This is a genomic window from Tistrella sp. (genome assembly GCF_002684955.1).
Taxonomy (GTDB): Bacteria; Pseudomonadota; Alphaproteobacteria; order Tistrellales; family Tistrellaceae; genus Tistrella; species Tistrella mobilis.
In genome coordinates, this window is record NZ_NYWI01000066.1 from 1 (window position 1) to 54,930 (window position 54,930).

Consider the following 54,930-nt stretch of genomic DNA (forward strand, 5'->3'; position numbering starts at 1 on the left):
CACCGCATCCAGCGCCGCGACGCTGGAAATGTCCCAGATATGGGCGCGGGAGACGTCGATCACCGCCCGCTCCAGATCTTCCTTCACGTCGAAACCGGATTGGAAGATCTCGGCCGAGGCGAAGAAGACCTGGCCTTCGACCAGATAGGTGCGGGTGCGGCCGTCTTCCGACAGCGTCGAGGTCACGCGCACGATGCGCGAGATCTTCCAGGCGAAGAACAGGCCCGAGAGCAGCACGCCCACGCCCACCCCGATTGCCAGATTATGGGTGGCGATCACCGTCACCACGGTCGCCAGCATCACCAGGCTCGACACCCGCGGATGGGTGGCCAGTTCCTTCAGCGACGACCAGCGGAAGGTGCCGACCGAGACCATGATCATGATCGCGACCAGCGCCGCCATCGGGATCTGCGCCACCAGATCACCGGTGACGACGATCAGGAACAGCAGGAACACGCCGGCACAGAAGCAGGACAGCCGGCCGCGGCCGCCGGATTTCACGTTGATCACCGACTGGCCGATCATCGCGCAGCCGGCCATGCCGCCCAGAAAGCCGGTCACCGTGTTGGCCAGGCCCTGGCCGAAGCATTCCCGACGGCGGCTGCCGCTGGTGTCGGTCATCTCGTCGACGATCCGCGCGGTCATCAGGCTTTCCAGCAGGCCGACCGCGGCGACGCCGGCCGAATAGGGCAGGATGATCTTCAGCGTCTCCAGCGTCAGCGGCACGTCGGGGATCAGGAAGGCCGGCCAGCTGGAGGGCAGCTCGCCCATATCGCCCACGGTGCGCAGCTCCAGCCCCATCGACAGCGCCACCACCGTCAGCACCACGATGCAGACCAGCGGCGACGGCACGGCGCGGGTGAGATGCGGGAAGAGATAGATGATGGCGAGCCCGGCCGCGACCATCGGATAGGTGATCCAGGGCACGCCGATCAGTTCCGGCAGCTGGGCCATGAAGATCAGGATGGCGAGCGCGTTCACGAAGCCGGTCATCACCGAATTCGACACGAACCGCATCACATAGTCGAAGCGGAGCAGTCCGGCCAGGATCTGCAACAGGCCGGCGAGCACGGTGGCCGCCAGCAGATAATCCAGCCCATGGTCGCGGACCAGAGACCCCATCAGCACGGCGGTCGCGGCGGTCGCGGCCGAGATCATGCCCGGCCGGCCACCGGCGATCGCGGTGACGACGGCGATCGAGAACGAGGCATAGAGCCCGATCTTGGGGTCGACGCCGGCGATGATCGAAAAGGCGATCGCTTCGGGGATCAGCGCCAGCGCAACGACCAGGCCCGACAGCAGATCGCCGCGGATATTGCCGAACCATTCGGTGCGAAGCCTGCTGCGTGGGCCGGCGGATGGGGAGGATTGCGTGGTCAAGACGGATGTCTCCGGACGGTTTGCGACCGCGGCAGCCGGGCAGCCGGCAACGCGGTCGGGACATGTTCTGAGCAGGGGGATTGCCTCGGGGCTTCGGAGGCCGCAGGACGGGACGGACGGCAGAGCGGGCATGCGCAAGAACAGGCCCCGCCGCCGGGCGGGGCCGGGCAGGCGGGCGGCATCAGTCTCGGGCGGTACCGGTCCGGGTCTACATCGGTCGCGGGCTACATTCCGAAGAGGGGCGGAATCTGAAGACGGAGGGCGGCTGCGGAGGGTGGCTCCCGCAACGCAGCATGACCCTGGTTTATCGTGCTGCGCCGCGGAATGCAAGCCGGCCGGATATCCCCCTGCCTTTGCATGCATAACCCTTGCACCTGCATGATCGCTGCAGGGTTCTTCAAATATACGGAAGCTAAGCATTCTCCCCGTCGCTGGCTGACGACTGAATACGCCGCGCTGTTTTCTTCAGCCCGACGTTCCGTTAAGGACTTCGTGACCATTCAGGCCTACACTTTGCAAAACAGAACCGACCCAGCAGCCGGAAATCCCTCGCGTGCCAGCCACCCCTGAACAGCCGGAACCCGCCCCGCAGGAGACGCCCCCGGCATCCGGCCCCGCCCGGCCCGGCCGCGGCGTGCGGCCGTACAGGGCGGTGGTGCTGCTGCTGATCCTGGGGCTGGCCGCGGCGGTGCTGGGCGGGGTCTGGCGGTATCAGACCAATCAGACGGTGATCGGCAACCGGTTCCGCCTGGCCGCGACCGATATGGCGGGCCGCATCGCCGACCGCATCCACACCTATGAATACGGGCTGCTGGGGGCCCGCGGCGCCCTGCTGGTGGGCGGCGACGGCGACATGACGCTGGCCGCCTTCAGAACCTATGCCGCCAGCCGCGACATCGCCCGGGAATTTCCGGGCGCGCTGGGCTTCGGGGTCATCACCCGGCTGCGCCCGGGCGAGGAAGAGGCCTTCATCGCGCGTGAGCGCGCCGACGGCCGGCCCGATTTCGCCATCCGCCGCCTGACCGCGCATGAGGGCGAGCGCTGGATCATCCGCTATATCGAGCCCACAGCCCCGAATGCCGGCGCGGCGGGGCTGGATATCGCCTCGGAAACCTCCCGCGCCGCCGCCGCGCGGGCGGCGATGACCAGCGGTCAGGCGACGCTCACCGCGCCGATCACCCTGGTCCAGGCGACGGGTGCGCGCGATCGCGGTTTCCTGCTGCTGCTGCCGGTCTATCGGCCGGGCATGCCGCTCGGCACCATCGCCGAACGGATGGCCGCCACCACCGGCTGGACCTATGCGCCGCTGGTGATCGACGATGTTCTGGCCGGGACCGGTCGCGACGACAGGCCGGTGGAGCTGTCGATCCGCGACGTCACTGAAGATCCCGAGGCCGAGGCCTTTCACCGCAGCGCCGGTTTCGCCACCAGCCAGTTGCTGACCGAAACCCTGCCGATCCGGATATTCGGCCGCGACTGGCTGGTGACCATCGGCGCGGGCGCGCCCTTCATCGCGTCGCTGAACCTGGCCGATCCGCTGTACACCACGCTGGTGCTGGGCGTCATCGCGCTGCTGCTTGCGGCGCTGCTGCAGATGCATCTGGCGCGGCTGGAGCGTCAGCGCCTGTCGGCGCAGGCATCGCGGCGCATGGCGGCCGATCTGGAGCGCCAGGTTGCGGCACGCACGGCCGAACTGGCCGAGCGCGAGATCCGCTTCAAGGCGCTGACCGAGCTGTCATCGGACTGGTACTGGGAAACCGATGCCGACGGGCGCTTCACCACCATGTCGCCGGGGGTGCTGAAGATCGGCCTGGATCCGGCGCAGATTCTGGGCCGTACCCGCCGCGAACTGGTGGCGGATACCGCGCAGCCGGGCTTCCGGGCCTATGCCGAGGCGCTGTCCGGGCGGCGGGCCTTTCGCAATCTCTGCTACGACGTCTATGACGGGGCGGGCCGGCTGCGCCATGTGGAGATGAACGGCGAGCCGATCCTGGACGATGCCGGCAACTTCCGCGGCTTCCGCGGATCGGGCCGCGACCTGACGGAGCAGATGCTGGCCAAGACCGCGCTTGCCGAGCGTGAGGCGCTGCTGGACGCGGTGTTCCAGGCCATCGACAACGGCATCGCCGCCTTTGGCCCCGATCTGCAGCTGCTGGCCTGGAATGCCCGGTTCGAGGATCTGCACGGCATCGCTCCGGGCCGGCTGGCGGTGGGCCAGGATCTGGGCGTGGTGGAAACCGCCTGCGCCCGGGGGGCGGCGGCCGATCTGGCCCGGCTGCGCGATCTGATCACCGCCGACGACGCCGTCCTGATCGAACCCTTCGAGACGACCCATGAAGACGGCCGGGTGATCGAAACCAGGCTCCGGCGCATGCAGCGCGGCGGGCTGGTGGCCAGCTGCGCCGACGTGACCGAAGAACGCGAACACGCGGCCGAAATCGTCCGCGGTCGCGACATGCTGGCGGGCGTGATGCATGCCTCGCTGAACGCGATCATGACCCTTGAACCCATCCGCGACGAGGCGGGGCAGATCGACGATTTCCGCATCGTGATGGCCAATGCCGCCTTCGTGCGCAAGACCGGCGTGCCGCTGGACCAGGCGATCGGGAACACGCTGAAAACCCTGCGCAGCCGCGAGGGGCCCGAGCTGGTGGCACGCTATGCCGCGGTGGTCGACAGCGGCGAGCCGGCCCTGTTCGACCATGCCGCACAGCGGGACAGCGGTGACCGCTGGTTCCGGGTGCAGGCGGTGAGACTGGGCGATGGCTGCGTGGTGACCTTCTCTGACGTCACCGAAATCCGGCGCAGCGAAGCCCAGCTGCGCGAGAGCGAGGCCCGGCTGCAGGCGCTGTTCGGCACGCTGGGCGTCGGCATCGTGGTGACCGACGCAGAGGGGCGCATGACGATGGTCAATGCGGCCACCGAGCGGCTGTTCGGCTGGCCGGCCGATCGGATGATCGGGCAGAACGTGGCCATGCTGATGGATCCCGCCATCGCCGCCGCGCATAACGGCTATCTTGCACGCCAGGATGCCGGCGCCACGCCGCGGGTTCTGGGGCTGAACCGCGAGCTTGAAGGCCGGCGGCAGGATGGCAGCAGCTTCCCGATCGACCTGTCGATCGGCGCCTTCACCACCGGGCAGGGCCGCATGTTCGTGGGCGCGATCACCGATCTGTCGGTGCGCAACCAGGCGATGGTGAAACTGCGCGAGGCCAATGTGCAGCTGGAACACCAGGCCAGCGAGCTGGCCTCGCTCGCCGCGGCGCTGGAACGGGCGAAGGTGATGGCCGAAAGCGCGAGCCAGGCCAAATCCGACTTCCTGGCCAATATGAGCCATGAAATCCGCACGCCGATGAACGGCGTGATGGGCATGACCCAGATCCTGCTCGGCACCCCGCTCGACGACGAGCAGCGCGGCTATGCCGAAACCGTGCGCGACAGCGCCGAGGCCCTGCTGGTGGTGATCGACGACATCCTCGACATCTCGAAGCTCGAGGCCGACAGGGTCGAGCTGGAACACCTGCCCTTCGATCTGACCGAGCTGCTCGACGGCGTCGCTGCGATCCTGGCGCCCAGGGCCCGCGACAAAGGCATCGAGATCGCCTGCATGGCCGAGCCCGGCACCGGCAGCTTCTGGCTGGGTGATCCGACGCGACTGAGGCAGATCCTGCTCAACCTGGCCGGCAATGCGGTGAAATTCACCGAGCGCGGCCATGTCGCCGTCACCGTGCGCGATCTGGGGCCGGTGGCTTGCGAAGATTGCGAAGATGTTGGCAACGGAAGTGGCGAAGATTGCGAAGGCCGATCCGGAGCGGCCGACCGGCCAGAAACCGACCGCCGGCGCCTGCTGTTCGAGGTGCGCGACACCGGTATCGGCATGAGCACCGGGCAGACCGCCCGGCTGTTCCACAAATTCGCCCAGGCCGACGCCTCGATCACCCGCCGCTTCGGCGGGTCGGGGCTGGGGCTCGCGATCTGCCTGAAACTGGTCGAGCTGATGAAGGGCACCATCTCGGTCGACAGCGAGCCCGGCCAGGGCTCTGTCTTCCGCTTCGAGGTGCCGCTGGACCGGGCGATGCCGACCGCAGGGCCGGCTGCGGGGGACAAGGCGGAAGGCCGGGGCACGGAGGCGCGGCTGGATGCCGGGCTGCGTGGCCGGCGGGCGCTGATCGTCGACGATCTGCCGCTCAACCGCCGCCTCCTGGCCCATCACCTGGGAGAGCTCGGCATGGAGCTGAGCGAGGCCGGCGATGTGAATGAAAGCCTGCGCCTGCTGGAAAAGGCCGCCCAGGCCGGCGCGCCGGTCGACCTGGTGGTCACCGATCTCAATCTGGGCGGCATGGACGGCGCGACGCTGGGCACCTGGCTCAGGCTGCATCCGCGGTTTCAGTCGGTGCGCATGATCCTGGCCGCCTCCTCCCCGCCCGCCGCCGAGGCGGCGCGGGTCTTCGATGCAGTGATCACCAAGCCGATCCGGCGGGCGGAGCTGATCGCGGCGCTTGCCCGCAGCTTCAACCTGCCGCCCCCGGCCGCCCCGGCCGAAACGCCGCCGGCCCTGCCGGTTTCGACCGGGGGCCGGGTGCTGCTGGTCGAAGACAACACCGTCAACCAGGTGGTGGCCTCGACCATTCTGGAAAAGCAGGGCTATCGGGTGGCGGTGGTCGAAAACGGCGCCGAGGCGATCGAGGCCTGCCGGGCCGATGATTTCGACCTGGTGTTCATGGATGTGCAGATGCCGGTGATGGACGGGATGGAGGCCACCCGCCGCATCCGCGCCGCCGAGGCGCGGAGCGGCCGGCCGCGCACGCCGATCGTCGCCATGACCGCCAATGCCATGGCCGGCATGCGCGAGGAATACATGGCCGCCGGCATGGACGATTTCGTGCCCAAGCCCTTCCGCGCCGAAAAACTGCTGGCCATGGCCGCCCGCTGGACGGTGCGGAAGGATCGGGCGGCGCCGGAGACGGGAACCAGAGAGGGGACGGGAACCAGAGAGGGGACGGGGACCAGAGAGGGGACGGGAACCAGAGAGGGGACGGGGCCCAGAGAGGAGACGGGGACCAGGGCGGAGGGCCCCCCCCGGGCGGAAGACGCCACGCCCCTTCTGGACGAGGCGCCCATGGCCACGCTCCGCGGCCTCACCTCGGCCGCGACACTGGCCTCGATGGTGGCGAGCTTCGAATCGACCGGCCGACAGCAGGTCCGCGAGGTGGCCGCAGCACTCTCGATCGGCGATCAGGACCAGCTGCGCCAGCTGGGCCACGACATGATCTCCATCGCCGGCAATTGCGGGCTGACGGCGCTGATGAAGGCGGGGCAGGCCCTGCAGGCGGCCGCCCGGGCCGGCGATCAGGCCGCCACCGAGGCGGCGGCCACCCGCATCGCCGCCATCGGCCAGCCTTCCTGGGACCTGTTCCACCGGCGCTTCGCCGCGCCCGAGGACGAGGTGACGCAGAGGGTCGATGGCGGTCATACTGGGGGATGACACGGCGCCGGATCATGAGCGCCGCCCCGCGAGGACCGCCCCCATGACCACCGCAACCACCACCGCAACCACCGCAGCCGAAACCCTGCTCACCCGCTTCGCCGCCGCCGTAGAGGCGAACGACGCGGCGGCGCTCGCCGCCTGTTTCACCCCCGACGGCATCTATGACGACTATTTCTTCGGCCCCGAACAGGGCCCCCAGGGCATCGCCCATATTCTGGCGGGCTTCTACAAAGGCGGCTGCGATTTCCGCTGGCAGTTCCACGACGTGCTGGCCGGCCCCGGCCGCGCCTATGCCCGCTATCGCTTCAGCTATCGATCCACCGCCCCGGAAGCCGCCGGCGCCCGCGTCTGCTTCGACGGCATCGCCTGCCTGGACCTGTCACCCGACGGCCTGATCCGCCGCTATTCGGAAGTCTTCGACCGCGGCATGGCGCTGGCCCAACAGAACTTCGCACCCGAGCGCATCGCCCGGATCGGCCGGCGCTATGCCGAGGCGCTGAAGGCGCGGGGGGATTGGGTGGGGCATCTGTGAGCGGCCCCGCCCGGCACGACCTGAACGGAGGGGGCTGCCCCAGCCGCACGCCCCGCCGCCTTGTCCCGCCGCGACTACCCGGATATATTACAGGGGAGCGCAGGGGAGACGCCGATGGGAAACTCGCAGAAGCGCGCCGTTCAGAACTACCGGTCCAGATTGAGCGAGAGAGGTCTGGCGCGCTTCGAAGTGCTCGGGCGCGATGCGGATCGCGATCTCATCCGTGCGCTGGCGCGCCGTCTGGCCGAGGACGGCGCCGATGCGTCCAGACTGCGCGCAATGGTCGGCCAGGCCGTCTCCGGTGACACGCCCGGGAAAGGCGGCATCCTGGCTGCTCTTCGCAGATCGCCCCTCGTCGGCGCCGATCTCGACCTTGCCCGCCCGCGCGAAGACGGGCGCAAGGTCAGGCTGTGACGCGCTATCTTCTCGATACCAACATCATCAGCAATGTCGTCAAGCCAGAGCCCTCGGAGCTGTTGCTCGCCTGGTGGGCGGAACAGCGGGACGACGATCTGTTCATCTCTTCGCTGACGATCGCCGAAATCCGCCGCGGCATTCTTGAAAAGCCACGCGGCCGGAAGCGTGACGCCCTCGACGCCTGGTTTGCCGGCCCCGAGGGACCGCAGTCGCTGTTCGCCGGTCGCGTCCTGCCCTTCGACGACAAGGCCGGGCTCATCTGGGCCCACCTGATGGCCGAGGGCAAGGCCGCCGGCAGGCCAAGAAGCGGTCTCGACATGATCATCGCCGCCACCGCCCGCGCCAACGACTGCCTGGTGGTGACGGACAACGAGAAGGACTTCGCCGGCATTCCGTTCGTAAACCCCATGCGCGGGGCGGACTGATGCGGCGGCTGATGACGAATGGGCCGGATCACCGGCGAGGCGGACAACGCCCAGCGCTTGTGGCCGCTATCGCTTCAGCTATCGATCCACCGCCCCGGAAGCCGCCGGTGCCCGTGTCTGCTTCGACGGCATCGCCTGCCTGGACCTGTCACCCGACGGCCTGATCCGCCGCTATTCGGAAGTCTTCGACCGCGGCATGGCGCTGGCCCAGCAGAACTTCGCACCCGAGCGCCTCGCCCGAATCGAACGGCGCCATGCCGAGGCGCTGAACGCGCGGGGGATTGGGTGGGGCATCTGTGAACGGCAGACGCCATCAATCTTTCGTCCCAACAGGCTCGCGATCCAGTGCGGATGGGTTGCAAATGGGTTCTTGGAAGGAAGAAGTGACTCAGGGTAGATTAAGGGGAGCATGTGTCGACATACACCCTCACGATCAGAGCCGATGCGGCACGCCGCCCGTCCATCAGTATGATTCCGCCGAGGCTGCCCATGAGAAAATTCACTCTGACAAGCACCGTGATCTACGATGCCGATCGTGATTCATATCCCTTCATTGCGCGCTTTGACACCATAATCGAGCTTCTTGTGTCTCATGTCGGCCTGGCAGATACAACGACACAGAAAATCCTGACAGATTCTGAAATATACCTGACGCCTCTATATTATACGGAAACCAGCCCTCCACAACCATATGTCCAGATGGATTTGTGTGTTGATCGCGAATACTATATAAAAATATGTGGCGACAAGAGCCGACATGCAGACCTGATCAAGGAAAGCATCAGGGCGGTTATGCCTGCACGACCTTCGAACAAGGTTGATGTTAACATACTGACACATGATCTCTCACCACCTGTCGACGACGATCCGTGGCGGACGATCCCTCAATACCAGTTCGGCAGGGACATCGAGACTCTCGCTCCGGACGTCGTCAAGGGCCTGTGGGGAGATCCGGAGATCCTGCATGTTTTCATCAGCCACAAATCCGACCAAAGTCGTCGCGCCCGTAACCTCAAACATCAGCTGTTGGATTACGGCATATCGTCATTTGTGGCCCATGAAAACATAGCACCCAACACGGAATGGGAGATGTCGGTCCAACGGACCATTTTCTCGTGTGACGCTCTTGTTGCACTCGTATGCGACAATTTTTCGCCCAGCGCGTGGACGGATCAGGAAGTCGGCATCGCCCTCGGCCGGCAGATTCCGGTCCATTGCGTCAGGCTCAGCACGACGGCGAAACCGGCCGGATTCCTTGAAAAAGTGCAGGCCTTCCCGCATCAGGGCAACATCGTCGAGCATCTTCTGCCTCATTTCATCACGGATCCAAGAACGGTGCGGCCAGCCATTTCCAGCCTGCTGAGCATTCTGCCCTATAGGGCGGACGGACGGCCCGTCGACGAGGTGGCCCTGCTTCTGCTGAAAGCGCCGGCGACTGCCTGGCAGACAACCCAGAAAGACCGTTTTTCCAGGCTTTACCACCGCAGGCCCGTCATCCGGAAATCGCCCCAGGCCCAGCTGCTCCTCGACAAGCTGGGCAGAGAACCGGCTGAGGCATAACCGGTTCGTCGTGCCGCTGATCCTGACGCAACGGATCGGCAACATGCTTCAAAACACGTTCGACCATCTGCTCGACGATGATCTCCTGGCCGTCGATGCGGCAGCTGCCAGGCTGGAGACCGCCGCACTGCCCGGCATTGCCCGCAGTCTTGTTCAGGCGTTGAGCGGATCACCCGGAGGCGGGGCCGCTCTTCATCCAGATTGACCCCCCGCCCCTCCCCTCCCCATCATCCCCGGATCCCTCCCCTCCCAAAAAAGGCCCCAGGATGGAGACCGTCGCCGCGGCCGGGATGGAGATTTATCTCTATCGCAGCCGGATCCGGCAGGGCGAGTGCTGGTCGTCGGTCGTGGCGCCGGGCTTGTGGCTGGGGGCGCTGGCGGCCGGGCGGGTGGTGGTCGGTGGGGACGAGGATGATGCGCCCGAAGGCGGAGCGGCGCCCGCCGATTGGGCGCCCGGGTCGGCGGCGCGGTTCTGGGCGGCGGACGGGTTCGAGAGCCGGCATACCGCCCTGGCCGACGGCGCCATTGCCGGCGTGTTCCTGCGCGTGCTGCCGGATGCGGTGGAGGACCTGCTGGGGCCGGACGGGGCGCGGCTGACCGGGGGGTCTGGCCGGGCGGCGGCGCATGTGCCGGTATCGATGGGGCTGGTCTGGCGGATGCTCGGCATCACCGGCCCGGCCGCGGCGCGGCGGCTGCATCTGACCGCGGCTGCCCTGCATCTGCTGGGCCATGTGGTCGAGGCGGGCGAGACCGACGGCCCCCGAACGGAGCCCGCGACCCCGGCGCTTTCCCCCGCCGATATCGAGCGGCTGCATGCCGCGCGGGAGCTGCTGCTGCGCGATCTGGCCGCCCCGCCCTCGGTGCCCGATCTGGCCCGCGCCGTGGGCCTCAACGCCCGCAAGCTGGGCCGCGGCTTCCAGGCGCTGTTCGGCAGCCCGGTCTATGCCTTCGTCAAGGCCCGCCGCCTGGACGAAGCCCGCCGGCTGATCGAGGAAGAGGGGCTCGGCATCGCCGAAGCCGCCTGGCGGGTGGGCTACAGCCCCGCCCATTTCTCCACCGCCTTCCGCAAGCGCCACGGCCTGGCCCCGGGCGCCGCCTGCGGCCGGCGCTGACCGGCATCGGCGCTGGCGCACCTCAGCGCAAACACGCAAGACTGAGTCCGGATCGCGAAAGCCGCTCCGGTAGACGATGGCAGGCTTATGGTCGTTAATGCGTCTCATTCGCATATGACCTGCGGGATGCCAGAGATGACCACGCCGATGCCGCCTGCCCCAAGACGCCCGATCCTGGCCCGCGGTCTGCTGACCGGCGCCGCCCTTGCCGTCGTCCTGCCGCTGATGCCGGCCCCCGCGCTCGCCGAAGAGGCGGCAGGCGAGGCCGCCGCCGGCAGCGCGGTCGCTCTGGAACCGCTGACCGTCACCGCCCGCCGCCGGGCGGAGCGGGCAAGCGAGGCGCCGGTTTCGGTGACGGTGATCGGCGCGGACCGGCTGGGCGAGGCGGGGGTACGCGATCTCGACGACGCGGCGCGGGCCGTGCCGAATGCGACCTTCAGCCCCCAGGGCGGGCCGCTGACCATCCGCGGCATCGGATCTCTGGGCATGAGCGGCGGCGTCGACCGCCAGCCCGGCGTCGGGCTGTTCGTCGACGATGTCTATATCGCCCGGCCCAACGGCTACCCGACCGCGTTTCAGGATCTGGACCGGGTGGAGGTGGTGCGCGGCGCGCAGTCGACGCTCTACGGCAAGAACACCATCGGCGGCGCGGTCAACCTGGTTTCGCCGGTGCCGGGCGCTGATCCGGGGATCACCGCGACGGCGGGGCTCGGCACCGACCGGCGGCTGGAGATGCAGGGCGTGCTCGACACCCCGCTCGGTGATGCCGGTGCAGCGGCCGATCTGGCGGTGCGCGCCATGGTGGGCCTCACCCGCGACGACGGCTTCATCCGCGACGATGCGTCGGGAAACCGCCTGGGCCGCACCGACCGCAAGGCGGCGAAGCTTGCGATCGGCGGCATGCTGAGTGATGCGACCGAGGTGATGATCCGGGCGGATCTGTCGCGCGATCGCGATGATGGCGGCCTCGCCTATGCGCCGCTGCCGCTCGCCTTCGACCACCGCTCCACCCATGATATCGAAGGCGAGCGCAGCCTGGATACCGCCGGTCTCTCGGCGAAGCTGACCCATGATTTCGGCGCGCTGGTGCTGAGTTCGGTGACCGCGATCCGCGGCCACGACATGGACCATGTGCTCGATGGCGACTTCATGGCCCTGCCCTATTACGTCCAGGCCCAGACCGAGGAACAGCGCCAGATCTCGCAGGAACTTCGCCTGTCCAGCCCCGAGGACGGTCGCCGCTTCGGCTGGAGCACGGGGCTGTTCTACATGCGCGAGGATTTCAAGGCGGCGCAGTTCTACGATTTTACCACCGTGCCCCGCGCCGACTGGAGCCGCAGCGGCTTCGACCAGACCACCGACACGGCGTCGGCCTTCGGCGAGGCGCGGCTGCGGCTGCTGCCCTCGGTCGATGTCACCGCCGGGCTGCGCTATACCCGCGAGTGGAAAGAGACCACCTCCGAGATCACCAGCCCCTCGGGCAATATGATGATGGGCGCGCCGATGCGGGTGTCGGGCGATGCCGATTTCGACGATGTCTCGCCCGAGATGACCATCAGCTGGCGGCCGGTGGCACATGGCGTCACCACCTTCGCCCGCGTGGCCCGCGGCTTCAAATCCGGCGGCATCAGCCCCTATCCGGAGCTGGACGGCAGCATCAACCGCTACGACCCGGAAACCGTCACTACCTTCGAGATCGGCGCCAAGACCCTGTGGCTGGACGACCGGCTGGCGATCGACCTCACCCTGTTCCGCAATGACTGGAAGGATCAGCAGGTGGTGATCTACACCAGCCCGCTGACCCGGGTGCTGCGCAATGCCGCCCGCTCCACCTCGGAAGGCGCCGAGGTCGAGGCCCGGGCGCAGATCGCCGACGGGCTGGGGCTGCGCCTGGCCTATGGCTATCTGAACGCCCGTTTCGACGATTTCGTCGACAGCATCCAGGGGGCGGACTATTCCGGACAGGACCTGCCCTATGCCCCCGAACACACCCTGGCGCTGGGGCTGGACCTTGTCCGGCCGGTGGCGGCGGGGGTGGATCTGGTGGCCGGGGTCGACTATTCCTGGCGCTCGTCGATGAGCTTCACCCCCGCCTCGGACTATCGCCAGGGCGAGACCCATCTGGTCGACGGCCGGATCGGCTTCGATACCGGCGCCTGGGCGGCGACGCTCTGGGCCCGCAACCTCTTCGATGAAGAGTATCTGACCTATTATTACGATATGGGCGGCGATGTCGGCGTCGCCGGGCGCGGCCGCAGCCTGGGCCTGACCCTGACCGGGCGGTGGTGAGCGCCATGACCCGTCCTGCCACCTCTCCCGCCCCCGGCCTGCTGCTGATCGGCGCGCTCTATCTGGCCCAGGGTCTGCCGATCGGCTTCGCCTTCGAAGCCCTGCCGGTGCTGCTGCGCCGGGCCGGCGTGCCGCTGGAGGTGATCGCCTGGGTACCGCTTGCCGGGCTGCCCTGGGTGCTGAAACCGCTCTGGGCGCCGCTGGTCGACAATCTGGGCCGCGGCGCACGCCTTGGCCGCCGCCGCGCCTGGATCATCCCCATGCAACTGATCCTGGCCGCGGCCATGGCCGGCCTTGCCATGATCACCGACTGGCAGGCGGCCGCCCTGCCGGTGGTGGTGCTGACGCTGATCGCCTCGATCGCCTCGGCCACCCAGGACACCGCCACCGACGGGCTCGCCGCCGAACGGCTGCATGGCGGCGCGCTCACCCGCGCCAATGCACTGCAAAGCGGCGGCATGATGGCGGGCTTCATGCTCGGCGGATCGGGCCTGCTCTGGGCCGCGGGCCATATCGGCGTACAGACCGCACTCGTCATCCTGGCCGGGCTGCTGATCGCCGCCCTGCTGCCGGTGCTGGCCTGGCCGGACCCCCGGGCCACGATGACGGCCGGCGACCGCCGCCCGGCGCGGCTGCGCAGCTATTTCCGCCGGCCGGGGGCCTGGCCGGTTTTGATCGCCGGCATCGGTTTCGCCCTGCCCTATTCCGGCGGCCTTGCCCTGTCGAAACTCTATCTCACCGATGCCGGCATGGCGCTGGACCGGATCGGGCTGATCGGCATCGCCGGCAGCCTGGCGATGATCCTGATCGGCTGCCCGTTGGCAGTCCGGATGATCGGTCGCCGCGGCATCGGCCCGACTCTCGTCTCGGCGCTGATCCTGACGCTGCTTGCACTCGGTCTCTGGCTGCTGCCGGTGGCGGGGCTGGTGGCCCCCGATCCGGCGATCGTGCTGCCGGCCTCCATCCTGCTCGGCACCGCAGGCGGAGCCGCCACCACGGCAGCGGCCACGCTGATGATGCGCTTCGCGGCCCGGGGCAACCAGGCCGGAACCGATGTCACCATCCCCCAGGCGGCGCAGGTGGCGGGCGAGACCCTGAGCGGCGGTGTCGCCACCGGCATCGCCGCCGGCGCCGGCTATGCGGGTGCGCTGGTGTCCGTGCTCGCAGCCGGGGCCATCGGCTTCGCCATCACCCGTGCCATGCTCGTCCGCCCGGCAGTACGGCAGCTCGACGACCACCCCGCCCCCTGATCCTCAACAAGGCCATATCCCCATGAGCGCGACCTTCATGGACCGTCTGACCGATCGCATCGCCCGCCGCCCCGGCGGGCTGATCGGCCGGTTGATCTACCGCCACCCCGCCGGTCACGAGGCCAGTTTCGCGATGATGCTGGATGCCCTGCATCCGGGGCCGGAAGACCGGCTGCTCGATCTCGGCTGCGGCGGCGGCGTCTTCCTTGAGCGGGTGCTGGCCCGGGGGGCCTCTGCGGCAGGGCTCGACCACAGCCCCGACATGGTGGCAGAAACCCGGCGGCGCAATGCCGCAGCCCTCGCCGCCGGCCGGCTGGCGCTGCATCAGGGCGATGTGGCCCGCCTGCCCTTCGGGGATGCGGCCTTCACCCTGGTCACCTCGCTCAATGCCTTCTTCTTTTTTCCGGAACCGCAGGTGGCCATCGCCGAGATGGCCCGGGTGCTGGCCCCCGGCGGACGGCTCGGCATCGTCACCACCCCGCCCGAACAGGCGGCGATGCTGAAGCGCTGGTTCGGCCCGGTGGCCGCGCGCATGCGTCTGGATGCGCCGGACAGCCTGGCCGGCTGGATGGCCGATGCCGGGCTGATCCCGGGCGAGGTGAAGCCCGTCCGCCAGGTCGGCTATCTGATCACCGCCCGCAAGCCGGCGATGCCGGCGTCGATCGGTGCCGAGATCACCATGCCCGGCTTCCACGGCCGGATCACCGGCCGCCTGGGCCCGGCCACCGCGCCGCTGCTGGTGGTCGATGCCCTGGTCGACGGCGCCATCCCGCCACATGCCGCCATGGCCGACGAACTGGTCGTGGTGCTGGACGGCCGCCTCCGTGCCCGGGCGGGCGGGGCCGAACATCTGCTCGGCCCCGGCGACCATCTGATCGTGCCGGCGGGCACCATTCACGAGGCGGTGGCCGAAACGCCGGCCCGGCTGCTGCTGGTGGGACCGCCGGAATAAGCGGTCCCACCCGATCACGCCCCCGACATCACGCCCGCCGCACCCCCTCGATAAACGCCCCCACCTCGCGGCGGAGCGCGTCGGACTGGGTGGAGAGGTCGGACGAGGCCGCCAGCACGCGGCCGGCCGTGGTGCCGACATCCGAGGCCACCCGGCTGACGCCGGTCACGCTGCGCGAGACCTCGTCGACGCCGCGGGCCGCCTGCTGGGCGTTGGTGGAGATGTCGCTGGTGGCGGCCGACTGTTCCTCCACCGCAGCCGCGATGGCGGTGGAGATTTCGTCGATGCGGCCGATGGTGGCGCGGATCTGGGTCATCGCCTCGGTCGCCCCCTTCGTCACCTGCTGCATGCCGGCGATCTGGGCCGAGATGTCCTGGGTGGCGCGGGCGGTCTGGTCGGCCAGGCTCTTCACCTCGCTCGCCACCACCGCGAAACCCTTGCCGGCATCGCCGGCGCGTGCCGCTTCGATCGTGGCGTTCAGCGCCAGAAGATTGGTCTGGGCGGCGATGTCGCTGATCAGCTGAACGATGCCGCCGATGCGCTGGGCGGCCTCGGCCAGGCCTTCGACCGTGCGGCCGGTGGCCTCGGCATCCTCTACCGCAGACCGGGTGACGGAGGAGCTTTCCGCCACCTGGCGGCTGATCTCGGCGATCGAGGCCGAAAGCTCCTCGCCGGCACCTGCGACCATGGCCACGTTCGACGAGGCCTGGCCGGTCGCCGCCGCCACCGCCGCCGACTGGCGGCTGGCATCGTCGGCGGTATCCGACAGCTCGGTCGCATTGGCCTGAAGATCGCCGGCGGCGCGCGCCACACCGTCGACCACCCCGGCGATCGCCGCTTCGAACGTGCCGGCAAGCCGCATCATCTCGGCCCGGCGCTCGGCCGCGGCGCGTTCCTTGGCCGCCTCCTGCTCTTCGCGCAGATGCTTCACCTCGACCAGCCGGTCCTTGAAATAGTCGATCGAGCCTGCCATCACGCCCAACTCGTCGGCACGCCCGGTCAGCGGCACCACCACATCGGTCTCGTCGGCGGCAAGCCGGCGCACCGCCCCGGTCAGCCGGCCGACCGGGGCCGCGGCCAGGCGCTGGATCAGCAGGGCCACGACCACGCCCATGGCGATGATCACCACCACACCGGTGGTGACCAGGCCGTTGGTCAGCTCCACCACCGGCGCGCTGATTTCGGCCTCGGGCACGTCGACGGTCACGAACCAGGGGGCTTCCACCTTGCCGAAACGGGCCGGCAGCACGATCCGGTGCACGGGCGTGCCGGTCCCCGGCTGGGGCTTGTCTTCGAAGATCATCATGCTGCCATCGGCGCGACGGATCGCGTCGGCAAGCTCGGGCTCGACATTCGCGACCGGCTTGCCCAGCTCGGCCGGGGTCTGATAGGCGACCCACAGCCCGCCGGTCGAGATCAGCGACACGGTGCCGGTGCCGAAGGGCTTCATTTCGCCCAGGATCTGGTTCAGCACCGGCAGCTTCAGGTCGACGCCGGCCACGCCGATCACCCGGCCATCCCGCACCACCGGCACCGCCAGGCTGGTGATCAGCTCCTGCTTGCCGGCGATCTCGTAGAAATAGGGCTCGATGATCTGCTCGCGACGGGTTTTGCGCGCCAGCAGATAATAGTCGCCCGCCCCCGGCGTCTCGTAATCCAGCAGCGGGTCGAGATTGACGGTGCTGCCGCTGCGCGACACATAGGGAATGAAGCGGCCGGTCGCGTCGTGGCCGGGCTGGCCCTTATGGGCGGCATCGGCGCCGTCGAAGGCGTCGGGTTCGAACGCGATCCAGGTGCCGACCAGGTTGGGGTTGTCCTGCAGCAGCAGCTTCAGCATGGCCACAAAGGCCTCGCGATCGGCCTTGCCGGCATCGATCGCGCCCGCCGCCGTCGCACCGATGCCCCGGGCCACGCCGAAAGCGCCGTCGATGATGCCGGCCACCTGCTCCTTGGCCTCGCCGGCCACGCCTTCGACCACCGTTTCGCTCAAGTGCTCGATGGTCTCGCCGCTGCGCGACACGCCGAACCAGGTCGACAGGCCCAGCCCCAGGGTCAGGACCAGCAGCACCGGCACGACGATCTTTACGGCCAGACGGCGCCGCATCCAGTTGCGAAGGAACATGTCGCCTCCCGATATCCTCACGCGTTTATCATATTTGCCGCAATTCGCCTGAGTGAACAAACATCGTTCGATGCTGCGGCTTAGCCATTTGACCTCGATTATCATCAATTTGATGAAGATTGGATTAACCTGCGGGCGGGGGCACGGATGCTTTGGCGGCCAAGTCATTCCGCAAGGGTGGAGAATATTCACAGCAGGTTGCACTGAGGCGGGCGGGGGATCTGCGCGATCCCGAAAGCCCCCCGAGCAACAATGGGTTGGGTTCCGCTTTCCGGAAAAACTGCCGGCCGGTGTCGCGTCATATGCACCACCGCACAAAAAACAGGCCACAGCAGATCAATGAATATCGACTCACTGCCTTCCATGACTTGCAGGTGACACAACCTGCACTCTACTCTGCTGACAAAATTCAGGTCTTGCCGGCGGTCGAACCGGGCAGGCCGCGGGCTATCGGGCAGCGGGAGGCTATCGTGAGCGTGATCGGTCGGGCAGGTCCGGGCGGGCGGCAGGATGCGGCGGCAGAGACCATCGCAGAGGCCGCAGCTGTATCACCGCTGCCGCTGTCGGGTGCGCAGGCGGGGATCTGGGCCGATCTGACCTCGGGCGGGGTGGGCCCTGCCGGCTATAACATCGCCGACCGGATCGATCTGGACGGGCCGCTCGACCCCGCGGCACTCTGCACCGCCATCCGGCTGACCGATCAGGCGACGGAGGCGGTGCGGCTGCGCTTCATGGTCGACGAGACCGGCACCCCCTGGCAGTGGCTCGCCGATGCGCCGGGCCGGTTCGATTTTGCCCGCATCGACCTCTCGGACGCCGACGACGCCGAACTGCTCGCCCAAGAGGCCTTCGAAGCGCTGCAGGCCCGCCCCTTCGACACCGCCCACGGGCCGCTCTGCCGCCATCAGCTGCTGCGGCTGGCGCCCGACCGCCATCGCTGGATCCGCTGCTATCATCACCTGATCGTGGACGGTCAGGCGGGCATCATTCTGGCCGGCACCGTGGGGCGGATCTATACCGCCCTCGTCCGCGGCGACGCCCTGCCCGACCGGGATCTGCCGGCCTTCACCGATCATCTCGCGCGCGAAGCCGCCCATGTCGCCGGCCCGGGCGCCAGGGCCGATGCCGCCTGGTGGCGCAGCCGTCTGGACGGGCTGCCGGCCGCGGCCGGCTTCCGGCCGGCCTCCACCGCCTCCGCCCGCTTCGACGGGCGGATCGGATCGGTGATCCGCCCGCTCGGCGCGGCACGGCTGGCGGCAATGGACCAGGTGGCGCACGCGCATGGCCTCGCCTCGCGCAGCAGCCTGGCGCTGGCGCTGTTTCTGGTGCTGCTGGGCCGGGTGGCCGGCACCGACACGCCCGTCTGCAACGTGCCGCTCGGCAATCGCATGGGGCGCGCGGAGCGGCGCACCCCGGGCGAATTCGCCTATACCGTCCCGACCGGCACCCGGATCGACGGCACCGAAAGCCTGGCCGGGCTTGCCCGGCGGATCGGTGCCATGACCCGCCGCGACCTCCGGCACATGCGCCTCGCACCCATGCGCTGGCCCGAGGCCGGCTTCTTCCCCGACAGGCCGGCCAGCCGCGGCGCGATGTTCAATGCCATGGACCTGCCCGCGACCTATGGCTTCGACGGGTTGCAGGTGCGGGTGGCGGACTCGATCTTCGGCGAGTTGCACGACGTGATGGCCTGTCTGCGGACCTATGGCGCCGCCGATGCCTCGGACATGCAGTGGAGCTTCCCGCCCGCCCGCATCGACCGGGCCCGGGTGGAAAGGCTGGCCGCCGCCTTCGAAACCATGCTCGATGCCGCCCTCGCCGATCCGATGCAGCCGGTGGCGCACCTGCCGGCGGGCGATCTGCCGTCACCCGTCGACACCGCCGGGCCGGTCCCGCCGCAGCCGGAGACGGCGCTGATCGACACCGCCACGCGCACGGCGCTTGAAGCCGAAGTCACCCGGCTGTTCGCCGACCTGCTGGATGCCCCGGGGCTTGGCGCCGATGACGATCTCACCGCCCACGGCCTGCACTCCCTGCGCGCGATCCGCGCGGTGGCGCCGATCAGCCGGCTGATCGGACGCGAGGTGACGGTGGCCGACATCCTGGATCATCCCTCGGCCGCCGCCCTGGTCGGCCATCTGTTCGGCCATCTCTCGGGGCCGCTTGAGACGGCGGCCGCGGCGGAAGAAATCCGACATACAAAGGTTGCCACATCTACAGAAACAACCTCTTTCCGGTTGCCGGCCCGGCTGGAGGGGCAATGGCTTGCCCGACGCGACGCCGGGCCCGGCACCAGCTATTCCATCGGGGTGATCTGCGACCTGCCGGCCGGGACCACGGCAGCGGCCCTTGAACAGGCCTTGCACCGGCTGCTCGACCGGCATCCGGCCCTGCGCTCGACCTTCGCCGAGGATGCCGGCGGCCAGGTCGTGCAGCGGGTCGGGCCGGTGCCGCCGATCCGGCTGGCCGGCTATGACGATGCGGCGGAAATGCTGGCGCCCTTCGACCCGGCGACCGGGCCGCTGATCCGCTTCGGCTGGGAGGCGGACCAGCCCGAGCGGTTGCGGGTGGTGGCCGATCATCTGGTCTTCGACGGCGAAAGCCGGGCGGTGTTCCAGCGGCAGTTGACCGCCCTGCTGACCGGGCAGCCCCTGCCGCCGCCGGCACCGGCCGATCCCGGTGCGCTCGACGCCGCGACAGAGGCGGCGGCGCGCGCCTTCTGGGCCCCGCGCCTTGCCCGGCTGCCCGAACGGGCCCTTGCCGCCGAACCCGATCCGGTCCCGCCGGGGGATGGCCGCCGGGCGATGATCCGGCTGGCCCCGGAAACCGCCCGGGCGCTGCACGGCCTGACCGGCCGGGGCGCCACGCCGACGGCGGTCTGGATCGCTATTGCAACCACAGCCCTGTGGCGAATTCTTGAAGACACGGAAAGGTTGTCGGTCGGCGTCACCTTTGCCGGGCGCGGTCGCCGCGACACCACCGATGCCATCGGGTGTTTTGTGAATTTGCTTCCTGTGGTTGTTGAACCGACCGCAGACGAGGCCCTGCCCCAGCTGGCCCGGCGGATCGGCCGCGACATCTCTCAGGTGCTGACCGTCCAGGATTATCCGCTCTCCCGGCTGTCGGCAGACTGGGCGCGCGCGGTGCCCGGCCGCGGGCCCGAACCGATCGATGTGGTCTGCACGCTGGAAAACGACCTCTCGGCGCTGGAAGCCGCCGACATCTCTTTCGCCACCGGCAAATTCCCGCTGCTGATCGGGCTGATGTGGCAGGGCGATGCCGCCGCACTCAACATCGAATACGACCCGGCCCGCTTCGGCGGCGCCTGGATCGGCCGGCTGCAGACGATGATCACCCGGCTGATTGCCGCCGCCGCCGCCGATCCGTCGACCCCGGTGGACCGGCTGGACCTGCTGGGTGCCGAGGATCGCGCGGTCATCGCCTCAGCGAACGCCACCGACTTCGCCTGGCCGCGCGAGACCGGCCTTGGGCAGCAGCTGGACCAGGTGCTGCGGGCCGATCCGGACCGCGTCGTCCTCGCCGAGGATACCGGTACCCTGGCCGCCGGGGATCTGCGCGCCCGGCTGGGCGGGGTTGCGGCAGCCCTCGCCGCCGCAGGTGTGCGGCCCGGCGCACCGGTGGCGCTGGCCGCGGAACGCGATGCCGACGGTCTCATCGCGCTGATGGGCATCATCTGGGCCGGCAACGCCTTCCTGCCGCTCGCCGCCACCTTCCCGGTGGCAACCGCGCGGGAGCTGCTGGCCGCCGCCGGCTGCACGGTGCTGGTGGCGGATGGTCCGGGCCTGGCCCGCTGGGCCGCACTCGCCCCCGACATCACGCTGATCCCGCTGCCGACCGGCCGGGCCGACCTCGCCCCCGCGCCACGCGGCCCCGAAGATCCCGCCTGCCTGCTCTATACCTCGGGCTCGACCGGCCTGCCCAAGGGCGTGGTGGTGCCGCATCGCGCGATCCTGCGCCTGGCCTATGGCGGCTTCTGCCCGCCCGGGGGCTGCATGGCCCAGGCGGCACCCATGGCCTTCGATGCGATCAGCCTGGAACTCTGGGCGCCGCTGCTCAATCACGGCCGGGTGCGGGTGCTGCCGGCGACCACCATGTTCGATCCGCCGCTGCTGGAACGCACGATCCGCGAGGACGGCATCGATACGATGTGGATCACCGCCAGCCTGTTCAATCAGATCGTCGACGAACGGCCCGGCACCTTCGCCGGCCTTCAAAGGCTGATGACCGGCGGCGAGGTGATCAGCCCCGATCATGTCCGCCGGGTGATGGCCGCCTGCCCGGGGCTTGCGCTCTACAACGGCTATGGCCCCACCGAGAACGGCACCTTCACCACCATCCACCGGATCACCGCCGCCGATCTGGAAGGCGGCCCGGTGCCCATCGGCCGGCCGGTTCCCGGCACGCGGGTGCATATCGTCGACGGTCGCGGCCAGCCGCTTGCGATCGGCATCTGGGGCGAGCTGGTTACAGCCGGTGACGGGCTGGCCACCGGCTATGCCGGCCGGCCGGATCTGACGGCAAAATCCTTCGTCACCCTGAGCGGCGTGGACGAGCCGCTCGTCTATCGCACCGGCGACCGGGCGCGCTGGCGGGCGGACGGCACGATCGATTTCGGCGGCCGGCGCGACGGTCAGCTGAAGATCCGCGGCCAGCGGATCGAAACCGCGGCGGTGGAGGCGATCCTGACCGCACAGCCGGGCGTGCGGGATGCGGTGGTGGTGGGCGTGGGCCAGGGTGCCGATCAGATCCTGGCGGCGCTGATCGCGGCAGATACGGCCGACGAGGCCGGCTGGCGCGCGGCCATCGCTGCACGGCTGCCGGCCTATATGGTTCCCGAACGCTTCCGGCTGGTCGACCGGCTGCCGGTCAATGCCAACGGCAAGGCCGATCGCCGGCAGGCGGCCGGGATGCTGTCCGAAGCCAGCCCCCTCACCAGCGCGCCCGCCGCCACGACGACCGGCTTCACGGGGGCGGTGACCGGCGCCTTCGAAAACCTGTTCCCCGGGGCCCGGATCGATAGCGATACCGATTTCTTCGATCTGGGCGGTCACAGCCTGGCCGCCATGCGGCTGTCCGCCCTGCTTCAGGCATCGACCGGCCGGCGCCCCGGGCTGGCGCAGATCATGGCGGCGCGCAGCGTGCGCGCGATCGCGGCCCTGCTCGACCGCCTGCCCGCCGAGGTGGTGGAACCGGCCATCCCCCGCGCCACCGGCCAAGAACACCCGCTCTCCCCCGGGCAGCTGCGGCTCTGGGTGCTGCACCGGCTGTATCCCCGGCTTGCGACCTATTCGGTGCCGATGCTGCTGGCGCTGGACGGCCCTCTCGACCCCGATGCGCTGGATCGGGCGCTGGTCGGGCTGGAAACCCGCCATCACGCCCTGCGCACCCGCTTCGTCGCCCGCCCCAATGATGGCGATGGCGTGCGACAGATCGTGGCGACGCCGGGTGCCCTGACCGCCCGCCGGCTCCACCTGGATGCGGCCGCGGCCGATCAGGCGATCGCCCGCGAAATTGCGCGGCCCTTCGATCTGGCCACCGACCCGCTGGCCCGGGCGGTGCTGATCCGCATCGACGCGCACCACCACCGCCTGCTGCTGGTCCTGCACCATGCCATCGCCGACGGCTGGTCGCTGCCGGTGCTGCTGCGCGATCTGGGCCGGCTTTATGCCGGCGCGGTGGACGGCCGGCCGGACGATCTGCCGCCGCCCGCCCGCCAGTTCGCCGATATCGCCGTCTGGCAGCGGGCGCGCGCCGCCGGCGCCCGGGGCCGCGCCCTGATCGACCGCTGGCGCAGCCGGCTGACGCCACCGCCCCAGCCGCTCCGCCTGCCGGCCGACCATCCCCGCCCGGCGGTACGCAATTTCGCCGGCGAGATTCTGAGCCTGACCCTGCCCATGGCCGCCACCGCCGCGGTCGACCGCATGGCCGCGGCCGCCGGGGTGACGCCGTTCACCGTGCTGACCGCCCTGTTGCAGGCCCTGCTGCACCGGCTGACCGGCGCCCGCGACATCGCCCTCGGCCTGCTGGTCGCCGGCCGCGGCGCGCCGGTGCCGGACGATCTGGTCGGCTTTCTGGTCAACACCGTCGTGCTGCGCCAGTCGGTCGATCCGGCCGCCCGCTTCGCCGATCATCTGGCGATCACCACCGACCGGCTGGCCGAAGCGGTGGCCGATCAGGATGCCCCCTTCGAAGCGGTGCTGCAGGCGCTGGGCACCGATCGCGACCCGGCGCGCAACCCGCTCTTCGACGTGCTGGTCACCTGGCAGGACGACATGCCGGCCATGCCGGCAATGGCCGGGCTGACGGTCAGGCCGCTGGACTGCGTGCTGCCCTTCGCCAAATTCGACCTCTCCTTCCATTTCCAGCGCGATGGCGGCCGGATCCGCCTGCATCTGGAATATGCGACCGAGCTGTTCGAAGCGGCGACCGCCCGCCGGCTGGCCGACCGGCTGGCGGTGCTGGCCACCGCACCCGGCCTGGAGGGCGGCCCGCTCGGCGCATTGCCGCTGATGACCGATGCCGACCGGGCGGCGCTGGCCCGCTGGAACGACACGGCATGCGCCTTCGATATCGCCCGGCCCCTGCCGCAGCGGCGCCATGCCGGCGACCCCGCCGCCCCGGCCCTGATGGCGCCCGGCCTCACCCTCGACAATCAGAGCCTCGACCGCCGCGTCGGCGGGCTGGCCCGCCGGCTGCTGGCGGCGGGCGTGCAGCCGGGCGATGTGGTGGCCCTGGCCCTGCCGCGCAGCCCCGATCTGCTGATCGCGGTGCATGCCGTGCTCGCCGCCGGTGCCGCCTGGTGCCCGCTCGGCCCCGACCTGCCGCCGCAGCGCCGGGCGCATATGATCGAGGATCTGGGCGACCCCTGGTTCCTGAGCGATGCCGCGCACGCCGCGGGCCTGCCGGCCGCCCGGCTGATCCTGACCGGCAGCGACCTCGCCGATCTGCCGGTGGTGCCGGCGGGGCCGGACGATCTCGCCTATGTCCTCTTCACCTCGGGCTCGACCGGCCGGCCCAAGGGGGTGGAGATCACCCGGGGCGCGCTCGCCAACCGCATCCTGTGGATGCAGCAGACCTTCCCCATAGGCCCCGGTGATGTGATCCTGCAGAAGACCCCGGCCGGTTTCGACGTCTCGGTCTGGGAACTGGCCTGGTGGGCCTGGAGCGGGGCCGCGGTGGCCGTGCCGCCGCCGGGCATCGAACGCGACCCCCAGGCGCTGGCGGCGGCGATCCGCGATCATCGCGTCACCGTGATCCATTTCGTGCCGGCCATGCTGCGCGCCTTCCTGGATGCGCTGGACGACGGCCGGATCGAGGGGGCCCACCTTGCCACGCTGCGCCTGGTCTTCGCCAGCGGCGAGGCGCTGGATGCCGCAACCGCCGCCCGCTTCGACCGGCTGCTTCATGCCCGCTTCGGCACGGCGCTCCACAATCTCTACGGGCCGACCGAGGCCACCGTCGACGTCACCTGGCAGCCCTGCACGCCCTGGGATCCGGCGGCGAAAACGGTGCCGATCGGCCGCCCGGTCGCCAATACCCGGGTGCTGATCCTGGACCGCGCCGGGCGCGACCTGCCGCCCGGGGTGGCGGGCGAAATCGTGCTCGCCGGCCCCCAGGTCGCCCGCGGCTATCGCGGCCGGCCGGATCTGACCGCAGACCGCTTCCGCCCCGATCCCGACATCGCGGGCGCCAGGGTCTATCACACCGGCGATCTGGGCCGGTGGACGGCCGACGGCGTGGTCGAGTATCTGGGCCGGATCGACGATCAGGTGAAGATCGGCGGCGTGCGGCTGGAACCGGCCGAGGTCGAAGCCGCGCTCGATGCCTGCCCGGGCGTGGTGCGCGGCCTGGTGCGGGTCGGCCGGCGCGACGGCCTGGCCGAGCTGGAAGCCTGGGTGATGGGCGCAGCCGACCTGACGCCCACGGGGCTGCGCGCGGCCCTTGCCGACCGGCTGCCGGCGGCGATGATCCCGACCCGCTGGTTCCGGATCGATCAGGTGCCGCTGTCGCCCAACGGCAAGGTCGACCGCAAGGCGCTGGCGGGCGTGCCGCTGTCAGGCGTGCCGCTGGCAGGCCGCCCGGCCGTGGCCGCCGCCCCCGCGGGCCATCCGGCCGAGGCCGAGATCGCCCGGATCTGGCGCGAGGTGCTGCCGCCGGAAGCCGTGTTCGGGCCCGAGGACGGGTTTTTCGAGGCGGGCGGCAGTTCGCTGATGCTGCTGCGGCTGCACGACCGGCTGGAGGCGCGCTGGCCCGGCCGGTTCAGCCTGGCCGGCCTGTTCGCCGCATCGACCGTGGCCGCCCAGGCCGCCCTGCTCGATGACGCCGACACTGCCGCCGGCACCGCCGCAACCGCCGCCACCGATGGCGCGATCGCCATCATCGGCATCGGCCTGCGTGTCGCCGGCGCCGAGGATCTGGCCGGCTTCTGGCAGGATGTCGCCGCCGGTGCCGACCGGGTCGGGCCCCCTGCCGCCGCACGGCTCGGCAGCGCCCGCCATATCGCCGCCGCCGCCGGCATCGCCATGCCGGCCACGCCGCGCGACGCCGCCTGGCTGGACGATATCGACGGTTTCGATGCCCGCCGCTTCCGCTTCTCCCCCGCCGATGCCGCCCTGCTCGATCCCGAACAGCGGCTGTTCCTGGAAACCGCGCAACGGGCGCTGGAAGATGCCGGGCTGGGCGGCACGGCGCTGAAGGGCGCCCGGGTCGCGGTCCATGTCGGCGGCAATGCCAACCCGCTGCACCGCCAGGCGCTGCGCCACCTGTCGGGCGCGCGGCTGGAACAGGCCTTCGCGCTGAACGTGCCGTCGAACATCGCGACCCGCCTGGGCTTCCTGAACGACTGGCACGGCCCCGCCAGCCTGGTCGACACCGCCTGTTCCTCGGGGCTGGTGGCGGTGGATGCCGCCTGCCGCGATCTCGTCCGCGGCACGGCCGATCTTGCGATCGCGGGCGCCGCCCGGCTGATCCTGGTGCCGCAGGGCGATGATCAGCGCATGACCATCGAAAGCAGCACCGGCCGCACCCATGCCTTTGCCGAAGGCGCCGACGGCACCGGCGGCGGCGAGGGCGCGATCGCCCTGGTGCTGAAGCCGCTGGCCCGGGCGCTGGCCGATGGCGACCCGGTGCATGGGGTGATCCTGGCCACCGCCGTCAACCAGGACGGCGCCTCCAGCGGTGCCGCCGCCCCCAACCCGATCGCCCAGGCCGATGTGATCCGCACCGCCTGGGACCGGGCGGGCGTGCCCTTCGCCAGCGTTTCCTACATCGAAGCCCATGGCACCGGCACCCGGCTGGGCGACCCGATCGAAATCGAGGGGCTGACCCGGGCGGCCGGACCCGTCGCCTTCGCCGAGCCGGCGATGATCGGCTCGGGGAAAGGCAATTACGGCCATCTGGACAATGTCGCCGGCGCGCTCGGCCTGGTGCGTGCGGTGGCGGCCCTTGCCCACGACACCGCACCGCCCCAGCCCTTTTTCGACCGGCCCAACCCGGCGATCGATTTCGCCCGGGCGCCGGTCAGGGTCGCCGTCCGCGCCACCCGCCTGCCCGATCGCGGCACCCCGCGCCGTGCCGGCGTCAGCTCTTTCGGCCTCAGCGGCATCAATGCCCATGCGGTGATCGAAGCCGCCCCGCCCCGGCCGGCGGCGGCGATGGATCCCGCCGGCCATGCGGTCATCACGCTCTCGGCCGGCGACCGTGCGGCGCTCGGCCGCTATGCCCGCATGATGCACGATCGCATCTCGGCCGATGCCGGGCTCGATCTCGCCGGCATCGCCTGCACGCTGGCCCGGGGCCGCAGCCATCTGGGCCGGCGCTTCGCGGTCGCCGTGCCCGACCGGGCGGCGCTGCTGGCGGCGCTCGACCGGCTGGCCCGGGGCGATGATCGCAACACCGCCGAGGTCGCGACCGGCCGCAACATCCGCCACCAGACCGTCGCCGCCTGGCATGCCGATCCGGCCGCGGCCGATGCCGCCGCCCGCGCGGTTCTGGATGGTGCCGTGCCGGTCTGGCCCGACGATCTGCCCGCCCGCCGCCACCACCTGCCGCCGGCGCCGTTCAGCCGCACCCCCTGCCGGCTCGATCTACCCGCTAAAGATGTAAATAGTACGATTACTGCAACTTATGCTCCGGTCTGGACCACCTTCCCCGGCGGCCGGGCGCTGGCCCTGCCGCTGGCCGATCCGGCGTTCTGGCCGGTGGCGGAGCACCGCCTGGCCGGCCGGCCGACCCTTGTCGGCATGGCGATCCCGGCGCTGGTCGCCGCCGATCGCGGCGCGGGCTTCGTGCTGCGCAACCTGGTCTGGCGCCGCCCGCTCCATGCCGGATCGGGCGAGGCGAGCCTGGTGATCGCGCGCGACGGCAGCGTCACCGCCGGCCATGCCACGGCAGACGGCGGCTGGGCGGTTGCGGTCGAGGCCCGGCTTGAAGCGTCGTCCGCACCGGCTCCCTCGGCCGTGGACCTGTCGACCGACGGCCTGATCGCCCTCGACCTCGCCCCCTTCGACGGGGCGGAGGGGGTCATGCAGGTGGGCCCGCGCTGGGATTGCCGGCAGGCGATCTGGCTGGCGCCCGATCGGCGCCGCGCCGTCGCCCGGCTGGCCCTGCCCGAAACCTGTGCCGCCGATCGCCGGCTCTGGCCCTGGCATCCGGCCCTGCTCGACATCGCCGCAAGCCTGCTCGCGGGGGCGGGAGAGGTCCCGCGTGAGGTGGCGGCCATCCATGTTCTGGCGCCCCTGCCCGACACCGTCATGGCCCGCGCCGACCGCCGGCCCGACGGGCTGGTCGACATCCGCCTGGCCGACGCGGCCGGCCGGCTGTGCCTGCTGATCGACGGCCTGCGCTTCGTGGCGGCAGACGGCCGGGCGGCGCCCGAGCTTCTGGCGCCGGTCTGGGTTCCCGCACCCCTGCACCCGGCCCCCCTGCCGGCCGGAAGCTGCCTTGTCCGCAACGCCGACGATCTGGCGGCGGCTCCGGCCGATGCCGCGCTGATCCTGCAGCTGCCGACCGGCCCCGATCTCGCCCGCCGGACCGCCGATCTGCTGAAGATCGCGCTCGCCCGCCCGGGCACCAGGCGGATCGCCGTCACCGGTGCCGGCACCGCAACCGATCCCGACCGCGCCGCCGCCGCCGGGGTGGTGATCGCCGCCGCCCATGAAACCCGGCATCAGGATCTGCGCTATCTGGACGTGGCCGATGATGCCGCCGCGGCTGCGGTCGCCGCCGAATGGGCGGCGGCGGTACCAGAGCGCTTCAGCCTCTGGCGCGACGGTCTGCGCCATATCCGCCGCCTGGACCCGATCGCCGCCGATGGGGCACCCGCCTGGCCCGATCACGGCGTGGCGGTGGTGACCGGCGGCACCGGCGGTTTCGCGGCCGCCCTCGCCGAAGCGCTCAGCCATGGCGGTCGGGTGGCCCTTGCCCTGCTTGCCCGCCGCGCCACCGCGGATGACGCACTCGCCGCGGCCATCGCCCGGATCGAGGCCCGCGGCGGCCGCGTGCGGCTGTTTGCGACCGACATCACCGACCAGGCGGCCCTTGCCGAAACGCTCGCCCAGGTGCGCGCCGATCTGGGGCCGATCACCGCCGTGGTGCACATGGCCGGCATCGCCGACGGCGCCATGCTGGCGGTGCGCGATATGGGCGGATTTGACGCGGTCATGGCGCCCAAGATCCAGGGCGCACGCAATCTCGACGCGCTCACCCGCGAAGACCCGGTCACCGCCTTCGTGGTCTTCGCCAGCCTGACCGGGCTGGTGGGGGCCGCCGGGCACACCGCCTATGCGGCGGCCAATGCCTGGCTCGACGGGTTCGCCCGCCGCCGCCGGGCCGCCGGCCTGCCGGCGCTGGCCATCGACTGGTGCGCGCTTGCCGACCAGGGCATGGCCGCACGCGCCGGGGCCGACCGCGCGGCCGGCGCGCCGGTGATCTTCCCCGCCCAGGCGGTCGGCGCCATGACCGGCGCGCTCTCCACCGGCGCCGCCCAGGTGGTGGTGCTGCCGGCGGGGCTTGCCGCAACGCTGACGGCGCCCCAACCCGCCCCTCAACCCCAGCCAGAACCGGCATCCAGGCCCGAACCCGCCGACCTCGCCACCCGCATCGCCCGCATCTGGGCCGAGGTGCTGGGCCACGACAGCGTCCGCCCCGAGGACGACTTCTTCGACCTCGGCGGCGATTCGCTTTCGGGCCTCGACATCGCCGAGCGGCTGACGGCCGAAACCGGCCAGCCGGTCACCCTGCAACTGCTGTTCGACCACACCACCCCGCGCGCGCTTGCGGCACTTCTGGCGCCCGAGGCCGCCCCCACCACCATCCCCGCTCCCAACCTGGCCCACCAGATCGCCGCGATCTGGGCCGAGGTGCTGGGCCACGACGCCGTGGGCATCACCGATGATTTCTTCGATCTGGGCGGCGATTCGCTGTCGGGCATGGAAATCGCCGATCTGATCGCCGCCAGGCTGGGGCTCGCCGCCACGCTCACCGTGCTGTTCGACCACACGCCCCCCGCCGCGCTGGCTGCCGCCCTGGCACCCGCCGCCACCACGCCGGAACGGCAACCGGCTCCCCCCGAACCCGTCCTGGCCGATCCCCGCAAGGCGCCGGCCGGTCTGGACAGCTGGCCGCTCGCCTGGGAACAGCGCGCGGTGGTAGAGACCGAGGCGCTGGCCGGCATGGGCACCGCCTTCAACCTGCCCCATGAAATCGACCTGCCCGGCGATGTCGATCTGCCCCGGCTGCGGGATGCGGTGGCGGCGCTGGTCCGGCGGCATGCGGCGCTGCGCACCGGTATCGTCCGCACGACCGGGGGGCAGGATGGCGACGACTGGCGGATGGTGCCGGTCGATCCCGCCGCCGCGACCCCGGCCCTCGACATCCAGCCGATGGCCGCGGCCGCCGGCACGGCGCCCGCAGCCCCGGTCCGGCCCTTCACGCCCGATGGCGGGCCGCTCGCCCGCTGGTCGCTGCATCGCGACCCGGCCGGCCGGCTGGTGCTGGCCTTCGACATCCATCACAGCATGTCCGATGCCCAGGGCGTCGAGATCCTGTTGACGGAACTGGGCGCGCTCTATCAGGGCCAGACCCTGCCGCCGGTCCGGGTGGATCTGCGCGATTACGGCTGGTGGTCGGCCAGGCACGGCGATGCGGCGCTCCGCGACGCGCGGGCCTGGTGGGAGGGGATCTTCCCTGCCACCCCCCATGGGCGCGACCTGCCCCGGCTCGACCTGCCGGCCGACCGGCCGCGGCCGCCGGTGCATGGCCATGATGCCGCGGCAACCGGCTTCGATCTGCCGGCGGCACTCTCGCGCGACATCCGCGATCTGGCGTCCCGCCGGCGCACGACCCCCTTCACCGTGCTGCTGGCCGGCTGGGCAATTCTGCTCTCCCGGCTGGCGGGGCATGACGACATCACCGTGGCGCTGCCGGTCAACACCCGCGCCGCCGCCGGTTTCGACGGCGTGGTCGGCATGCATGCCGCCCTGGTGCCGGTGCGGATGCGCGTGCCCGCCGATGGCAACGGCGCCGCCCTGCTCGCCCATATCCGCGACCGCCAGGCCGGCGCGCTCAGCCATCACGCCCTGTCGCTCGGCCGGATGCTGGCCGAATTCCAGGCCCCGGCGATGCCGGAACGCAGCCCCCTCTCGGAAGTCTCGATCTCGTATATGAACCATGCCGCAACCGCGGCGGGCGCGCTGGACGGCAGCGGCTTCCGCCTGCGCGGCGTGACCCGCGCCGACGGCAAGAACGATCTGTCGGTGTTCATCGCCGATCGGGGCGAGGGCTTCGGCCTGGTGCTGGAATACGACACCGGCCTGTTCGATGCCGCCCGGATCGAGGCCTTCGGCCCGATGCTGACCCGGATCCTGGCCGGGCTGACCGCCGATCCCGACCAGCCGGTCGGCCGGCTGCCGCTGCTCGACGATGCGACGCTGGGCCTTCTGGCGGCGCGCGAGGCGGCAGAGGGGCTGTCGGTGCTCGACGATCGGGGCCAGCCCGTGCCGCCCGGCGTCTGGGGCCATCTGCACCGGCTGACCGATGACGGCTGGCAGCCCACCGGCAGCCGGGCGCGCTGGCGGCTGAATCTGGCCGCGATCGAGACCGGTGGTCCGATCGATCGCCTGACCCACTGGCAGGGCCATCTGCTCGACCCGGCGCTGATCGAGGCGCAGCTTTCAGGCCTGCCGGGCGTGGGCGCCCTGCGCATCCTGCCCCGCCCGGACATGCTGGTCGCCGCGATCACCGGCACCGCGCCCGATGCAGCCCGGCTGCGCCGCACCGCCGGGGCGATCCTGCCGCCGGCCCTGGTGCCCGGCGCCTGGTATCTGCTCGACAGCCTGCCTGACGACGACACCACGCTCGCCGCCCTGATCGCCGCCACCCCGCCGCTGGCCGATCCGGCCCCTGGCGCCACCGGCCCCGGCCATCTCAGCACCGTTCTGGGCGTGGTGTCCGCGGTTCTGGGCCGGCCGGTGACCGATCCGGCGGCCGATTTCCATGCGCTCGGCGGCCACAGCCTGCTGGCCATGCGGGTGGTGAACCGGCTGGAGGCGGCGACCGGCATCCGCCTTTCCATGCGGGCCTTCTTCGCCGATGCGACCATGGCCGGCATCGCCCGCAGCCTGGCCGAGGCGGCCGGTGAGGCGACGGATGCGGCGGCAGACGATGCCATCCCGCCCGGCGCCGGCCCCGGCAGCCACCCGGCCAGCCATGGCCAGCAGCGGCTCTATCTGTTGCAGCAGATGCAGCCCGAAAGCCCCGCCTGGCTGATGCTCTTCGTCCTGCCGGCCGGCGCCGTCGATGCCGGGGCGCTGCGCCTGGCGCTCGACCGGCTCTCGGCCCGCCATGCCACGCTGCGCACCGGCTTTGCCACCACCGATGCCGGCATCGTCCAGCTGGTTGCGGCAGAAGCGCCGCCGCCGCTGGTGGTGGACGATCTCCGCACCCGCCCCGACGGCGCCGACGAGGCCCTGCGCCTGGCCCGGCACGAGGCCGCCACCCCCTTCGACCTGGCGGCGGCGCCCCTGTTCCGCGCCCGGCTGATTCGGGTCGGCGACCATGAAAGCCTGCTGCTGCTGGTGCTCCACCACATCGTCGGCGATGGCTGGTCGAGCCGGATCCTGCTCGCAGAACTTGCAACACTTTACCAAACTGCAACCGAAGGACGTGGCGACCCGCTGCCGCCCCTTCGGATCGGCTATGCCGATTACGCCCGCTGGCAGCAGGGCCGGGACTGGCAGGCGGCGCTCGACGGCTGGCGCGACCGTCTGGCCGGGGCGCCCGATGCGATCGCGCTGCCCACCGACCGGCCGCCCCGCCCCGATGCCTCGGGCCGCGGCGCCACCGTCCGGCGCGAGCTGCCGGCCGAGGTTCTGGCCGGGCTCTCGCGGGTTGCCCGGCGGCACAATACCGGCCTCGCCGCCGTCGGGCTCGCGCTCTTCGCGGCCGTGCTCTATCGGTTGAGCCGTCAGGGCGACATGGTGATCGGCATGGGCGTCGCCGGCCGCGACCGGGCCGAAACCGAGGGGTTGATCGGCTTCTTCGTCAATGTTCTGCCGATCCGGCTGCAATTGGACGACGACACCGGGCTCGGCCAGCTGATCGATCTGACCCGCGACCGCCTGGCCGAGGCGCTGGACCGGCGCGAGCTGCCCTTCGACCGGCTGGTCCGGGCGCTGGCCCCGGGCCGTGCCGGCGGCCGCCAGCCGCTCGCCAATGTGATCTTCGAATACCAGCGCTTCGACGACGTGAAGGCGGCCACCACCGAGGCGCAGCTGCCGCCGCCGCCGGCCGATGGCGGACGCCTGGGATCGGCCGTGGCCGGGCTGGTCGATGCCGCGACCGCCAAGCATGACCTGATCCTGTTCTTCGAGGATGGCGGCGACCGTGCCAGACTGTCCTTCGATTACGACACCGACCTGTTCGATGCCGCGACGATCGAGGCCTGGGCCGGCTATCTGCTGCGCATCGCCACCGCCGTTGCCGCCCGTCCCGACGACGTCTGACCCGACGACATCTGACCCGACGACGTCTGACCCCCTCCTGCCGCTTTCGGAGCCTCCATGAAGATCGGCGACCTGCTGCTCGACGACATCACGCCCGGCCCCCGCCCGGCCGAGGCCCCCGCCCCTGCCGTCGAGGGCACGGTCGTGGATGCCATTCTGCGCCGGGCGGCCGCCCATCCTGACCGGATGGCGGTGCAGGATGAAGAGGGCGCGGTCAGCTATGCCGGGCTGGTGGCCGATGCCCGCGCCATTGCCGGCGTGATCGCCGCGGCGGGCCTTCACGACGAAGCCCGGGTGGGGGTGATGACCGGCCGCAGCCGGCAGTATATCGCCGCCGTGCTGGGGGTGATGATGGCGCGGGCGGCCTTCGTGCCGCTGGATCCCGCCATGCCCCTGCCCCGCCGGCAGATGATCGCCCGGGCCGCCGGGCTTGCCATGATCATCGCCGATCGCGACCGCATGGGCGATGCCCGCCGCCTGGCCTGGAGCTGCCCCGATATCGCCCATCTGGTCTGCCCGGATCTCGACGACGTCGACAGCCCGACCGAGGCCCATGGCGCGCGGATGAACGCCGAGCTCTGGGATCATCTGGCCGGCAGCGCCGCCGACGACGTCGCCGCCGCCGGCTGGCGCAGCCCCTTCACCGGCCAGCCGATCGCGGAGACGGTGATGGCGGATTTCGGCCGCGCCGCGGCGGAAAAACTGTCCGGTCTGGTCACGCCCGCCAGCCGGGTGCTGGAAATCGGCTGCGCCTCGGGCTTCACGCTCCGTGCCCTGGCGCCGCTTGCCGGCCCCTATCTCGCCACCGACATCTCGCGCCGGGCGGTGGAGCGGGCGGGCGGGGTGGCGCGCCGGCTGGGTCTCGACCGGGTCGACCTGAAGCCGATGGCCGCCCATGATCTGGACCTTCTGGCGGGGCGGGAGTTCGACCTGATCGTGCTCAACAGCGTGATCGAAAGCTTCCCGGGCTTCGGCTATCTGGCCGATGTGCTGACCCGGGCGGCCGGGCTGCTGGCGCCGGGTGGCACCATCTTCCTGGGCAATATCCGCGATCCGGACCGCCGCGACGCCTTCCTGGACGATCTGGCCGGCTTTGCCCGCAGCCATGCGGGCGACGCCCAGATCGGCACGCGGCTCGATGCCGCCGACGACCTCTTCGTGCCGCGCCGCTTCTTCGAAGACTGGGCCGCCCGCCATGGCGGCTTCCGGGTCACGGCGAGCGCGCTGGAGGTACCGGGCTTCGACCTTGCCCCTTATGTCTATGATCTGGTGCTGACGCGCGACGAGGCCGCACCCGCCGCACCGCCCCGCCACAGCCATCATGGCCGCGCGGCGCTGGCCGAAGCGGCATCCGGCCCCCTGCCGGCGGCCCCCACGCCCGACATGCTTGCCTATGTCGTCTTCACCAGCGGCACCACCGGCACGCCCAAGGGCGCGATGATCGAACACGGATCGCTCGCCAATCTGGCCATGGCCGCCGCCCAGGTGTTCTACGCGCCGCTCCAGCCCTCCGACACGCGGCCGCTCGATCTCTGCTGCATCGCGCCCTTCGCCTTCGACGCCTCGATCATCCAGACCCTGCCGGTGCTGGCCCAGGGCCACCGGCTGCATCTGCCCGACGACGACACCCGCCGCGATCCGGCCCTGCTTGATGCCTTCCTGCGCGCGCGCAACATCGCCATGATCGACCTCACCCCCAGCCAGTTCACCCTGCTGCTGGACCACTGGAAGACGAGCGGTACCCACGCGCCCGTCCTTCAGGTTGTGCTGGGTGGCGAGCCGGTGACCACGGCGCTGGTGGAGCGGATCTTCGCCGACCGCGCCCATGCCGGGCTGCGGCTGATCAACGCCTATGGCCCCACCGAATGCTGTGTCGGCGCCGCCGCCCATGCGATGACCGCCCATGGCTGGCGCGAGATCCTGCCGCCGCCGATCGGCCGGCCCTTCCCCGGCGTGGTGATCGAGATCCGCGATGCCGCCGGCCGGCCGGTGCCGCCGGGCGTGGCGGGCGAAATCGTGATCGGCGGCCGCGGTGTCGGCCGCGGCTATCTGGGGGCCGCAGGCGCCGCCGCCGACCGTTTCGAAACCGATGCCGCGGGCCGGCGCTGGTATCGCACCGGCGATAAGGGCCGCAGCCTTGCAGGCGGTGCCATCGCCTTCATCGGCCGGGAAGACGGCCAGGTGAAGATCCGCGGCAACCGCATCGAGCTTGGCGAGGTGGAAAGCGCGCTGCTCGCCCATCCCTTCATCCGCGCCGCGGTCGCGACGCTCGCCGAGGGCGCGCTCCTCGCCCATATCGTGCCGCGACCGGGCTTCGACGAGGCCCGCTGCCGCGCCGATCTGGAGGCACGACTGCCGGCGGTGATGATCCCGTCCAGGATCGTCTCGATCGCCGAAATCCCGCTCACCGTCAACGGCAAGGTCGATACCGCCCGGCTGCCCCGGCCGGCCCCGGCCGGCACCGACCGCCCCTCCACCGCCTCCCCCCTTCGCCCGCTCGCCGACGAGACCGAGCGCCGCGTCGCCCGGATCATGGGCGAGGTGCTGGAGGTGGCCGTCGACGATGCCGCGGCCGATTTCTTCCGCCTGGGCGGGCACAGCGTGCTGGCGGTGCAGCTGGTCGACCGGCTGCGCCGGGACTTCGGCGTGAAGCTGCCGCTCTCGGACCTCTTCGCCCATGCAACCGTCGAAGGGCTGGCCCGGCGCCTCGCCCGCCGGGCCCGGGCCCGGCCTGACCGGCTGGTGGTGGTGAATGCCGCGGGCCACCTGCCACCGATCGTCTGTTTCCACCCGGTCGGCGGCAATGTGCTCTGCTATCAGGCACTGGCCGCCGGGCTCGGCCCCGACCAGCCGGTGGCGATGGTCGAAGCGGCGGGGCTGGAGGCCGACGACACGCCCGAACCGTCGGTCGAAGACATGGTGGCCGCCACCCTTAACGACATCACCCGCTTCGCCGCCGGCCGGCCGCTCCACCTTGCGGGCTGGAGCTTCGGCGGCCTGCTGGCGACAGAGGCCGCCCGCCGGCTGGATCAGGCGGGCAGCCCCACGGGCCGGGTTCTGCTGTTCGACGCCGTCGCCTCGCCCGATCCGATCCGCGACATGCTGGCCAAGGACGATGCCGACTACCTGGCGACACTTTTCGCCGGCATGGGCATCGCCGACGCCGCCACCTTCCGCGCCCTCGACCCCGAAGCCCGGCTCGACCTGCTGATCGACCGCGGCAAAACCGCCCTCGGCCTGCCCGACGGCGTCGACCGCGATGCCATGCGCCGCCTGCTGGCGGTGTTCCAGAACAACGCCGTCGCCGCCATCCGCTACCGCGTCCCCCGCCTCGACCGCCTCTCCGCCCTCCTGGTCCGCCCCAGAACCCCCTCCGCCCAGGCCCCGGGCCTCCCCGGCGACCCCTGGAACGGCTGGCGCGACCGCTTCGGCGCCGGGGTGACGCTGGCCTGGATGGACGGCGACCACGCCTCGATGATGATGCCGCCGCATGTGGAGGTGCTGGCGGGGCTGGTCAGGGGGTATCTGGAGGGGGGTGCGACAGGCGACAGAGGTGCGACAGGCCATGGATGACGACAGCGGCAAACGCAATGACGCAGGCCACGCTGACGACGTTCTGCGGCGTGCGGACCGCACGGCAGATGACCGGCGCATCCGCGACCTGATGAACGCCCTCCATGCCGGCGAATGCTCCGGCGAGCCGCGCCCCTGGGACCACGAGGCCTTTCTGGCCCGGATGACCGCACGGTATGGCGGTTGAGCGGCTGGTGCAGGTCAGTGCCGATCCGGCCAGCGACCAGCGGCACTCGCCTCGGCCTCCCACCGGAACCGATGAAAAGGCCGCCGACAAACGTCAGGCCTGGGTATATACTGGGTACAGTCCACGCAGCGGAGGCCTGTCATGTCCTCAAAAGTCGTCTTTACGATGAAGCTGGAGCCGGAATTGCGCGACAGGTTCATGGCCGAAACGGCGGCAGATGACCGCCCCGCAGCCCAGGTCATGCGCGAACTGATGCGCGACTATATCGACCGCCGCCAGAAAGCACGGGACTATGACGACTTCCTCCGCCGCAAGGTTGAGATTGGCCGCAGACAATGGGACGCCGGCCTGCACGTGTCCAATGAGGAAGCTGAGGCCGAGGCGGCTGCACGCCGTGCAGAACTGCTTCGTCGCCTAGGTGAGACCGACGCGTGAAGGTCCGTTGGACTGTCGCGGCAACGCAGGACCGCGCCGATATCATCGAACACCTGGCAGCCGACAACCCGCGTGCGGCACTTCGGATGGACGACCTTTTCAACGAAGCGGCCAGAAGATTAAGTACCTTTCCCCATCTTGGGCCGCCGGGAAAAATACCAGGCACCCGCGAACTGCTCCCCCACGTCAGCTATCGCATCGTCTACGAAGTGGATGGCGCCACCGATACGGTCCGGGTGATTGCCCTGCTGCACACCTCCCGAAAGTGGCCGCCAGAGCAGAAAGATTAAGTGGCCGGCCCCTCCGCCCCCCGATCAGGACTTTCCTTCCCCTGCCCGCCCCGCCATCATCGCCCGGTCTCAACAGCCTGAGCCCGGGGCCCTCATGACCGATCCGATCGCCCTGTCACCGACCGAACTGACCGCGCGCGGCGTGGCGTTCAGCCGTGCCTGGCGGATGAAGGAGGCCTATGCCGATCTGAGGGCGGCGCTGCGGCTGGCGCCCGATGATCCCGAGGCGCGGTATCAGATGGGCCGGCACCATATGCGCAACGGCCATGTCGAGATGGCGTTGATCGCCTTTCACGAGCTGCGGCGCCGCCCTGCCGCCGGGGCTGCTGGCGGATCTTGCCATCGGTTTCGCCAATGGCGATTACGTGGTGGACCAGCCGGCCGACGAGGCGGCGGTGGCAGACCGGCTGCGCGCCGCTCTGACGGGGGCGGAGGCCGTGGTGCCGGGGGCTGCCCCCGGCCCGGTGATGACCCTCGCGCTTTATGAGGCACCGCCCGTCGCAGCGGTCGCGCAGATCCGATCGGCGGGGGCGGATGACGACGGTATCGCCGCCTTCATCGCCCGGTTCCACGACGAGCCCCTGGCACTGGCGGCCGAGCCGGTGGCGACGCTCGGGCGCGCGGAACCGGCGACCACGAATGCCGTGTCCGCACGCGTCCGCAGCCAGTACGAAACCGCCCCCTATCCGCGCTGGCGCGGCGTGGCGTCGACCGGGATCACCGATTTCCCCGGCACCCTGGCCCACGCCCTGCCCGTCGCAGCCCTGCCCGATAGCGTGACCGCCGCCATGCCTGCGCAGCCCGATGTGCTGATCGCCGGCTGCGGCACCGGCCGTCATCCGGCCCGCCGGGCCCGGACGACCACCTGCGGGTCGCTGCTCGCCATCGATCTCAGCCACGCCAGCCTGGCCTATGCCGCCCTGAAAGCGCGTGAGCTGGGCCTTGCCGACGAGATCCGCTTCGCCCGCGCCGACATCCTCGACCTGCCGGCGCTGCTGCCGCCCGCGAGCTTCGATCTGGTCGAGGCGGTGGGCGTGCTGCACCACATGGACGACCCGTTCCGCGGCTGGCAGGTGCTGCGCGATCTGCTCCGCCCCGGCGGCTGGATGCGGATCGGGCTCTACAGCCGCACCGCGCGCCGCCACATCACCCGGGCGCGCGCCTGGCTGGCCGACCGGAACTGGGGCAAAACCCCGGCCGATATCCGCCGCTTCCGGCGGGAGCTGGTCGCCGGCCGGCTGGATCCGGCGCTGGACCCGCTGAAGGACATCGCCGACATCCACAACCTCCACCATCTGCGCGACCTGCTGTTTCACGAACAGGAACTCACCTTCACGCCAGAGATGATCCGCGACCACCTGGACCGCCTCGGCCTGACATTTGCAGGCTTCAGCCCCAGCCAGCCCGAAATCCTGTACGCTTATCGCCAGCGTTTCCCCGAAGATCCCACCGCCACCGATCTCGACCGCTGGGCTGCCTTCGAAGCCGATCATCCGGATGCGTTTCTCGGGATGTATCAGTTCTGGTGTTATGACCCACATTAAGGCGACGTGATCCCTGGCGGGAATGCCATCCGGCGTCAAAGCAGCGGCCACAGATCGGCACATCTTCCGGAGTGATGGGCGAACTTTCAGAGTGCCATTTGGTTTAGAAATACTATCCATGATTTCTAATATCTATAATATGTTTCTTATTGGTTAGATATCCTCCTGCCGGCTCGTCATACCATGGGATTGGCTCATTCAAACCGATGGAGATGCCGATGTCCCTGTACCGCCACGAGAGCACCCCCACCCCCGTCAAGGCCGGTGCGCTTCGCCCTGCACGCAAGACCTGGCAGCAGCCGGTGCTGAGTATCGAAGCCCTGAGTGACACCGCCGCCGCCCCGTACACCGTGAGCGACGGCAGCGTCGCCTCCTGACCTGCCCGCAGTTTTTCCGATCCGCCCGGGATTGCGGGTGCAACGGCCGGGCCCGGGGGCTGCTCGCGGGCCTCTGGCCGCCGGCGATCGTCTGCGCCGTTGCCGATCACGGCAGCTTTACCGCGGCGGTGAACGCCCTGCGGTCCAACCTCGCCATGCGGGGATGACGCCGAAGGCCGAGCTGGGACAGCCCCTGTTCATCCGCCGGAAGAGCGGGGTGATGCTGAGGGCGGCGGATGCGGACGTCCCTGCCCGCCTTCGAAGCCGATCATCCGGATGTGTTTCTCGGGATGTATCAGTTCCGGTGTTGTGATCACCAATCCGGCGGGAGGCTGGCAGATCCTTGATTTTCTTGTATCTTATTAAGTTCATCAGACCTGAACCAGCCTCGGAACTTGATGTCTCTCGCCCGCCCCATTAGGTTCGTCTGAGCCCTCGTATGCTCGGATTCTTACCGCGCGCCCAAGGAGAACCGAATGTCGCCCCAGCTTGATCAGGGAACCGATCGCCGTCACCATGATGATGACCTGGCCCTCCGCCCGGCCTGGCGCCAGCCGGTGCTGAGTATCGAAGCCCTGAGTTGCACTGCCGACAGCTCGTCCGGCGCGATCGACGGCTACGGCTTGTCCTGAGACCTGCCCGCAGTCTTTCCGATCCGCCCGGGATTGCGGGCGCGACGGCCGGGCCCGGGGCCTGCTCGCGGGCCTCTGGCCGCTGGCGATCACCTGCGCCGTTGCCGATCACGGCAGCTTTACCGCGGCGGTGAACGCCGTGCAGTCAACCGCGACCATGCGGGTGACGGAGCTGGAGGCCGAGCCGCGGGCCCCCCACATCCGCCGCAGCAACGGCGTCATGAGGTGCCGACATCCCAGCCGGAACTCCCGTCCGGATTTCTATCTATAATAGATTTTATTATCGATATAATCGTCATAAGTTATTTCCCTCTCGTCCAACCCATGATACCACATGCTTGATACATTCAACGGTTGGAGATAGAAGTGCCGATGTCCCCCGACTGCCACGAGAACAGCACCCCCACCAGGACCGGTCCCCTCCTCGCGGCACGCACGCCCTGGCAACGGCCGGTACTGAACGTCGAAAACTTGGAAAGTACTGCAGGCACTTTTAGCGGGGCGATCTTCGACGGCAGCTTCACCTCCTGATCTTTGCCCGGCTGTACGCCCCCGGCCCCATGCCATAGACTGATGCATCGCCCTCTGATGCATCACTCATGGTGATCGGCACCCCATGGACCTGCGCCAGCTGAAGATCTTCTGTGCCGTCGTCGATCACGGCAGTTTCACAGCGGCGGCAGAGGCCGTGCACACCGTGCAGTCAAACGTGACCATGCGGGTGAAGGAGCTGGAGGCCGAGCTGGGGCAGCCTCTGTTCATCCGACAGAAGAGCGGCGTGGTGCTCACCTCGGCCGGGATCACCTTTCTCGGCTATGCGCGGCGGATCCTGCAGCTGACGGAAGAAAGCCGGGCGGCGCTGGCGGAGACCGGCACGCCGGCCGGGCCGCTGCGGCTGGGGGCGATGGAGACGACCGCCGCCATCCGCCTGCCCCGGCTGCTGGGCGCCTGCCGGGCGCGCTATCCGGACGTGCAGATGTCGCTGACGACCGGCACCACGGCCGAGCTGATCAAGGCGGTCGAAGACCACCGGCTCGACGGCGCCTTTGTCGGCGGGCGGCATCGGAACCCGGCCCTGGTTCAGGACGAGCTGTTCCGGGAAGAGCTGGCGCTGATCAGCGACAGAAGTCTCGCCTCACGCGACGCCCTGATCGATACCCTGCCGCAGCAGACGGTGTTCGTCTTCCGCGCCGGCTGCTTCTACCGCTCCACGCTGGAAAGCTGGTTCCATCAGGCCGGGCTGGTACCGGGGCGGATCATGGAAATGGGCACGCTGGACGGCATCCTGTCCTGCGTCGCCGCCGGCATGGGCATCACCCTGCTGCCGGCCGCCGTGGCCCGCAGCTCCAGCCTGGCCGACTTGCTGCACTGCCACGACCTGCCGCCGGAAGTCGCCACCGTCACCACGGTCTTCATCCGCCGCCAGGGTGCCCCGGTCAGCGCGGCGCTGAAAGCCTTCATCGCCCTGGCGCAGGCCATGTTCAGCCCGCCGTCCCCGCCGGCAGACCCCGGATGAGTTCCGCCATGCGATCCGCGGCGGGCAGGACGTCATGGATGCGCCCGGCCCCCTGCCCGGCATAGAGCGACAGCTTGCGCGCCATCCGCGGCGCGTCGATCGCGCGGGCGCCCCCGCCCACGAAGCGCAGCAGGTTCCAGCGGTCGCGATTGGGGATCACCCGATGCGGCGTGCCGTAGCGCCAGCCGAAGGAATATCCGGTGCGATATTCGGTGTCGTCGGTGGTGGCCTCGACGATCTTGCGCTTGTAGAGCGGGTGCGCTTCTGATTCCGCGCTCGCCACGAAGGCCGTGCCGACCAGCACGCCCGCAGCACCCAGGCTCATGGCCGCCCTCACATCCTCGCGCGTGGTGATGCCCCCCGCCGCCAGAACCGGGCGGCCATCCGCATGGTCCATGATCGCCGGCAGCAGCGCCATCAACCCGATCGTGCCGCGATTGAGGTGCCCGCCGGCCTCCGCCCCCTGGGCGGCGATGATGTCGGCGCCCGCCGCGATCGCCCGGCGGGCCAGCGCCACCGTGCCCGTCTGCACCATGACCACCAGCCCCGCCGCCTTGGCCCGCGGGATCATGTCGGCACCGTAATCCTCGGCATAGAACAGCGACAGCAGCCGCGGCCGTTCCTCCAGAACCACCCGGAACTGCGCCTCGAACACGTCGGGCCCGCCGAACTGGGGCACCAGATTGACACCGAAGGGCCGATCGGTCAGCGACCGGGTCTCGCGGATCCATCTTCTTAGCGCCTGGGGCGGGAGGCGCAGCCCGCCGAGCACGCCCATGCCCCCGGCCTCCGCCACCGCCGCCACCAGCCGGGGCCCTGAAATCGCCGCCATGCCCGCCAGAAACACCGGATGGCGGACACCGCAGAGCCCTACGACGGCCTGGTCCTTCGCCTCGCCCATCTCTCACAACTCCACATGCTTGCCGAGCATCCGCTGCACGGCCGGGGTTTTGAGCACGACGTGATTTTTCCAGGCGCCGAACAGATGCAGCGCCAGCCCGGCCAGGAAGGCCGCCCCGCCGATCGCGAACAGCGTGTCGACCAGGGCTTTCAACCCGGGGGCGGGATCGATCAGCCGCGGCAGGGCATGGCCGCCCGGCAGGACGACCGCCTCCCCGCCCGCCGCCCTCGACAACCACACCGCCGCCGGCAGCAGAACCATGGCCAGGGCCAGCGCCGCCGCGACCGAGCGGCCGATGATCACCTCCACCGGATTGGGCGTGCCCACCGGCAGCGGATGAAACGAGGTGATCCGTGCATAAAACCGGTAGATCGAGACCAGAAACAGCACCAGGCCCAGCAGGTTCTGCACCTCCGCCAGCCCAGTATCCGCCGCCCTGCCCCGCCCCGCGGCCATCACGATCTCCAGCCCCAGGATCGCCACCAGCAGCGCCGCCACGATCCAGTGCAGCGCGATGGTGACCGGCGAAAAGCCTAGCCCGTTATCCCGCCATTGCATGATGTCCTCCCGCCGTTACGACCCCATTGCCCTGTGCCCGATGGCCCCTGTGCCCCACCCTAACGGCGCCGGGACATCATGCATAATGCTGAATATTGATCTTTTCCATCACTTGAAGTGATTTCTACGTGCGTCATCACGTCTGTTGAAGGCGGTGTCGCCGGGCATATGATGGGTTGGTGAACGCATTTCGCGACGGGGGCCCGGCCGGCATCCCCCTCCGCGTGGCAGGGAGATGACGCTGATGGACACCGTCGCGGCCACAGCCATTGCGCGACGCCTCTGCTGGACCACGCGTCCGACGGCAGCGGTACTCTCGCCCAAGGCAAGGGTCGCCGCCTGCCGTGCCGCTTTCGCGCAGGGGCGGGCCACACCGGCCACCGGCCTGTTCCTGCTGGACGCCCTGTTCAAGGCCGGCGCGTTCGACGAGGCCCTCGCCTTTGCCGGCGACAATCCGCGTCCGGAAGGGACCGATCCGGCCTGGGATATCGCGCTGATCCGCATCCTTCTGGCAGCGGGACACAAGGCGCGCGCGCTGGCGCGGGCCGATGCCGCGCTCCGGGTCGTGCCCGATCACCTCGGGTTGCTGCGCGAACGCGCCGAGATGCTGATTCGCCTGAACCGGGGTGCCGAGGCCGAGGCGGATGTCGTGCAGCTGCTGGAACGGGGCGATCAGGCGCTGAGCCCGCTGATGACCAGGCTTCTGACGAAGCGCAAAGACCCCGCCTGGCTGCTGGCGATGCTGGACCGCCGGCCCGCGCTTTTCCTGCCCGGCGAGGCACCGCTCACCCGGGTGCAGTGCCTGCTGGCCCTGGGTCGGACGGCAGAGGCCCTGGACTGGATGGATGTCGACAGGCTGTTGCTACAGGCGCCGCTGCCCCTGCCCGATATCGGCAATGCCGATCTGTTCCGCCGGGCGGTCATCGACGAGATCACCCGGGCTGCCGCCACAGGCCCCAAACCCTCCGACGTCTCGACTTTGGGCGGGGTGCAGACCAGCGTGCCGCTGGACGGCATGACCCATATGCCGGTTCTGCTGGCAGCGATCAGGGCCCGGATCGACCGCTATGCGGACGACCTGCCGGCCGATCACCCGTTCACGGCCATGATGCCGCGGGCGGCCACGCTTCAGGCCTGGTCGGTCTGCCTTGGCCCGGGCGGGCGGCAGGCACCGCACACCCATCCGTCAGGCTGGCTCAGCGGCGTCTGCTATCTTGCCGCGCCGGAGGTGGATGAAACTGCCGGGGCACTGGTCATTCCCACAACGGCCGATCTGCCCCGGGCCCTGGTGCCGGAAGCCGGAAAGCTGGTGCTGTTCCCGTCCTATTTCATGCACACCACCCTGCCCCACCGCAGCGAGCAGCCGCGGATCTGTGTCGCCTTCGACGTAGTGCCCGACCATATCGCCGCCAGCGCCGGGGCGCAGTGATCCGGCCAGGTCACCCCGCGCGCATCACCATCCCATACAGATCCCGCGGATCGTCCGGATCCGCCAGCAGGTCCAGATCCTGGGCGAAGGGGGTCTCGGCCACGCGGTCGCGGATATAGCGCAGCGCCGAGAAGTCCTCGATCGCGAAGCCGACGCTGTCGAACAGGGTCACGGCATCGGCGGCGCGGCGGCCCGGGGCGTCGCCGGTCAGGACCTGCCAGAATTCCGTGACCGGATGGTCGGGGGCCAGCTGCTGGATTTCGCCCTCGATGCGGGTCTGGGGGGCGTATTCGACGAAGATGTCGGCGCGGGTCAGGATGCCGGCCGCAAGTTCGGTCTTGCCCGGGCAGTCGCCGCCCACCGCATTCAGATGCACGCCCGCACCCACCATATTGTCCGACAGGATGGTGGCGCGGCGCTTGTCGGCGGTGACGGTGGTGATGATCTCCGCCCCCTCCACCGCCGCCTCGGCCGAGCGGCAGGCGGTGATGGTGAAGCCGGCGGCGTCCAGATTGCGGCGGAATTTGGCGGTCGCCGCCGGGTCGGTATCCCAGAGCCGCAGCCGGTCGATGCCGAGCAGGGCGCGGAAGGCCAGCGCCTGGAATTCCGACTGCGCGCCGTTGCCGATGATCGCCATGGTCGTGGCACCTTCAGGTGCCAGATGCCGTGCAGCCAGCGCCGACATGGCGGCTGTGCGCAGCGCCGTCAGAATGGTCATTTCGGTCAGCAGCACGGGATAGCCGGTCGCCACATCCGCCAGCATGCCGAAGGCGGTGACGGTCTGGCGGCCGGTGGCGGTGTTCTTCGGGTGGCCGTTGACGTATTTGAAGCCATAGGCGCGGCGGTCGGCCGCGGGCATCAGCTCGATCACCCCATCGGGGCTGTGGGCGGCGATGCGCGGGGTCTTGTCGAATTCCGGCCAGCGGCGGAAATCATCGGCGATATAGCCGGCCAGATCGGCCAGCACCCGTTCCACCCCCAGATGCAGCACCAGCTTCATCATGTGGTCGACCGAGACGAAGGGCACGAGATTGAGCGTGGCGGGGGTGTGCAAAGCGGTCATGACCGGTCACTCCGTGTCGGGTAGTCCATAACCCGGCGGCCCAGCAGGCTGGCCAGCAGGTCGACCATCAGCAGCGCGGTGCGGCCGCGCTCGTCCAGGAAGGGGTTCAGTTCCACCAGATCGACGCTGTCGACCAGCCCCGCCTCGTGCAGCATCTCCATCACCAGATGCGCCTCGCGGAAACTGGCACCGCCGGGCACGGTGGTGCCCACACCGGGCGCGATGGCAGGGTCCAGGAAGTCCACATCCAGGCTGAGATGCAGCCGCCCGCCGGCCGCCTGAACCCGGTCCAGAAACGGGCGGAGCAGGGCGACCATGCCGTGTTCGTCGATGCGGCGCATGTCGTGCACGGTGATGCCCGAAGCCGCCAGCGGCCCGCGTTCGGCCGCATCCACGCTGCGGATGCCGATCATGCAGATATGGGCGGGGTCGACCAGCGCCGCGGGTTCCGGGAAATGCCCGGCAAAGCCCGGCCGGCCGGTGGCATAGGCCATCGGCACGCCGTGCAGATTGCCGCTGACGGTGGTCTCCAGCGTGTGGAAATCGGGATGGGCATCCAGCCAGAGCACGAAAAACGGCCGCCCTTCGGCCGCGGCCCGCCGGGCCAGCCCGGTCAGCGTGCCCGCCGCCAGCGCATGGTCGCCGCCCAGAAACACCGGCAGATCGTCGGGCCCGGCACTGGCGGCAAAGGCCGCATCGGCAATCGCCGCGGTCCAGCCGGCGATGCGGGCCAGGTGTTTCAGCGCCGGATTGTCATGGGGTCCGGACAGACGATCCGTGCGGGCTGTCGGCTCGGCGCGGGGCGCCAGATCGCCCTCGTCGGTGACGCGATGGCCCAGCGCCGCCAGCGCCTCGACGATGCCGGCGGTGCGAAAGGCGGCCGGCCCCATGGCGCAGCCGCGCCGCCCGGCCCCCTCTTCCAGCGGCACGCCGATCAGCCGGCAATGGCGCGGCCGCTCCCCCTGGTCGGTCTCCGTCATCGGGCAGTTCCCTTCCTGTCCGGTGATCACCTGACAGGAATCGAAACATGGCCGCGCGGCGGAGTGGAGACGGCAGATCGGCGGAAAGCGCTGCCGGGTTTACCGAAGTGGCAGCAGTTTCCGCCGAAATGGCAGGCCCCTCTGAATTACGCCGCCCCGAAAGCCCAGGACATGTAGCCGACCACCCGCCGCCGGTCGGGTTCGGGGAAGGCGGCGAGCGCCGACATCACCGCCGCACCGACCACGCCACCCAGGATGCACAGCCCGGCGCGGCTTTCGCAGAAGCCGCGGGATGCCGCCGCCTCGGTCTGCGGCGGCTCGATCGCCCGCACGCGGATCACCGGCTGGCTGCGATGGGTCACAGCCGGCGTGGTGGTGTGGGCAGTGGCGGCAGAGACGGCGGGTGCCGGTGCCGGTGTCGGTGTCGGTGTCAGCGCCGGGGCCGGGGCCGGGGCCGGGGCCGGCGTCACCGCGGCCGCCAGCGCCGTGCCGGCCGCCCGGCCATTGGCCAGCCCGTCGATCGATGCGGTGCGCACCGGCACGGATTTGGCGGTCAGCGCATCATCGCGGTCCAGAAAATAGACCGTGACATTCTCCCCCGGCCGATGCGCCGCAATTGCGGTGAACACGTCGTGGGTGCGCTGCAATTCGGTATCGTCGATGCGGAACAGATAATCCCCGGCCGCCACCGTGCCCGCCAGCGGCGAGCCGGCATCGACCTCGGCGACGCGGACGAAGATCCGGCCGTCCTTGCGATAGGGCACCGCTTCCAGCGTAATGCCCAGCCGGGCGCCCTGATCGGCGGCCAGCCGGCCGGCGGACCAGTCATGCGCGAAGGGTGCCCTTCCCTCGCCAAACCGGCCCTCGCCAAACCGGCCCTCGCCAAAACCGCCTCCACCGGAACCGCCGATATCTTGGGAAGCTTCCGCGGCGAGCGCGGGTCCGGACATCCACGACAGGCTAAAGATCAACGACGCGGCAAGCGCCTTCTTCATCTGTCCTCCCCGGCCGATGTTTCGGCCTGTCTCTTATATTTATGAGAGTGATGGTAAAGGAGGGTAGTCCCAAGTCAACGCACAAAAGCACCGACTCCCAAATGCTGCAGAGCAATATTCATCTCGGATTGGTTGAAAATCCGATCCGGATCGACCCCAGGAGCCCCGATGTCCCTGCCCGAACTCGACCCGCTGGACCAGCGCCTGATCACCCTGCTGCGCCATGACGGCCGGCGCAGCATTTCCGACCTCGCCATCGATCTGGCGGTTTCCCGCGCCACCGTGCGGTCGCGGATGGAGCGGCTGGAAAAGGCCGGGGTGATCCTGGGCTACACCGTCATCCTGCGCGCCGATGCGGTGGAAGATCCCGTCCGCGGCATCATGCTGATCGAGGTGGAGGGCCACGCCGCCGACCGGGTGATCAAGGCGTTGAGCGGCATGCCCGCGGTCCAGGAAATCCACACCACCAACGGCCGCTGGGACCTGATCACCACCCTCTCGGCCACCAGCCTGCCCGATCTGGACCAGGTGCTGCGCCGCATCCGCCTGATCCCCGGCATCACCGCCAGCGAAACCAACCTGCTGCTGGCGACACCGCGGACGACGCGGGCCAGATTGTGAGACGCTGGGAACAGCCCCGCTCTGGACAGACCGGGGCACCCTCTGTCATGGTGGACTCACTGGCATTGTAAAGGGCATTGCCTCTTATAAGGGACACGGGATATGGCCGACGCCGCAGTGTTCGATCTGGTCATTCGTGGGGGGCGGGTGGTCGACCCGGAAACCGGGCATGATGCCGTGGCCGATGTCGGGATCACGGGCGACCGGATCGCGGCCATCGGGCCCATGCTCGCGGCCGGGCGGCGCGAGATCGATGCGGCGGGGCTGGTGGTGGCGCCGGGCTTCATCGATCTGCATGCCCATGGCCAGTCGATCCCGGCCGACCGGATGCAGGCCTTCGACGGGGTCACCACCGCGCTGGAGCTGGAGGTGGGCGCCCTGCCCGTGGCGGCCTGGTACGATCATCAGCAGGCGGCCGGCCGGGTGCTGAATTACGGGGCGGCCGCCGCCTGGCTGTTCGCGCGCAAGGCGGCGATGATCGGGCTGGACCTGAACAGCGGCCTGCCGCCGATCGCGATGATGGGCGCGGGCGCCGGTGACATGCGCTGGTCGGTCGATGCCGCCACGCCCGCCCAGACCGAAACCATCGTCGACCTCACCCGCCGGGGGCTGGACGAGGGCGCGCTCGGCATCGGCATTCCCCATGGCTATGCCTCGGGCGCCGGGCTGAAGGAGATGAGCCGGATCTGCGCGCTCGCCGCCGCATACGACCGCCCGACCTATACCCATATCGCCTATATGTCGAACATCGACCCCAGAAGCTCGGTCCAGGCCTATGTCCAGCTGATCGGCCTGGCGGGGGCGACCGGCGCGCATATGCATATCTGCCATCTGAACAGCCCCAGCCTGCGCGACATCGAAGAGGCGGCGGGGCTGATCCGCACCGCCCAGGCCCAGGGCCTGCCGGTCACGACCGAGGCCTATCCCTATGGCACCGGCTCCACCGTGCTCAGCGCCGGCTTTTTCATGGAAAGCGATTTCGCCGAGCGCACCGGCACCGGCTATGGCGCGATCGAGGTGGTGAGCACCGGCCGGCGTTTCGCCGACCGCGACGAACTGGCCGCGGCCCGTGCCGAGGCGCCCGAATCCCTGGTGCTCTGGCATTTCCTCGACACCGACGACCCGCACGACACGAAGCTGCTCGACATCTCGGTCACCTTCCCCGGCGGCGCCATCGCCTCCGACGCCGTGCCGTGGAGCAACCCCGACGGCTCGCTCTATGACGGCGAGGACTGGCCGCTGCCGGCCGACAAATCGTCGCATCCGCGGTCATCCGGCACCTTCACCCGCTTCCTGGCCCAATGGGTGCGGGAACGCGAGGTGGTGCCGCTGGTCGAAGCCATGGCCAAATGCTCGCTGATCCCGGCGCAGATCGTGGAAAGCTGCAGCAGCGCCTTCCGCCGCAAGGGCCGGCTGCAACCCGGCTGCGATGCCGATATCGTGGTCTTCGATCTGGCCCGGGTGCAGGACCGCGCAACCTTCGAAGCCATGCATCTGCCGGCCGAGGGCATGGTCCATGTGCTGGTCAATGGCGAGGCGGTGATCAGCGGCGGCGACCTGGTCCGCGACGCCCGCCCCGGCCGCCCCATCCGGAGCGATCCGCGATGACGGCAGCGCCCCCGCCCCCTCCGCCTGCAACCGTCCCCATCCTCGTCGTCACCGGCTGGCTGGGGGCGGGCAAGACCACGCTGATCAACAGCCTGCTGGCGGGGGCCGGCGGTCGGCGCATCGCCGCGATCGTGAATGATTTCGGCGCCATCAACATCGACGAAGAGCTGATCCGCGCCCGCACCGATACCGTCGTCGGCCTGGCGAATGGCTGCGTCTGCTGCACCTTGCAAGGCGATCTGTTGCGCACCCTGAAACTGCTGCTCGCCGACGATCCGTCGCCGGATCAGATCATCGTCGAGGCGAGCGGCGTGGCCGACCCGGCCGGCATCATCCAGGCCCTGACCGACCCGGTGCTGTGGAAGAGCACGCGGCTGGATGCCGTGCTCTGCGTGGTCGATGCCGAGGATCTGGTGGCAAACCCTGCCCGGCGCGCCGACCCGCTCTGGCAGGCGCAGCTGGCGGCGGCGAGTTTCGTGGTCCTCACCAAGGCCGGCGGGCTCGACGCCGGGGCTGCGGTCGATCTCGCCCGCAGCCTGTCGCCCGGGGCGAAGCCGCCGGTGATCGACACGGCGCGCGAACCCCTGCCTGTAGCGCTGCTGCTGGATGGCGGCCCCGACCTCCCCGCCCTGCCCGGCCGACGCTTCACCGCCACCGCCGCCGGTGAAGGCCAGGGAGAGGGGGGCCATGCGGGCAGCCGTTTCGCCACCACCACCTGGCAGGGTACGGGCCCCGTCAGCCTGGTGGCGCTTCAGGCGCTGATCGGCGCGCTGGCGCCGGTGCTGGTCCGCGCCAAGGGGATCTTCCGCTTCACGGAAAAGCCCGGCCAGACCTGGCTTCTCCAGATGGTCGGACAAAGGGTGACGCTGGCACCGCTTTCGGGAGATTATCCGGAAGGTTGCCGCCTGGTCCTGATTGCAGAGGCCGGGCGGCTTGACGGCGCGGCCATCGCCGCGCAGCTTGCGCCACAGACACCTCTTTAACCGGAAGAAGAACCGCATTCATGCAGCGTGCGAAGGGCACCGACCGCATTCTCGACATCCTTGAACATCTGGAGACCGAGACCAGGCCGGTCAGCCGCAATGCGCTGGCCAAGGCGCTGAACTGCCCGCGGTCGACGATCTATTCCCTGGTCGACCAGCTGGTCGCCCGCGACTGGCTGACCCAGGACGACAGCGGCACCATCAGCCTTGGCCATCGCGTGGGGCTGCTGGGCCTCGCCTATTCACGCAATGCCCGGTTCGAGCCTGTGGCCCGCGAGGTGGTGCAGCGGGTGGCGAGCGAGGCCGGCGTGGTCACCGAAATCAACATCGCCGACAGCTGGCAGCAGCTGGTGCTGATTTCGGCCACCGGCCGCAGCCGCAATTATCTGCGCACGGTGGAAGGCTCGCGCTACCCCCTGCCGATCACCGGCTCGGCGCGGCTGCAGCTGGCCGACATCCCGCGCGACGTGATCCGCCGCAACATCCCGGACGAAGACTTCCGCCTGGGCTCGGGCGAGATTCTGCCCTTCGAGACCTTCTGCGCCGAAATCGACCAGCCCCGCCGCGACGGCCATTTCATCGCCCGCGGGCTGATCGACCGCTATGTCGGCACGGCGGGCGTACCGATCCTGAACCGCCACGGCCACTGCGTCGCCACCCTCAGCATCATCCTGCCCCAGGCCGACCTGGACGCGCGCCAGGACGACCTCCTCGACCTCCTGCGCCGGGGCGCCGACGAACTGTCGGGCTACCTGCGCGCCGCCGTCTGGCCGATGGGCGACCGGGCTTATGGGCATCTGTTTCATGATCGGGTGGGGGTTGGGGGGGCGGTGGGGGCGGGGTGAGAGGGTGAAGGCAGCCGACGGGCCTGCCTCACATCCGACCCGTTCGCGGCCGCGCATCAGGAGATGATGACTGATGACCTCGGACACGCCCTCGTGACGGATGCGCAGAAATCAGCCGTAAACCGTTACCGCCGGCGGTAAGCTTTTCGGCAACAGGCGCGAGGCGATCTTACCGCGCAGGACATGGAAGATCGCATTCACGATTTCCCGCATCAGGGCCCCCGACGCGGACGATCCGTTCGGGCCGAACGCGTCGCTCAGATCGCTCCCATAACGCAGGGCTGTGCGGCTATACTACCGACGGATGACCGGGGATCGACATCCGGTTCTTTGAACACGCTTTGACAACTGTTTAGAATCACAAATAGTTTCCGCCATCCACCTCATTTTCAGTTTCGGGACGCCCTCTAAGCGGGGTTTTCAGTGTTTTCGGGGGTAGGGTCCGCCGCTTGGATGTCGGTGCTGTCGTCGGCTTCCTCGACTATGACACCTTCCAGATATTGGCTGTGCTTTTCCTGAAGATACTTTATTGCGGTGCTTTCATCGGCGGAGTGTTGCAGATGCTCCTGAAAGAACTGTAGGCGGGCACGGTTTTCCTCTATGAGCTCGCCCCACGTCTTAATGCCGACAATATGTCGAGGCCCTTTTGCAACTAGACGCCGCTCGCGATCCGGCCCGTTATCGATGTCGTTTTTGGCAAAGTCATCATAGGCGTTGGACACAAGCCAAAAATGCCAGCGGACTCCGTCGACAGTCGAAAATCGCTCATCCGATGTGACAGCGATTGCATATTGCTTCGCCTGGATAATTTCCTTGGCGCCGATCTTCACCTTCGGCGCCTTAAGCTCGACGATCATGTGTTCGATGTCGTTGGCTCGGTGGCGGCGAGTGGATCGGGAGAACATCAGATCGATGATGCCGCGCGTCTTGCCGATCACCTTCACTGGCTCATCAATCGAGATGTCCGGATCGAGGTGATCTCGGTGCTTTTCGAGGACACGGCGAAGGTCCTTATCGCTGACCCAAAGATTATACTCTTCGCCGAAGATCCAGGTGTTTTCGGCAAGAATCTTGTGAAGCTGCGTCCGCTCCTTCAGCCGGCCCTTGGTCTCGGGATCGAAGACGATCGACTCAAGGGCTGAGATGAACTTCAGCCGGTCGGCAACCGTCTTGGCAGCAGTGATGATGGCGGAAAGCGTCGTCTCCTGCAGTAGCGTTGCGAGCTCTTTTTGCTTGCGGGCCGGGAGCTCCAGCACTTCCTTCAAGATGAGCTGTAGCTCTTCCGGTCCGCGCTCGATCGCGTTGCGGAGCATGCGAAGGTGGAGCGCTTTCGCCTTTGCCGAGCTGAGGCCGAGGTCCGGCGCTAGTTCCTGGACCTGAACCGCGACGATATCGAAAACCTGACGCTCCACCTTCTCGACACTGTTTTGTGGTTCGCCCCGATAAGGATAGACATCCTCGGCGATCCATTCTTCGACAAGCGATCGCGCCTTTTCTGCCGCCTTGTCTCGGAAATAGTCCTTGATCGTAGATCGTGCTTCTTCGACCGCGCCAGTGAGTAGAGGATCCATTTCAGAGAGCGCGACTCGCTCCTCATTGTGGAGCTCCTCGATGTAGCTCGATTTCAGGTATGCCGAAAACAAGAAACCGGGGACGTGAAAACGTGTCTCGACCTGATCAAACGGAAATCCGTTCGCGGAGCAGAGATACAGCACTCGTCGGGCGTCCGTGCGCCACTCGATAACCTCCAACTCCACGCCATGTTGGGTGCCGTCCGCAGTTATGATCGGCGCAAGAGAAGCCTTGTGGCGGCTCGCTATCGCCTTCTCGGGATCCAGCCTTTGGCCGGCGATCGATACTGATACACTGCGATAATTCATGAGGTAGAGAGCGAAAATCTCATTCAGACCCTGGAAACCTTCCTCGCTCTCGAAGATGCTGAAATCGCGCCGGAGATCGTCGATTTCAACGATCACGCCTGTCCGTCGGTCAGGAGCAGGGACCTCATCCGTGATCGTGACGTCCGTAAGGTCAGAGTCCAGAAGCCTGATGTCGAACGCTTTGCGCCCGTCTGCGCCATCGTAACACACTTTCCAGGTGGCCGATTGGCCGAGGGCGAATGCCTTGTAACGGCCGCGACCCTCCTGGCCATGGATCATGCGGTGAGTGCGCTTCGTATGGCGCGTGTCACGCTTCCACGAGCCACCGAGATTGCCAAACAGCACCCGTGCATCGACGCGAGAGAACCCGTCGCCATTGTCGTAGACAACGATCTTCGACATACCGCCCGCCAGATCGTTGTGTTCGAATTCAACCGAGACGTCGCTGGCCTCTCCATCGAGACTGTTCCACAGCAGTTCGGCGAGCGCAGGTATTGGCTTCGCCTTTGTTTGGCGGACCAGAAAGTCATCTCTCACTGCAACGGAGACGTGTTCTTCACCTGTCATAAATTCTCTCCGTATGCGGTCCACTTGAAGCGGGTCGATCGATGCAACCGACGACACCGTTCCACTATCAAGCCTGTTTGCCTCGCCTCCTGGCAAGAGGGGACATCGCTTTCTCCGTGGCGCGCTAGGCTCCAGACTCAATCACATCCAGAACGCGATGATGGCCGCAAGGGCCACGGCTGATAGGAAATTGGCGGCGAGCTTGTCATAGCGGGTCGCGACACGCCTGAAATCCTTGAGGCGGCAGAAAGCGTTCTCAACGAGATGCCGATTGCGATAACGCTTCCGGTCATACGCCACCTTCCGTTTTCGGTTGGTCCGCCCCGGGATCACCGGAACGGTACCGCGGTCGCGCAGGGACGCGCGGAGCCTGTCGGCGTCATAGCCCTTGTCCGCG

General features: G+C 69.5%; 33 protein-coding genes and 1 pseudogene. 24 read left to right on the forward strand and 10 right to left on the reverse strand.

Annotation, left to right across the window (positions count from 1 at the left end; all coding sequences use genetic code 11):
• The coding region (locus tag CMO28_RS20125) for a SulP family inorganic anion transporter (RefSeq protein ID WP_296716193.1) at positions 1–1,380 on the reverse strand (1,380 nt) is incomplete at its 3' end.
• Positions 1,381–1,933: 553 nt separating this feature from the next.
• Here CMO28_RS20125 and CMO28_RS20130 point away from each other — a divergent pair.
• From CMO28_RS20130 to CMO28_RS20175, 10 genes are all read left to right on the forward strand, one after another.
• Positions 1,934–6,865: a CHASE domain-containing protein gene (locus tag CMO28_RS20130; RefSeq protein WP_296716195.1), complete on the forward strand. Its 4,932-nt coding sequence runs from the start codon at positions 1,934–1,936 to the stop codon at positions 6,863–6,865.
• Positions 6,866–6,908: 43 nt separating this feature from the next.
• Positions 6,909–7,400 carry a nuclear transport factor 2 family protein gene (locus CMO28_RS20135; RefSeq protein WP_296716196.1) on the forward strand — a complete coding sequence of 164 codons (492 nt, stop codon included), beginning with the start codon at positions 6,909–6,911 and terminating at the stop codon, positions 7,398–7,400.
• A gap of 114 nt (positions 7,401–7,514) precedes the next feature.
• A complete protein-coding gene (locus CMO28_RS20140) occupies positions 7,515–7,814 on the forward strand; it encodes a hypothetical protein (protein ID WP_296716198.1) in 300 nt (99 codons plus the stop codon).
• On the forward strand, positions 7,811–8,242 hold the full coding sequence (locus CMO28_RS20145) for a PIN domain-containing protein (RefSeq protein ID WP_296716200.1): 432 nt from the start codon (positions 7,811–7,813) through the stop codon (positions 8,240–8,242). The genes CMO28_RS20140 and CMO28_RS20145 overlap by 4 nt, the downstream gene beginning before the upstream one ends.
• A gap of 489 nt (positions 8,243–8,731) precedes the next feature.
• Positions 8,732–9,802, forward strand: coding sequence for a toll/interleukin-1 receptor domain-containing protein (locus CMO28_RS20150; RefSeq protein ID WP_296716202.1), 1,071 nt, complete (start codon positions 8,732–8,734; stop codon positions 9,800–9,802).
• A gap of 10 nt (positions 9,803–9,812) precedes the next feature.
• A complete protein-coding gene (locus CMO28_RS20155) occupies positions 9,813–10,007 on the forward strand; it encodes a hypothetical protein (protein WP_296716204.1) in 195 nt (64 codons plus the stop codon).
• 61 nt (positions 10,008–10,068) lie between these two features.
• Entirely contained in the window at positions 10,069–10,914 is an 846-nt protein-coding gene (locus CMO28_RS20160; protein WP_296716206.1) for a helix-turn-helix domain-containing protein, read from the forward strand.
• Between the two features lie 135 nt (positions 10,915–11,049).
• The gene (locus CMO28_RS20165; protein ID WP_296716208.1) at positions 11,050–13,203 is read left to right on the forward strand and encodes a TonB-dependent receptor; all 2,154 of its coding nucleotides are present in this window, start codon (positions 11,050–11,052) and stop codon (positions 13,201–13,203) included.
• A 5-nt stretch (positions 13,204–13,208) separates the two neighbouring features.
• Positions 13,209–14,453 carry an MFS transporter gene (locus tag CMO28_RS20170; protein ID WP_296716210.1) on the forward strand — a complete coding sequence of 415 codons (1,245 nt, stop codon included), beginning with the start codon at positions 13,209–13,211 and terminating at the stop codon, positions 14,451–14,453.
• Positions 14,454–14,475: 22 nt separating this feature from the next.
• Positions 14,476–15,405, forward strand: coding sequence for a methyltransferase domain-containing protein (locus tag CMO28_RS20175; RefSeq protein ID WP_296716212.1), 930 nt, complete (start codon positions 14,476–14,478; stop codon positions 15,403–15,405).
• Between the two features lie 28 nt (positions 15,406–15,433).
• On the opposite strand, the gene CMO28_RS20180 is transcribed toward CMO28_RS20175, so the two are convergent.
• Complete coding sequence (locus tag CMO28_RS20180; RefSeq protein WP_296716214.1) at positions 15,434–17,527, reverse strand: methyl-accepting chemotaxis protein; 2,094 nt, start codon at positions 17,525–17,527, stop codon at positions 15,434–15,436.
• 470 nt (positions 17,528–17,997) lie between these two features.
• Between CMO28_RS20180 and CMO28_RS20185 the strand changes: the two genes are divergently transcribed.
• The 9 genes from CMO28_RS20185 (at position 17,998) to CMO28_RS20225 (ending at position 42,103) form a co-directional block, all read left to right on the forward strand.
• Positions 17,998–33,549: a non-ribosomal peptide synthetase gene (locus CMO28_RS20185; protein ID WP_296716216.1), complete on the forward strand. Its 15,552-nt coding sequence runs from the start codon at positions 17,998–18,000 to the stop codon at positions 33,547–33,549.
• A 57-nt stretch (positions 33,550–33,606) separates the two neighbouring features.
• A complete protein-coding gene (locus CMO28_RS20190) occupies positions 33,607–37,122 on the forward strand; it encodes an AMP-binding protein (protein ID WP_296716219.1) in 3,516 nt (1,171 codons plus the stop codon).
• Positions 37,115–37,309 (forward strand): type II toxin-antitoxin system ParD family antitoxin, encoded by a 195-nt coding sequence (locus CMO28_RS20195; protein WP_296716223.1) that lies wholly within the window; start codon positions 37,115–37,117, stop codon positions 37,307–37,309. Before CMO28_RS20190 ends, CMO28_RS20195 begins: the two co-directional genes overlap by 8 nt.
• Positions 37,310–37,474: 165 nt before the next feature.
• A complete protein-coding gene (locus CMO28_RS20200) occupies positions 37,475–37,744 on the forward strand; it encodes an antitoxin of toxin-antitoxin stability system (protein ID WP_322111391.1) in 270 nt (89 codons plus the stop codon).
• Entirely contained in the window at positions 37,741–38,034 is a 294-nt protein-coding gene (locus CMO28_RS20205; protein WP_296716227.1) for a type II toxin-antitoxin system RelE/ParE family toxin, read from the forward strand. Before CMO28_RS20200 ends, CMO28_RS20205 begins: the two co-directional genes overlap by 4 nt.
• 365 nt (positions 38,035–38,399) lie before the next feature.
• A complete protein-coding gene (locus CMO28_RS20210) occupies positions 38,400–39,578 on the forward strand; it encodes a class I SAM-dependent methyltransferase (RefSeq protein WP_296716228.1) in 1,179 nt (392 codons plus the stop codon).
• A 218-nt stretch (positions 39,579–39,796) separates the two neighbouring features.
• The gene (locus tag CMO28_RS20215; protein WP_296716229.1) at positions 39,797–39,955 is read left to right on the forward strand and encodes a hypothetical protein; all 159 of its coding nucleotides are present in this window, start codon (positions 39,797–39,799) and stop codon (positions 39,953–39,955) included.
• A gap of 476 nt (positions 39,956–40,431) precedes the next feature.
• Entirely contained in the window at positions 40,432–40,587 is a 156-nt protein-coding gene (locus tag CMO28_RS20220; RefSeq protein WP_296716231.1) for a hypothetical protein, read from the forward strand.
• Between the two features lie 616 nt (positions 40,588–41,203).
• Positions 41,204–42,103: a LysR family transcriptional regulator gene (locus tag CMO28_RS20225; protein WP_296716233.1), complete on the forward strand. Its 900-nt coding sequence runs from the start codon at positions 41,204–41,206 to the stop codon at positions 42,101–42,103.
• Here CMO28_RS20225 and CMO28_RS20230 read toward each other — a convergent pair.
• On the reverse strand, positions 42,069–43,004 hold the full coding sequence (locus CMO28_RS20230; protein WP_296716234.1) for an NAD(P)H-dependent flavin oxidoreductase: 936 nt from the start codon (positions 43,002–43,004) through the stop codon (positions 42,069–42,071). The two genes, CMO28_RS20225 and CMO28_RS20230, sit on opposite strands and share 35 nt — an antisense overlap.
• A 3-nt stretch (positions 43,005–43,007) precedes the next feature.
• A complete protein-coding gene (locus CMO28_RS20235) occupies positions 43,008–43,562 on the reverse strand; it encodes a cytochrome b (RefSeq protein ID WP_296716236.1) in 555 nt (184 codons plus the stop codon).
• A 244-nt stretch (positions 43,563–43,806) separates the two neighbouring features.
• On the opposite strand from CMO28_RS20235, the gene CMO28_RS20240 reads away from it, so the two are divergent.
• Positions 43,807–44,991: a putative 2OG-Fe(II) oxygenase gene (locus CMO28_RS20240; protein ID WP_296716239.1), complete on the forward strand. Its 1,185-nt coding sequence runs from the start codon at positions 43,807–43,809 to the stop codon at positions 44,989–44,991.
• 10 nt (positions 44,992–45,001) lie between these two features.
• On the opposite strand, the gene CMO28_RS20245 is transcribed toward CMO28_RS20240, so the two are convergent.
• The 3 genes from CMO28_RS20245 to CMO28_RS20255 form a co-directional block, all read right to left on the reverse strand.
• Positions 45,002–46,054, reverse strand: coding sequence for an ornithine cyclodeaminase (locus CMO28_RS20245; protein ID WP_296716241.1), 1,053 nt, complete (start codon positions 46,052–46,054; stop codon positions 45,002–45,004).
• On the reverse strand, positions 46,051–47,034 hold the full coding sequence (gene rocF, locus CMO28_RS20250) for an arginase (protein ID WP_062762356.1): 984 nt from the start codon (positions 47,032–47,034) through the stop codon (positions 46,051–46,053). The genes CMO28_RS20245 and rocF overlap by 4 nt, the downstream gene beginning before the upstream one ends.
• Positions 47,035–47,180: 146 nt before the next feature.
• A complete protein-coding gene (locus CMO28_RS20255; RefSeq protein WP_296716245.1) occupies positions 47,181–48,029 on the reverse strand; it encodes a PDZ domain-containing protein in 849 nt (282 codons plus the stop codon).
• Positions 48,030–48,197: 168 nt separating this feature from the next.
• On the opposite strand from CMO28_RS20255, the gene CMO28_RS20260 reads away from it, so the two are divergent.
• From CMO28_RS20260 to CMO28_RS20275, 4 genes are all read left to right on the forward strand, one after another.
• A complete protein-coding gene (locus CMO28_RS20260; protein ID WP_062762351.1) occupies positions 48,198–48,650 on the forward strand; it encodes an Lrp/AsnC family transcriptional regulator in 453 nt (150 codons plus the stop codon).
• 102 nt (positions 48,651–48,752) lie between these two features.
• Positions 48,753–50,258 (forward strand): amidohydrolase family protein, encoded by a 1,506-nt coding sequence (locus tag CMO28_RS20265; RefSeq protein WP_296716248.1) that lies wholly within the window; start codon positions 48,753–48,755, stop codon positions 50,256–50,258.
• Positions 50,255–51,241 (forward strand): CobW family GTP-binding protein, encoded by a 987-nt coding sequence (locus CMO28_RS20270; RefSeq protein WP_296716249.1) that lies wholly within the window; start codon positions 50,255–50,257, stop codon positions 51,239–51,241. Before CMO28_RS20265 ends, CMO28_RS20270 begins: the two co-directional genes overlap by 4 nt.
• Before the next feature lie 20 nt (positions 51,242–51,261).
• Positions 51,262–52,086: an IclR family transcriptional regulator gene (locus tag CMO28_RS20275; RefSeq protein ID WP_296716251.1), complete on the forward strand. Its 825-nt coding sequence runs from the start codon at positions 51,262–51,264 to the stop codon at positions 52,084–52,086.
• A 9-nt stretch (positions 52,087–52,095) separates the two neighbouring features.
• Here the strand turns inward: CMO28_RS20275 and CMO28_RS29955 are convergent.
• The 3 genes and pseudogenes from CMO28_RS29955 to CMO28_RS20285 all read right to left on the reverse strand — a co-directional run.
• Positions 52,096–52,299: pseudogene (locus tag CMO28_RS29955) on the reverse strand (transposase); the annotation flags it as partial.
• A gap of 194 nt (positions 52,300–52,493) precedes the next feature.
• Entirely contained in the window at positions 52,494–54,533 is a 2,040-nt protein-coding gene (locus CMO28_RS20280) for an ATP-binding protein (protein WP_296716253.1), read from the reverse strand.
• 141 nt (positions 54,534–54,674) lie between these two features.
• A partial coding sequence (locus tag CMO28_RS20285) for a transposase (RefSeq protein ID WP_296716256.1) occupies positions 54,675–54,930 on the reverse strand: 256 nt, incomplete at its 5' end.

Coding starts and splice junctions, on each gene's coding strand:
- CMO28_RS20170 (WP_296716210.1), top strand. CDS start 13,209: ATGACCCGTCCTGCCACCTCTCCCGCCCCCGGCCTGCTGCTGATCGGC.
- CMO28_RS20275 (WP_296716251.1), top strand. CDS start 51,262: ATGCAGCGTGCGAAGGGCACCGACCGCATTCTCGACATCCTTGAACAT.
- CMO28_RS20165 (WP_296716208.1), top strand. CDS start 11,050: ATGACCACGCCGATGCCGCCTGCCCCAAGACGCCCGATCCTGGCCCGC.
- CMO28_RS20230 (WP_296716234.1), bottom strand. CDS start 43,004: ATGGGCGAGGCGAAGGACCAGGCCGTCGTAGGGCTCTGCGGTGTCCGC.
- CMO28_RS20135 (WP_296716196.1), top strand. CDS start 6,909: ATGACCACCGCAACCACCACCGCAACCACCGCAGCCGAAACCCTGCTC.
- CMO28_RS20175 (WP_296716212.1), top strand. CDS start 14,476: ATGAGCGCGACCTTCATGGACCGTCTGACCGATCGCATCGCCCGCCGC.
- CMO28_RS20215 (WP_296716229.1), top strand. CDS start 39,797: ATGTCCCTGTACCGCCACGAGAGCACCCCCACCCCCGTCAAGGCCGGT.
- CMO28_RS20270 (WP_296716249.1), top strand. CDS start 50,255: ATGACGGCAGCGCCCCCGCCCCCTCCGCCTGCAACCGTCCCCATCCTC.
- CMO28_RS20150 (WP_296716202.1), top strand. CDS start 8,732: ATGAGAAAATTCACTCTGACAAGCACCGTGATCTACGATGCCGATCGT.
- CMO28_RS20190 (WP_296716219.1), top strand. CDS start 33,607: ATGAAGATCGGCGACCTGCTGCTCGACGACATCACGCCCGGCCCCCGC.
- CMO28_RS20180 (WP_296716214.1), bottom strand. CDS start 17,527: ATGTTCCTTCGCAACTGGATGCGGCGCCGTCTGGCCGTAAAGATCGTC.
- CMO28_RS20240 (WP_296716239.1), top strand. CDS start 43,807: ATGGACACCGTCGCGGCCACAGCCATTGCGCGACGCCTCTGCTGGACC.
- CMO28_RS20280 (WP_296716253.1), bottom strand. CDS start 54,533: ATGACAGGTGAAGAACACGTCTCCGTTGCAGTGAGAGATGACTTTCTG.
- CMO28_RS20225 (WP_296716233.1), top strand. CDS start 41,204: ATGGACCTGCGCCAGCTGAAGATCTTCTGTGCCGTCGTCGATCACGGC.
- rocF (WP_062762356.1), bottom strand. CDS start 47,034: ATGACGGAGACCGACCAGGGGGAGCGGCCGCGCCATTGCCGGCTGATC.
- CMO28_RS20195 (WP_296716223.1), top strand. CDS start 37,115: ATGGATGACGACAGCGGCAAACGCAATGACGCAGGCCACGCTGACGAC.
- CMO28_RS20265 (WP_296716248.1), top strand. CDS start 48,753: ATGGCCGACGCCGCAGTGTTCGATCTGGTCATTCGTGGGGGGCGGGTG.
- CMO28_RS20160 (WP_296716206.1), top strand. CDS start 10,069: ATGGAGACCGTCGCCGCGGCCGGGATGGAGATTTATCTCTATCGCAGC.
- CMO28_RS20140 (WP_296716198.1), top strand. CDS start 7,515: ATGGGAAACTCGCAGAAGCGCGCCGTTCAGAACTACCGGTCCAGATTG.
- CMO28_RS20255 (WP_296716245.1), bottom strand. CDS start 48,029: ATGAAGAAGGCGCTTGCCGCGTCGTTGATCTTTAGCCTGTCGTGGATG.
- CMO28_RS20235 (WP_296716236.1), bottom strand. CDS start 43,562: ATGCAATGGCGGGATAACGGGCTAGGCTTTTCGCCGGTCACCATCGCG.
- CMO28_RS20200 (WP_322111391.1), top strand. CDS start 37,475: ATGAAGCTGGAGCCGGAATTGCGCGACAGGTTCATGGCCGAAACGGCG.
- CMO28_RS20220 (WP_296716231.1), top strand. CDS start 40,432: ATGTCGCCCCAGCTTGATCAGGGAACCGATCGCCGTCACCATGATGAT.
- CMO28_RS20245 (WP_296716241.1), bottom strand. CDS start 46,054: ATGACCGCTTTGCACACCCCCGCCACGCTCAATCTCGTGCCCTTCGTC.
- CMO28_RS20260 (WP_062762351.1), top strand. CDS start 48,198: ATGTCCCTGCCCGAACTCGACCCGCTGGACCAGCGCCTGATCACCCTG.